The organism is Rathayibacter sp. AY1C5, assembly GCF_002931705.1.
Lineage (GTDB): Bacteria > Actinomycetota > Actinomycetes > Actinomycetales > Microbacteriaceae > Rathayibacter.
Genome location: NZ_PSWD01000021.1, coordinates 1 through 56,019 on the forward strand (window position 1 = coordinate 1; position 56,019 = coordinate 56,019).

The window sequence follows — 56,019 nt, forward strand, 5'->3', positions numbered from 1 at the left end:
GGGTGGGGATTCTCGGGGGTGTGCGCCGGGGGGCGCGGTTCTCGGGGGGAGAGGGGGATTCTCGGGGGCGGTGCAGGAGGAGCACTGCGGGACGCTCCTCCCCCGGCCCGTCGCGCGGGGGCGCTCCGGGCCGGGTGGAGAGGGGATCAGCTCGCGAAGGTCCAGGTGAGCGGGAGCGAGGCGGACAGGCCCTGGTAGGCGTTGGTGGCCGACGAGTCGAGGGTCACGGCGATGGAGAAGGGGGTGGAGGTGCCGGGGGTGACCGGGGCGGTGTTGAGGGTCTTGACGGCGGAGCCGGCGAGGGTCGCGGCGGTGCCCGTGAAGACGGTGGTCCCGCCGGAGGTGATCACGACGTTGAGCTTGCCGCAGAAGTCGGTGGCGGAGCCGGAGGCGCCGGCCGCGACGTTGTTGCTCTGCGAGCAGGTGGCGCCGGGAGTCAGCGTGAAGGTGTTGGCGGCGACGGTGCCGGTGTTCTTCAGCGTGATCGCGGTGGTGACGGTCTGGCCGGGGACCATCGTGGTCGATCCGCCGAACTTGTTGATGGTCGCGCAGGTCGCGGTGTTGGTGCTGATCGAGCCGCCGTCGGTGCTGAGGCAGGTGATGGGGCTGGCGCCGGTCGACTTCTCCTCCATGACGAGCGAGCCGGAGGCGGCGGTGTTGCCGGTGTTGGAGATGCTCGCGACGAAGCCGGACAGGGTGCCGGACATCGAAACGGAGAGGAGAGCGGCGGCGGCGATGCTCGTCGCGATGGCGAGGGGAGCGAAGCGGACGCGCTTGGACTTGGCGGTGTGGGTCGACATGGCAGGACTCCTGATCGGGTGGGGCGGGCTGATGCTGAAGGGGGAGGGTCCGGCTGGTGTTCCGCCGAACTCGATTGACCGCTAAGTTACTTGATGGCAAAGATACATTGCAATCGTTCTTTCACCCCCTGTCCGGGTGACAGGCCGGGACCCCCGAGGGCGACCCGTACGATGACCCCAGCCCTACCCCGAGAAGGACGAATGACCACCGAGAGACCGACCCCGCGCGACGTCGACCAGGACGCGCCCGCCGTGCAGCTGCGGCAGTCGCTCCGCCTGCTCGAGAACGCGCAGCGGCACCTCCGCGCGAGCATCGCCGCGGGCGTGGGCGTGGGCATCTCGGAGCTCACCGCGCTCGAGGTGCTCGGCGAGTCGCCCGACCTCACGCCGAAGTGGCTGGGTCTCGAGCTCTCCCTCTCGACGGGCGCCGTGACCGCGCTCCTCGACCGGCTGGCGACCGCCGGCCACGTCGACAGGCTCGCCAACCCGCAGGACCGCCGCAGCGTCCTCCTGCGCCTCACCGACTCCGGGGAGCAGCTGCTCGCGCAGGTGGACGAGCGCTACGACGAGGTCAGCGCGGAGGTGCTGAAGGCCTCCCCCGGGCTGAACGGCATGGCGGACGACCTGGCGCGTGCCGCCGCGGTCATCACCGCGCACACGATCCGCTGATCCGCGCCAGTCGCTAGGAGTCCAGCGCCCGGGTCAGGGTCCAGACGTTGCGCCCCTCGGAGCGCTCGTGCTCGAACGTGGTCGTCAGCGCCTGGATGAGGGCGAGCCCGCGGCCCGACTCGGCGAAGACGTCCGGCATCTCCCGCGGCCCCGTGCCGATGTCCGGCGGATCGGCCGTGTCGACCAGCTCCGCGTGGATCGCGTCTCCCTCGACGCGCACGACGAGGCGGCAGACGATCGTCGTCGTCGACGTCGCGTGCTGGATGACGTTGTCGACCAGCTCGACCAGCGCCGTCTCGACGGCCATGCGGTCGCGGGTCGGCAGGTCCGGGCGCTCGCCCCAGAGCTCGGCGAGCATCTCGTGGACGACCTCGCTGTCGTCCGGGGGCGTGCGGAACCCGACGCTGCGCTCAGTCACGGTACGCGTCGCCGGCCGTGTCGAAGAGGGTGAGCACCCGGTCCAGATTGGACAGCTGCAGCACCATCACGACCTGCTCGCTGGGCGCCGCGATCCGCAGGTCACCGCCCGCCTGCCGCGCGGTCTTGAGAGCGCCGACCAGGGCGCCGAGGCCGGAGGAGTCCATGAACGTCACCGCGCTGAGCTCGACGACGATGCGGGGGCTGCCCTCGTCGATCGCCCGGCGGACGGCCGAGCGCAGCTCCGGAGCCGAGGCCGCGTTGAGCCGCCCCTCCCCCCGCAGCACGGCGATGTCGGGGGCGGTCGTCTCGGTCGTGAACGTCATGCGGGGTCCTTCTCGGCGGAGCGGTCGGCGCCCGTGCGGGTCAGCACGAGGGCGGTGATGTCGTCGGACGCGGAGCCGGAGGCGGCGAGCGCCCTCAGCGCCTGCAGGAACGCGGCGGTGTCGGCGGAGTCGCGGGCGAGGTCGACCGCGCGCGCCAGGGACTGCAGCGTCCCGTCGTAGAGGTCGAGGACGCCGTCGGTGAAGGCCAGGAGCGAGTCGCCGACCGCGAGCTCCACGGTCTGGGTGATCCAGCCGCCGTCCTCCGCGATGCCCAGCGGGAGGCCCAGTGCCGCGAGCCGCTGGAACGAGCCGTCGGCGCGGAGGAGGACGGTGAGCCCGTGGCCCGCGTCGACGAAGTCGATCCGGCCGGACGCGGTGTCGAGGCGCCCGTGGAAGAGGGTCGCGAAGGTCTCGGTGGCCGTGAAGTCGTCGTGCAGCTGGGCGCTCACCGCGCTGACGACCGCGTCGGGGTCGCCGCCCAGGCGCGCCCGGAACGCGGAGCGGATCGACGCGGCCACGATCGCCGCCGCCGTCCCCTTGCCCATCACGTCCACGAGGGTCAGGTCGACCGTCTCGTCGTCGCCGCGCCAGCTGTAGAAGTCGCCGGTGATCGTCCACCGCGGCAGCGAGAGCCCCGAGAGCTCGTAGCCGGCGGGGTGGTGGAGGGAGGAGGGAGCCATCTGCGTCTGCATGTCGGCGGCGCGGTCGCGCTCCGCCGTGTCGCGCAGCTCCCGCTCGACCCACTCGCCGAACTCCTCGAGCAGCTGCCGCTCGTCCGGGGTGAGGCTCCGGGGCACGAAGTCGATGAGGCAGAGGGTGCCCAGCTGCAGGTCGCCCTCGACCGACAGCGGCCGCCCGGCGTAGAAGCGGACGTGCGGGTACCCCGCGACGTGCTCGTGCCCGGCCCACGCCTCGTCGGCACCGAGGTCCGGCACGACGAAGGTGGTGCGCTTCTCGAGCGTCGCGTCGCAGAAGGTGCCGGCGCGCGGGTACGCGAGCACGGCGTCCGGACGCTGCGGGGACTTCGTGAACAGCGTGGTGTCGTCGAGGAAGTGGATCTCGGCCACGGGCACGCGGAAGAGCTCCTCGGCCATCCGCGTGATCCGGTCGAAGCGCTCCTCCGGAGCCGACCCCATCATCTCGAGCGCCTCGAGCGCCACCAGCCGCGGATCCTGCTCGGCCTCGATCATCCGTGCCCCCTTCCCCCTGCGCGCCGCGCCGGGACTCCCCGGAGCGCACACGCACCTCCGACCGTATCGCCCCGCTTGACGGGTGGGGGACCTTCGGCGCCTCTGTACCCCTCACGGGGTACGGCTGTCGCAGATCGCGCGGTCGGGAGCGTCGGCGGTGGCCGATCCCGGCCGTCCTCGCCTCCGCCTCTTGCCGCCGGACGGAGCGGACCCCTACTCTTCACCCGACGCTCCCCCGGCGACCCGCGAGCACCCGAAGCCCGCAGGCTCGTGGGCGTCGCCTCAGGAGCGCCCGTGCCCACCCAGCCGCGTCCCCTCCGCCGATCGCGCGCGGAGACGAACCGACCCTCTCGATCCGACGCGCCCCGGCGCGGGAGCCCGCTCGCTGCGGCGCTCCTGCTCGTGACCGTCCTGATCCTCCCGCTCGCCACCGCGCCGACAGCGTCCGCCGTCGACTCGGCGGGCGACGAGTACGACGCGATGCGCCTCGCCCTCGTCGCCGATCTGACGGGCACGATCCCGGGAAGCGGGAGCGTCGGCGGCCTCGCCGCGGCGAAGGGCCGCCTCGTCGCCGAGGCCGAGGGCTACTGGTCGACGCTCGAGACCGACGGCGGCGAGCCGTGGCCGGACCTGGTCACGGGCACCTCGGCGGTGGAGGTGTGGGCCGCCTACAAGCGGGTCACCGTCCTCGCGACCGCGCTGAAGACCCCCGGCACCGCCCTCAGCGGCGACCCGGCGCTCCTCCGCGACGTCGTCACGACCGCCGACTGGCTCTCGGCGAACCGCTACAACCGCTCCACCACCGGCACCTCCCGCTGGTGGGAGCAGCAGATCGGCATCCCGCTCGAGCTGAACAGCATCACCGCCCTCCTCTACCCCGACCTCTCGGCGGCGCAGGTGCAGGCCTACCTGTCGGCCTCGACGCGCTTCGCCGACACCGTCACCCGGACCGGCGCCAACCGCGTCTGGACGGCGGCGGTCATCGCCGGGCGGGCGGTGCTGCTGAAGCAGCCTGCGAAGATCGCGGAGGCGGCCGCCGGCATCGACCCGGCGCTGCGGACGGTGGCGTTCGGCGACGGCTTCCACGCCGACGGCTCCTTCGTGCAGCACAGCGTCTTCGCCTACAGCGGCGGGTACGGGCTCTCGATGCTCGACACCCTCGACGACCTCTACGCGTTGCTCGACGGCTCCCGCTGGGAGATCACGAGCCCGGAGGGGCTCGGCGTGTACGACCGGCTCGCCTCCTCCTTCGCCCCCGTCACCTGGTGCGGCGCCGTGATGTCGACGGTCCGCGGCCGCGAGACCGCGCGGGCGGAGTCGGAGGACGGCGACGTCGGCGTCCAGCTGCAGGCGGCGGTGCTGCGCCTCGCCGACAGCGCCCCTCCCTCGGCCAGGACACGGACGAACGCGCTGGCGAAGAGCTGGCTGGCCTGCAACGCCGGCAGCCCCGTGAGCATCGAGACGGCCGGGTCCGTCAGCGACGTCGTGCGCGCGCGGCTCGTCCTCGCCGACACGGGCCTGATCGCGACCCCGATCGGCTCGGGCGTCCGGGCCTTCGCCGGGATGGACCGCTTCACGCGGACCACGGCGACCTCGGGCTTCGCCGTCGGCCTGTCGAGCACGCGGATCGCCCGCTACGAGTCGCTCAACGGCGAGAACCGCAGCGGCTGGTACACCGGCGACGGAGCGACGTCGCTCCACCTGGGCAGCGGGCGCCAGTACGACGACGGCTACTGGGCCACGGCGAACCCGTACCGGATGCCCGGCACCACCGAGGACACGATCGTCCGGAGCGCGGGCGAGGGCGCGTCGTCCCGCCCGACGACGACCTTCACCGGGAGCCTCGAGAGCCCGTCGCGGCGGACGGGGATCGCGGCGCTCGACTTCGACGCGGCGTCGGTGAGCCTGGTCGCGAAGAAGGCCTGGTTCACCTTCGACGACGAGATCCTCGCGCTCGGCTCCGGGATCACGGCGACCGACATGTCCGGGACCGGCTGGGACGGGGCGCGCCGGCGCGCGGAGACGGTGATCGACGACCGCCGCGACGTCGCTCCCGATGCGAGGCTCCGCGTCGACGGCGTCCTCCGCGGTGCGGAGGCGACCGCCACGAGCACCGCCCGCTGGGCCTCGATCACCGGCTCCGCGGAGTCGGTGGGCTACGTCTTCCCGTCGCCGATCGCCCTGACCGCGCAGGGACGGACCCGCACCGGAGCCTGGAGCGCCGTGAGCGCCGCCGGTCCGACGGCGCCGGTGACCGGCCACTACTACTCCCTCACGACGAGCCACGGCACGAACCCGACCGGCGCCTCGTACGCGTACACGGTCCTCCCCGGCGCCTCCGAGGCGGCGACCGCCGCGTACGCGGTGGACCCGGACGTGACCGTGCTCAGCAACACCCCCCAGCTGAGCGCCGCCCGCGACCGCTCGACCGGCACCGTGAGCGCCGTGTCGTGGAAGGCCGGGACCACGAGCCCCGTGCTCGTCGGAGGCACCCGGGTCGCGAGCATCACCGGCGCCGGACTGGTCTCGATCCGGGAGGACGCGGACACGGTGACCGTCTCGACGGTCGACCCGACGCAGGTCTCGACGAGCGCGCTCACCGTGACGCTCGCGCGGCCGACCGCGGGCACGGTGTCCTCGAGCGCCGCCCTGAGCGTGACGAGCAGGACGAGCACCGCGACGACGATCACGTTCCGGCCGAGCGGGCTGAAGGGAGCGACGGCGTCCATCGTGCTCGCGAAGAGGGCCGCCACTCCGGTGCCGACGGCCACGCCCACGCCGACCGCCACCGCCGCGCCGACCTCGACGCCGACCGCCACCGCGACTCCGCTCGCCGCCGTCGGGGCCGGCACCCACCAGAACGGCTCGCCGGCCGTCGCCGTCACGGGCACCTGGTCCACGACCTCCTCCTCCGCGGACAGCGGCGGAGGCGTCTCCTTCTCGTCGACAGGGGGCGCCTCCGCCACCCTCCGCTTCACCGGCACCGGAGTCTCGTGGGTGAGCCGCCGGTCCAGCACGTCCGGGATCGACGAGGTCCGCCTCGACGGCGTCCTCGTGGCCTCGGTCGACCGCTACAGCGCCACCACCCGCTCCGCCCAGACCGTCTGGACCAGCGGGACCCTGCCCGCCGGCATCCACACCGTCACGATCACCCGCGGCAGCACGCGGAATCCGGCGGCGACCGGGGGCAACCTGATCCACGACGCCTTCGTCGTGAGGAGCTGACGGCCCGGCTACCACCGGCCGCGGTGCCTGGCCAGGCCCTCGCCCGGCGGCGGGCGGGCCCGTAGCGTCGCCCGGACCGATCGACCCGCCGGGGTCACGACGAGAGGACGCGCCATGAGCAGCACGAGCGACATGATCCGGAGCCACCCCGAGGAGCTGCGCGGCGTCGATCCGGAGGTCCTGGCCGAGTGCATCGACGCGTGCGGCGCCTGCGCGCTCACCTGCACCGCCTGCGCCGACGCGTGCCTGGGCGAGGAGTCGGTCGCCGAGCTGATCCACTGCATCCGCACCGACCTCGCCTGCGCCGACGTGTGCGCCGCGACCGGCGCCGTGCTGTCGCGCCGAGGCGTCGTCGGATCCGCGGCCGTCCGCGCCCTCGTCGAGGCCTGCCTCCTGGCCTGCCGCGCCTGCGCCGACGACTGCGAGCAGCACGCCGGGATGCACGAGCACTGCCGGATCTGCGCCGAGGCCTGCCGCCGCTGCGAGCAGGCGTGCGAGAGGCTGCTCGCGCATCTCTGAGCGCGGGCGCCACCGCGGAACACCTCCCCCACCGGACTCGACGGGCGGCTGTCAACCGTCCTGCCTCGAGCGTCCGGCGCTCCTACGGTCGGTGGCGAGCACGGCGTCGCCGGGGCGCCGGAGCGATCGCAGGCGGTCCTTCCGTCCCCGACGATCCGCAGACGCTCGAGATGGAGGACGACCGTGGCCCAGACCAGCACCGAGCGCGACCGCACCGCGCCCGACCCCGACGACTCCCGCAAGCCCGACGGACCGACCGAGGTCACCAAGCGCTCCTGGGGCTACGTCCTCAAGAAGACGCTCCGTGAATTCGGCGCCGACCAGTGCACCGACATCGCGGCCGGCCTCACCTACTACGCCGTCCTCGCGCTGTTCCCCGGGCTGCTCGCGATCGTCTCGATCCTCGGCCTCTTCGGCCAGGCCGAGACCACGACCGACACTGTGCTCGAGATCGCCGGCGGATTCGTGTCGGCCGACGTCCTCGACACGGTCCGCGGCCCGATCCAGGAGCTCACCTCCAGCCCCGCCGCCGGTCTGGCCTTCGTCACCGGTGTCCTCGGCGCCCTCTGGTCCGCATCCGGCTACGTCGGCGCCTTCGGGCGCGGGATGAACCGCGTCTACGAGATCGACGAGGGCCGCCCGATCTGGAAGCTGCGCCCCACGATGCTCGCCGTCACCCTCGTGACGGTCCTCCTGCTCGTGATCGCCGGGCTGATCCTCGTGCTCAGCGGACCCGTCGCGCAGACCATCGGCGACGCCGTCGGCCTCGGCGAGGTCGCCCTGACCGTGTGGAGCATCGCCAAGTGGCCGGTTCTGATCGCGATCATGGTCGTGATCGTCGCGGTCCTCTACCACTGGTCGCCGAACGTGCGGCAGCCGAAGTTCCGCTGGACCAGCATGGGCTCGATCCTCGCCCTCGTCGTCTGGGCGCTGGCGTCGGCCGGCTTCGCGTTCTACGTCGCCAACTTCAGCAACTACAACAAGACCTACGGCGCCCTGGGCGGTGTGATCGTCTTCCTCCTCTGGCTCTGGATCACGAACCTCGCCCTGCTCTTCGGGGCCGAGTTCGACGCCGAGCTCGAGCGAGGCCGCCAGCTGCAGGCGGGCATCCCGGCGGAGGAGCACATCCAGCTCCCGCCCCGCGACACCCGGCAGAGCGAGAAGAAGGCGGAGAAGCACGCCGAGGACGTCGCCGACGGCCGCGAGCTCCGCGAGAGCGCCGGGCGCCCCGAGCGGTGATCCCGACCGGGCGGGACCTCCCGGCCCATTAGCGGAGCCGCCTCCCCGCGGCAACCCTCTTGAGGTCCCGCGGGCGGCGCGCGGAGGCTGGTCGCATGCGGAAACTGCACTACTCCAGCGGCCACCTCCTCGTCGGCGACCTGACCTGCAAGGCGGTCCTCCGGTACGCCCGGGCCCTCGCGGACGTCAACAAGTCGGACGTCGTCTCGGTGCCGGTCCTGACCGAGGGCGGCGGCCGCGCCTACGCCCACCTGCTGATCGGGCCGGCGAGCCAGCTCTGGTCGCTGCCGATCGACAGCAGCGAGGTGGAGGAGCCGGACGACGCGGAGGTCATCGCCCACATCGAGCTCGAGACGCGCCGCATGCAGCCGGCCCGTCCCTCGTGGAGCGAGGAGATGACGGACATCCCTCCGCTGGACTTCCTCGAGTACACGGACATCGCCGACCTCGAGGACGCCCGGCGCGACCCGACGGACTAGGCCGCCGCCGGCTCCTCGGTGGAGCGGGAGTCGCTGAGTGACAGCGAGCCGATCGTCGCGATCACGCCGACGAGGACCGCCACGACCAGGAAGGCGACCCGCTCACCCGCGAAGAAGCTCCGGACGAGGTCCGCGCTCCACGCGCCCGCCGGGAGGGTGGTCGCCACCAGTGCGGCGATCAGCGTGCCGACGACGGCCGTGCCGATGCTGGTGCCGATCTCCTGGGCCGTGTCGTTGAGCGCCGCACCGATCGACGTGCGGTTCGCGGGCATCGCCTCGACGAGGGCGACGGCGCAGATGGTCATGATCGTCCGCAGGCCCACCGTCATCACGACCATCATCACGGCGATCGCGAGGTAGCCCCGGTCCACCGCCCAGGACATCCCGAGCAGCGCGCCGACCAGGAGCCCGGTGCCGATCAGGCAGGCCGCGCGGTGCCCCAGCTTCGCGGCGAGGCGCTCGGTGATCGGAGTGGCGGCGAGCATCGTGACGATGACGGGCAGGTTCGCGAGGCCGGCGCGCACCGGGCTCCAGCCGTAGGCGTACTGGAAGTGCAGGATCAGGCCGAACAGGACGCTCGCGAAGGCGACCGAGGCGCCGAGCTGCGTGAGCGCCGCTCCCCGCGCGGGGCCGGCGCGGAAGATCGCGAGGTCGATCATGGGCGAGACGGCGCGGCGCTCGCGGACGACGAATCCCGCGACGGCGGCGACGGTGCCCGCGGCGCAGGCGATCGTGAGGAGCGACAGCCAGCCGTTCTCGACTCCGCTGGTGAGTGTGTAGCAGCCGAGCCCCACCGCGGCGACGGTGAGGGCGGTCCCCGGCAGGTCGAGCCGACCGGAGGTGAGGTCGGCGCGCTGGTCCGCGGGAACTCCGAGGCGCACGCCGATCCAGACCAGCAGCGCGATCGGGGCGTTGACGACGAGCAGCCACTGCCAGCTGACGGTGCTGAGGATCGAGCCGCCGAGGAGGGGGCCGAGGACCATGCCGGACATCCCGACGATCATCACGATCGTGATCGACCGCATGCGGAGCCTCTCGTCGTCGAAGAGCCGGAACACCAGCGACATCGTGACGGGCGCCATGGCGGCCGCGGCGCAGCCGAGCGCCGCGCGGAGGGCGATCAGCTGGCCGATGTCGGTGACGAGGACGACGGCGAGGCTGATCAGCCCGAACGCGGCGAGGCCGGTGAGGAGCACGCGGCGGCGGCCGAACCGGTCGGCGGCGGACCCGGCTGTCAGCAGCAGCCCGCCGAAGGTCAGGGAGTAGGCACCGGTCACCCACTGCAGTCCGGCGGTCGACCCGTCGAGTGAGCGTCCGATCGTCGGGAGGGCGATCGAGAGCAGCGTGTTGTCGACCATCTCGACGAAGAACGCGAGGCAGAGAGCGGCGAGCGGGAGTGCCGCGGAGCGGAGGGAGGTGTGAGCGCGGGACTCGGCGGAGGTGGTCGTCGGAGCGGACATCGAGGCGCCTTCCTATCGAACGCCGTTCGACTCTCGTACGGCGTTCGATAGTATGGAACGCCGTTCGGTAAGATGCAAGCCATGCCTGCAGATCGCCCGACGGAGACCGCTGCCGCGCCCTCCCCCGCCCGGGGCCGCCGCCGAGCGTCGCACTCGCTCGACACCGTGCTGGCCGAGGCGATCGCGATCCTCGACGAGTCCGGGGAGTCGGCCCTCACGTTCCGCGCGCTCGCGGCCCGACTCGGCGGCGGTGTGGCGAGCATCTACTGGTACGTCGGCAGCCGCGACGAGCTGCTGGAGCGGGCGACCGACGAGGTCATGGGTCGGGTCCTCGCCGACAGCGAGCCGCTCACCCACGGGCCGGACCCGATCGACAACGTCCGCGCCGTCGCACTGGCCCTCTTCGACGAGTGCGTCCGCCGACCCTGGTTCGGCCTCTACATGCTCCGCACGACCGGGGTGCAGCCCAACTCGATGGCGATGTACGAGCGCCTCGGGCAGCAGCTCATGGCTCTCGACCTGACGCCCCGGCAGCGGTTCCACGCCGTGTCGTCCATCGTCAGCTACGTCGTCGGAGTCGCGGCCGACCTGGCGCAGCCGCCGCCCCGCGAGTTCCTCGAGAGCGGGATGGAGAGGGGCGAGTTCCTCGAGCACCTGGCCGACCGCTGGCGCGCCCTCGATCCGGAGGAGTTCCCCTTCGGCCACCACGCGGCCGACGTCATGGCGACGCACGACGACCTCGACGTGTTCCGCTCCGGCCTCGACCTGCTGCTGGCCGGGCTCCGGCTGCAGGCGGGGCGGGGCTGAGGCCGGGTCAGCTCCCCGAGGTCCGCCGGATCGCCACCACGGTCACGTCGTCCGCCAGCATTCCCTCGGCCGCCAGGCGGGTGACGCCGGCGACCGCGTCGGCGGCGGTCGCCGGGGCGGCGACGGCCGCGTCGGCCACCCGGTCGAGGGCGGCGAGGGAGCCGTCGAAGAGGTCGAGCACACCGTCGCTGCAGATCAGCAGCAGGTCGCCGGGGTGGAGTCGGAGGCCGGTCGGCTCCCACTCCTGCGTGCCGAGGAGGCCGAGCGGCAGGTGGGCGGAGGGGATGCGCTCGCGCGAGCCGTCGGCGCGGCAGACGATCCCGAGTCCGTGCCCGGCGTCGACGAGCGCGATGTCGCCGGTCGAGGCGCTGAGCCGCAGGTGGAGGAGCGTGACGAACGCGTCGTTCGCCGACAGATCCGGCTCGACGACCCGGTCGATGAGCGCCATCGTCGCCGCGGGGCCGAGGGCGGGAGGAGTGACGCGCAGGGCGGCGCGGACCGTGGCGGCGATCATCGCGGCGCCGACCCCCTTGCCCATCACGTCGGCGACGGTGACGGCGAGCCCGTCGGGCGTGCAGCGCCAGTCGAAGAAGTCGCCGCTCACCGTCCCGCTGGGCACGCAGGCGCCGGCGACGTCGTAGCCCGGGAGGTCCGGGACCGAGCGGGGCTCGAGCCGCCGCTGCACCCTCTCGCCGTCGGCGAGCTCCTGCCGCGAGCGGGCGGCGCCGGCGGTGAGCATCTGCGCGACCTGCTCGCCGCTGAGCGACGCCATGCTGAACGACACCACGACCAGCAGCACCAGCGTGATCAGCGTGGTGGTCGGGGTCCCGAACCAGGTCGCGAACAGCTCGCTGCGCAGCCCCGCGGCCAGGAACACGGCGAACCGGAGCGCGTAGTAGAGGGAGAGGGCGCCGGAGCTCAGCAGCAGCGGCCAGCGCGTGCGCGAGCGTCCGGCGCCGAGCAGCGCGACCTCGCGGGTCGACAGGCCGATGAGGAGCGCCATCGAGGCGAGGTAGAGCGGCCCTCCCGACCAGTCGTTGACGGCGGGCGAGTCGAGGCTGGACACGCCCGTCACCACCACGGTCGGAGCGACCACCAGCCACCACGGCGTCGGCCTGCCGCGGAGGGAGCGGCTCGCCGCCCAGACCGCGGCGGCGCCGGCCACGATGAGCCCGTTGCCGAGCGGATTCGCCCACACCTGGTCGGCCGTGCCGTCGCGGAGGTAGGCGAGCGAGCCGCCCATGAACAGCGCGAGCGCCGTGCACCACCAGAAGCTGAAGGACGAGCGTGTCGACCGGTAGGTGACCAGCGCGAACAGCAGGAAGAGGGTGAGGGCGGTGACCCCGAAGGCGACGCGGAGGGTCGTGGCATCGAGCAAGGCGGGTCCGTGGCCCTTCCAGGAGACCGAGCGGCGGACGGGCGCCGTGATCAAGGGGATCCTGGCACGGCGCACGGGCCGTACGCGGCGCGCCGTGGAGGCCGGCCCCGGGGATCCGCGGCAGTGCGGCCCGTCCGCCCACCCGACGGGGGGGGGAGCAGGAGGGGGGGCTCGCACGTTCGAGGAGAGACCACCGCCCTCGCGCTCGATACAGCATCGCGTGTACCGTCGCTCCCGTGCCCGCCACCGCGACCCTCACCCACTCCGCTGCTCTCGCGCGCCTCGGATCCGCCCTGGCCGACGAGACGCGGTCCCGGATCCTGCTCGCGCTGCGCGAGGCTCCGGCCGTCCCCTCCGACCTCGCGGACGCGCTCGGGGTCTCGCGGCAGGTGATGTCGAACCAGCTCGCGTGCCTCCGCGGATGCGGGCTGGTGGAGGCCGTGAAGGACGGCCGGTACACCTGGTACCGGCTGGCCGAGACCCGGATCGCCGGGGCGCTCGACCACCTGCTCCGCCTGGCCCTCGTCGTCGATCCGGACTGCTGCTCCGGCGACGACTGCCGCTGCGCATGACCGCCCTGCGCGCTCCGCTCCTCCCCGCCCGCCGCCGCGTGCTGCAGAGGCGGATCCGCTGGATCGTCGGCGCGACCATCGCCTACAACGTGGTGGAGGCGATCGTGGCACTCGCCGCCGGGACGGTCGCCTCGTCTACCGCACTCGTCGCCTTCGGCCTCGACTCCGTGGTGGAGGTGCTCTCCGCCGCGGCCGTCGCCTGGCAGTTCTCGGGCTGCGATCCGGAGGCGCGCGAGCGCACCGCTCTGCGGGTGATCGCCGTCTCGTTCCTCGGCCTGGCCGCGTTCGTCGCCGTCGACTCGGTCCGGGCGCTGCTCGGATTCTCGGAGGCCCAGCACTCCCCCGTCGGCATCGTGCTGGCCGCCGTCAGCCTGCTGGTGATGCCCGCGTTCTCCCTGCTCGAGCGCCGGACCGGCCGCGAGCTCGGCTCGGCCTCTGCCGTCGCGGACTCGAAGCAGACGCTCCTCTGCTCGTACCTCTCCGCCGCCGTCCTGGTGGGCCTGCTGCTGAACAGCACGCTCGGATGGACGTGGGCCGACCCCGTCGCCGGCCTCGTGATCGCCGCGGTCGCCGTCCGCGAGGGCCTGGAGGCCTGGCGCGGCGAGTCCTGCACGACGCCGATCTCCGCGCTGACGAGCGAGGACTCCGAGGCCTGCGGCTGCTGCTGATGGGGCGGTGCTGTTCCCTCGAGGAGGGCGGGCTGGGACGCTCCCCCGGACCGGTCGCGACGGCCGCGCGTCGGATCGCGCGCAGCCGTTGCACGCGGCGTGGGCCGCGGGCAGGCTGAGGCGCATGTTCGTGGTGGATCCTGGACCGTCCGAGGAGTTCGAGCTTCCGACGCCCGACGAGGTGACGGCACGCTTCGGCGGGCCCCTCTTCGCGCTGACGCCTCAGCCGTCGATCGAAGAGCTCGGCGTCTCGACCGTGAGTACCACGTCGGAGGGGCGGACCCACCTCGAGTCCGCATCCCTCTCCTACGCTCTGTGGCGGAATCCGGACGACCGCAGCGATCCGGTGAACCTGGCCGACCTCGACGACGACCTGCGGGCCGAGCTCGACGGGCCGCCGCGTCGGCCGCTCCCCGACAGCCTGATGAAGGTCCGCGAGCAGATGAGGCACCCGATGCTCTGGGAAGCCGTGAGGACCACGGTGCCCCTCGACTCCGACGGGCCCTGGGCTACTCCCGAGCAGGCGCTGGTGCAGCACCTCGAGCACGTGCTGATCAATCAGTTCCGGAACGAGCGGGTGCGCGGCGGCCTGCCGGGAGACCTGCTCGGGCCCGTGACCGAGTCGGCCGTCGAGCACGGCGTCCCGGTCCTGGTGGACGGCGTGGCACGCGACGGGATGCGCGTGGACACCGACGCCCTCGTGGTCGGCCTCGGCGTCGCGTTCGAGGACCGCTTCCTCACTGCGGTCTTCGCCCGCGCCGAGCTGCCCTACCTGGAGACAACTTTCATCACGAGGCCTGCGGCCCTCTAGACGCCCGGCAGGTGGGTCTCGACGGGCGCTCGGAGGGGCGTCCGACCGCCACATCCCTCCTCCGAGCCGCGTCTTCTGGTCGGTGAGCTCGACGGATCGGCCGGGAGCGATCGCGGGGCGCCATACTGACCGGATGGATCGAGCAGAAGCCGACGAGCGGCGTCGGCTCAGAGCGCGGCGGAGCGAGCTGCGCTCGCGGATCGACGCGGATCCGCTCGCCCTCGAGGCGCGGCAGCTGCTCGCGCAGACCTATCGCGACGAGGGCTACGACGATCAGGCCGGCCGCTGGGGCGTCCTCGTGCCCGGGTGGACGACTGCTCGCGAGCGCCGGCTCTTCGTCGCAGTGATGGAGCGGACCGGAGCGAGCACGGAGGAGCGCCTGCGGAGACTGCTGGCGCTTCCGCCGGAGTCGCCGCTGGACCTCGGGGATCTCGGGGAGCTCATCGCGGACTTCGAGGCGGAGCAGGCCGAGGTCGAGCGGCCGCATCCGGACCTCGACGGGTGGCGGTGGATCGCGAACACCGGGCGGATCCTCTGCGGGATCGCACTGGTGCATGCGGTCGCGGCGATCCAGATGCTGCTGTCGGAGGCTCCGATGGAGGAGTTCCTCGTGGCCGCCCGACTCCTGCTCGTCGGAGTCGCGGCGCTGCTCGTCCTCTCCGCCGCCTTCTTCACGGCGGTCGTGGTCCGGCAACAGCGTCGCCGCCGACGGGAGAAGTGAGCGGCGGCGCTGTCGGACGGGCCTCGAGCCGTACACATGCCCGCGCTCAGGCCTCGAAGGGCAGCCTCTGCACCTGGCTGATCAGCGGCTCGGCGAATCCGGGAACCCGCACGACGATACGGAGGGCGGAGTAGGCCGCGGTGAGCGTGGCGGGGATCCGGGCCCGGAAGATCCCCGACGCGTCGGTGCTCGGTCGGAAAGCCGTGACCCAGGCGTCCGTGCCGCGGGGAACGCCCTGGAACTCGAACTGCTGCTGGAGCGGCGTCCCGTCGCCGGCGAGGAGCTCCAGGAAGACGTCGCCCGAATCGCCCACGCCCGTGAAGAAGACGTAGAGGGTGGGAGCCGCCGAGGTCGACGCCATCGCGGCGGGAGCGCCGACGACGGCGATCACGACCGGAGCGGCCCACGCGGCCTGCACCAAGGAGCGGCGCCGCGGATCGGCGACGGCGGGGCGGTCGGAGCTGAGCGGCATGCCGGGTCCTGTCGGATCGGGAGGGAGGCGCGGAGTCGCTGCGGAGAGCGGCCTCCCCAGTCTGAGGTCAGCCGCCCGCTCGCACACGGATCAGGGCACCCCCCGTTCAGCACCGCGGAGACGCCGATCAGCCGACATCCCGGCATCCCCTCACCGACCGCCGACCCGCGCCTCGACGACGTGCCGGCACCCGACCCCGCCGCGCTCCAGCTCCTCGCGCTCGCGGCGGAGCCCGACGCGGACTCGCCGCGCCTCTGCCAGCGGCAGCACCGCCTCCGGATCGACGGTCGCCAGCAGGAGCGCCGCCCGCGACCTCGCCGCCACCCGCACGTCCAGGCACGGCGTCTCCTCGGCGAGCCCGAGCAGCGCGGCCACCAGCAGCTCCAGCTCGACCGCAGTCGCGTGGAGCACCAGCACCCGCGAGGCCGGGCTCGACGGGCGGCGGACCAGGAGCGTCGCTCCGGTCATCGTCGCCGCCCTCCCCTGCCCGGGACCGGTCCGGGAGGTCCGCCCCGCCTCAGCCCTCGGCGACCGCCCGCGCGACGTCGGCGTGCACGCATGTGGTTCCTTCTCTCGTCCTGCTGCGGCGCGAACTGCACCGCACCTCCATCACACGACGTGGGCACCCGGGCCGGGGAGAGGGTTGCCACGCGCGCGTCGGCGGGTCAGGAGGCGCCGGGGATGAGAGGGTTGCGCGATGTCCACTGCGAGCGTGCCGTCGCCGCGCGCCGGAGTCCGGACCCGGCGCTTCCGGCGCCTCGCCCGCACGGGCTTCGCCGTCAACGGACTGATCCACCTCCTGATCGGCGGCCTGGCCCTGCGCGTCGCGGTCAGCGACGAGACCTCGCGGGAGGCGGACGCGTCCGGAGCGATCGGGCGCATGGCCGACTCCCCCGTCGGGCTCGTGGTGGTCTGGGCTGCGCTGGTCGGGCTGGTCGCGCTCGGGCTCTGGCAGCTCTCCCTCGGCGGGCGCTCCTCCGCGCCGGGGCTCCCCGCCCGCCTGGGCCGCCGGATCGTCGAGTCGGGCAAGGGCTTCGCCTCGCTCACGCTCGCGGGCACCACGCTCGTCTTCGCGCTCGGCGGCTCGACGAGCTCCTCGGCCACGATCCGCCGCATCAACACCGAGCTGCTGACGAGCACCGTCGGCGTCGTGATCCTCGTGATCGTCGGCGGGATCGTGCTGGGCAGCGGGATCGGCTTCGTCGCGATCGGGATCCGGCGCGGCTTCCGCAAGCTCGTCCGCATCCCCGAGGGCCCGACGGGGACGGCCGTGCTGATCCTCGGCGCGACCGGTTACATCACGAAGGGGCTCGCTCTGGGCCTGGCCGGCGGGATCTTCGTGGTCGCGGCGCTGACCGGTGACGCCCGCCAGGCGACCGGGCTCGACGGAGCCATCCGCTTCCTCGACGTCCCTCCGTACGGCACGATCGCCCTGACCCTCGTCAGCGCGGGACTGGTCATGTACGGGCTGTTCCTCGTCGCCCGGGCGAAGCTCGCGAAGCTCTGAGCCGACGCGGCAGTCGTTCACAGTCGCCACCCATATCGCTGAGTATCGTTCGGAGAAACAGGAGGTCATCATGAACGGATCGTCATCGACCGGCGCGTTCGGCACCGGCACGCCCATCGAGAGCATCTGGCGCGCGATGGAGCAGGCCCGCTCCCGCATGGAGAAGCGCGTCGGCTCCCGGGTCGGCCGCGGGGACGTGCGCACCGCGGTGCTCGCGCTCCTCGCCGAGCAGCCCATGCACGGCTACCAGATCATCCGCGAGATCGAGGAGCGCAGCGGAGGCGACTGGAAGCCGAGCCCCGGCTCCGTCTACCCGACCCTCCAGCTCCTCGCGGACGAGGGCCTCATCACGGCCGACGAGCAGAACGGCCGCAAGACCTACACGCTGACCGACGCCGGCCGCGCGACGGTCGCCGAGCACGGCACCTCGACCCCGTGGAACGACTCCGACCACGTCGACTTCGGCGCCCTGCCCAAGGCGGGCCTCGAGCTCGCCCAGGCCGCGGCCCAGGTCGGACGCTCGGGCACCCCTGAGCAGATCCGCAAGGCCGTCGCCGAACTCGAGGACGTGCGCCGCCGCCTGTACGCGATCCTCGCGCAGGACTGACCCGGGTGGCCTCGGTCAGCCCGGGTCCTGCCGCCCCGGGCCACCGAGAGCGGGAGGACCGGCGGCGCTACCGCCGGATCCTCCGCTTCGCCGCGTGGCATCTCGCGGTCACCTGGTTCTTCGACCTGCTCCTGCCGCGGGTGGGGCTCACGCGCGTCGCGCTCCGCACCCGGCCCGGCCGGATGCGCCGCTTCGCCCGCAGCTTCCACGTGCTCGCGGTCGACCTCGGCGGCCTGATGATCAAGGTCGGCCAGTTCATGTCGTCGCGCCTGGACGTGCTGCCGCCCGAGATCACCCGGGAGCTGGAGGGGCTGCAGGACGAGGTCCCGCCCGTCCCGTTCCCGCGGATCCGGGCGCTGGCCGAGTCCGAGCTCGGGCTGCCGCTCGAGCGCGCGTACGCCGGAGTCGACGAGTCGCCCGTCGCCGCCGCCTCTCTCGGGCAAGCCCACCGCGCCCGGCTCTCCCCCGTCGACGCCGAGGACACCGGCTACTCCGCCGCCATCATGAAGGTGCAGCGGCCGGGGATCGACCAGATCGTCGAGGTCGACCTCGCGGCTCTGCGCCGCGTCGGCGGCTGGCTCAGCCACGTGCGCCTGGTCTCGGACCGCGTCGACGCCCCGGCGCTCGTCGAGGAGTTCGCGGTCACCAGCCTCGAGGAGATCGACTACCTGCAGGAGGCGGCCAACTCCGTCCGCTTCGCCGCCGACTTCGCGGGCGACGCCCGGGTGGCCGTCCCGGACGTGGTCTGGGAGCGCTCGACCCGCAAGGTGCTCACGCTCGAGGACGTCACCGCGATCAAGATCACCGACCACGCCGCGCTGCTGGCCGCCGGGATCGACCCGCGGGAGGTCGCTCCGGTCTTCGCGGCCGTGATGTTCGACCAGCTCTTCACCAACGGCTACTTCCACGCGGATCCGCACCCCGGCAACGTCTTCGTCACGCCGACCCCCGGGGGCGAGCTGCCCTGGCGCCTCACCTTCATCGACTTCGGGATGATGGGCGAGGTGCCGCCGAGCACCCGCGCGGGCCTGCGCCGGATGCTGATCGCCGCCGCCTCCCGCGACGGCAAGGGGCTCGTCGACGCGGCCCGCGCGGTCGGCGTCCTCCTCCCCTCGGCCGACTCCCGCGAGCTGGAGCGGGCGCTCACGCAGCTCTTCGCCCGCTTCGGCGGCATGGGCTTCGCCGAGCTGCGGGAGGTGGATCCGCGCGAGTTCCGCGACTTCGCCGTGCAGTTCGGCGACGTCGTGCGCGCGCTGCCGTTCCAGCTCCCCGAGAACTTCCTGCTCGTCATCCGCGCGATGTCGCTGACCTCGGGCGTCTGCAGCGCGCTCGACCCGGCCTTCAACCTGTGGGACTCGGTCGAGCCCTACGCGCAGCAGCTGATCCGCGAGGAGCGCGGCTCCGTCGTGCAGGACGTCGGCAAGCAGGCCGTCGACACGCTCGGCCTGATCTGGCGCCTGCCGCGCCGGCTCGACGAGCTCGTCACGACCCTCGACGACGGCGAGCTCGCGGTCACCGTCCCCACGATCGAGCGCCGGCTGAACCGGCTCGAGGGCACCGTCCGCCGCGTGATCTCGGCCGTGCTGTTCGCGGGACTGCTGATCGCCGGCGCCGTCGTGCGCCCGGACGACAGCGGCTTCGGGACCGTGCTGATGATCGCGTCGGCGCTGCCGCTGCTGCACGCCCTGCTGGCCCGCGGTCCGCGCGGCTGACGGCCGCCGTCAGGCCGCGGCCGCCGCGTCGCATCCGTCACCTCCTCCGCTCACCTCACCGGCGGCGCGGTCGACATCGGCTACACGGACGCGGACAGCCGGCTCGCGCAGCACGGCACCGACTACGGGCTCTGCCAGATCTACGCGAACGAGATCTGGCACTTCGAGCTCGCCACCGAGCCGGGCGGCGACTGCCCGGAGCAGCTCCCCGACGCGAGCGCGACCTGAGCGGCTCTCCCGCGCTCCCGAGGATCCGATGCGTCGCGAAGGGTCGTCATCGGAGCCGCGTGGGAGCCGTTCGCGACGCATCGATCGCCCAGGCGGCCGGGCTCAGCGGCTGGTGAGCAGCTCGACGAACTCGTCCGCCATCGCGAGCTGGGCGCTCAGCGCCTCGCGGCGCTCGCGGGCCTGCGCGACGAAGGCGTCGAGCCGCGCGCGGACCTCGGCCGGCGCGTCGTCGCCCTCGGCCTCGAGGGTGTCGATCACGCGGAGCAGCGCGGCCATCTCCTCCAGCGAGAAGCCGAGCGGCTTCATGCGGCGGATGAGGATCAGGCGGTCGTAGTCGGTGGACGTGTAGAGGCGGAAGCCGCCCTCGGTGCGGCCGGACGCCTTCACGAGGCCGATCTCGTCGTAGTGGCGCAGGGTCCGGAGCGAGAGGCCGGTCCGCTCGGCGAGCTCGCCGATGTGCATGGTGCCGATCCTGCTCACCCCTTCAGATCTACCCTTACGTGAGGGTAGGGTTGCACGTGCTGCTGACACGCCTCTGCAAGCTTGGCATCCCCGCCCGCTTCCGCCGACCCGATGCCGCAGCCCTCCGCGCTCCTCGTCGAGCACCCCTCCCACTCCCTGGAGCCGCCGCGATGGCCCTCGCCTCGAAGACCCCTGCCCGCCCGCACGCCGAGCCCACAGTGATGACGGCGCTGCGCACCCCCCGCATCCTGACCCGCGAGGTCCTCGCCGGCCTCGTGGTCGCGCTCGCGCTCATCCCCGAGGCGATCTCGTTCTCGATCATCGCGGGCGTGGATCCGCGGGTCGGCCTCTTCTCGTCGTTCGTGATGGCCGTGTCGATCGCGTTCCTCGGCGGACGCCCCGCGATGATCACCGCCGCCACGGGCGCCGTCGCCCTGGTGATCGCCCCCGTCGCCCGCGACTACGGGATGGACTACTTCATCGCGACGGTGATCCTCGCGGGCGTGTTCCAGATCGTGCTCGGGCTGCTCGGAGTGGCGAAGCTCATGCGCTTCATCCCCCGCAGCGTGATGGTCGGATTCGTGAACGCGCTGGCGATCCTGATCTTCTCGGCGCAGATCCCCAACCTGATCGGCGTGCCCTGGCTGGTCTACCCGCTGGTCGCCGTCGGCATCGTGATCATGGTAGTGATGCCGCGCCTGACGAAGGCCGTTCCGGCGCCTCTCGTCGCCATCGTCCTCATCACCGCGGCGGTCGTCGTCACGGCGGTCGCCGTCCCCACCGTGGGCGATCAGGGCGAGCTGCCCCGCAGCCTCCCCGAGCTGTTCGTGCCGAACGTACCGCTGACCTGGGAGACCTTCACGACCATCGCGCCGTACGCCGTCGCGATGGCGCTCGTCGGACTCCTGGAGTCGCTGATGACCGCGAAGCTCGTCGACGACATCACCGACACCCCCTCCCGCAAGACCCGCGAGTCGCTCGGGCAGGGCGCCGCGAACGTGCTCTCCGGCCTGTTCGGCGGCATGGGCGGCTGCGCGATGATCGGCCAGACGATGATCAACGTGAAGGCGTCCGGCGCCCGCACCCGCATCTCGACCTTCCTCGCCGGCGTGTTCCTCCTGATCCTCGTCGTCGCGCTCGGCGACCTCGTCGCGATCATCCCGATGGCCGCGCTGGTCGCGGTGATGGTGATGGTCTCGGTGGCGACGTTCGACTGGCACAGCATCCGCCCGTCGACCTTGAAGCGGATGCCCGTGGGCGAGACGGTCGTCATGATCGCCACGGTCGTCGTGGTCGTCCTCACCCACAACCTGGCGATCGGAGTCGTCGTCGGCGTCCTCGCCGCCATGGTCGTCTTCGCCCGCCGGGTCGCCCACTTCGCCACCGTCGAGCGCACCCTCTCGGCCGACGGATCGACGGCCCACTACACGGTGACCGGCGAGCTGTTCTTCGCCTCCAGCAACGACCTGACCACGCAGTTCTCCTACGCAGAGGACCCCGCGCACGTCGTGATCGACCTCTCCGGCTCCCACATCTGGGACGCCTCGACCGTCGCCGCGCTGGACGCCGTCACGACCAAGTACGAGCGCCACGGCACCCGCGCCGTGATCGAGGGCATGAACGACGCCTCCACCCGGATGCACGGCCGCCTCGCCGGGAACCTCGGCGCGGGGCACTGAGGGTCGGGGCTGCGGGACCACACGCGCAGCCCCTCAGAGCGGCGCGAGCACCAGCGACCAGAGCCAGCGCCCGCCGACGACCCGGTGCACGACCACGAACAGGGCGGTGATCGCGAGTCCGACCGGCAGCAGCACGGCGCCGGCCGCGAGGCGGTCGGCGGGCACGGCGAGCAGCAGGCCGAGCGGCACCGACGCGCAGGCTGCGACCAGCGCCGCGACGAGAGCGGCGCGGCGGTCCCGGGTCGGCTGCGGCACGACGCCGATCCGGCGCCGGACCAGCCAGTGGGCGAGGGCCCACGCGGCCGTGGTCCCGAGGGCGGTGCCGCCCGCGATCGCCGGCACGACGAGTTCGGCAGGCAGGAGGAGCCCGCCGACGAGCGCCCCCACCGCGACGCCGACGGCCGAGACGACCTGGGTCGCCAGCGAGTCGCGGGCCCGACCCAGCGCGAACATCGCCCGGTTGAGGACGTAGGTCTGGCTGAAGCCGACCAGGCTCAGGGCGAGCAGCTGCAGGACTCCGCCGATCACCGGTGTGCCGAAGACGAGCTGCGTGAGCAGTGGCGCCGCCGCGACGAACAGGAGCGTCGCGAGCAGAGTGACGGCGAGCACCGCGTCCTCGGTCCGTCGGAGGTTCACCGCCGCGGCCGCCCGATCGCCGCGGTGCAGGTCCCGGCTGAGCGGCGTGAACATCGCCGTGGCGACGGAGACGACCAGGATGCCGTGCGGCAGCAGGAGCAGCAGCTGCGCGCTCGAGAAGGAGTTGAGGCTCGGCCCGTCGACGCCGGCGCGGTTCATGGCCTGGCCGGCCGCCGTCGCCGCGTTCGAGACGACGATGTACGACACCTCTGCGACGAGGGCGCCGAGGAACACCCAGACCGCGTCCCGCGACACTCCGCCGAGACCGGCGACGCCGAAGCGCGGCCGCAGGCGGACGCCGACGGACCGCGAGAACGCGACCGCGATCACCCCCTGCACCACGATCGCCGCAGTGGCAGTGCCGCACAGGAGCGCCACCATCTCCGGCGTCCACTCGTCGGCGGGTGTCGACGCCGCCTCGGGGTGGATCAGGAGGAACACCGCGATCCCGAGCACCGAGATCACGTTCGCGCAGGCGGGCGCCCACGCGCCCGGCCCGTACTTCTCGGCGGAGTTGAGCAGCTGCGAGAAGACGGCGAAGACGATGTAGAAGAAGATCTGCGGCAGGCACCAGTAGGCCATCTGGGTGGCGAGCAGAGCCCAGTCGGCCGACCAGCCCCCGGCGTAGAGCCCGACGATCAGCGGCGCCGCGAGCGTGCAGGCGGCCGTGAGGAGCGCCGCTCCGCCGAGGCACACGGTGAGCAGCCGCTCGAGGGTCCGCACGCCCTCCGGTCCGTCGGCCCGCGCCCGGACCATCTGCGGCACGAGCACCGCGCCGAGCACCCCGCCCGCGATGAGCCCGTACAGGTAGGTGGGCGCGGAGTTCGCGACCTCGAACACCTGCCCGCCGACCGACGCGCTCGTGCCGCCGACCGCCACGACCAGGAGCGCCAGCCGGACGAACCCGAGGATCCGCGAGACGAACGACGCGACCACCATCCCCCCGGTCGCGCTGCGCATCCGGGCAGCATAGGCGGTGCGACCCGGGTCGCCACCGACCGCGGCGCCCGCCGGGGTCGATGCGTCACGAACGGTCGTCACGGGCGCGGGAGAGGGGCCGATCGTGACGCATCGATCCCGAGGGGGCCGGAGGCGGGAGCGGAGCGGGCGGCGCTAGACGCGCACGGGTGCGACGGAGGCGCGGCGGATCAGCCGCGTCTCCAGCTCCATGCGGGTGGCCGAGGCTCCCGAGGCGAGCGGGGTCGCCGACCGGTGCGCCTGGTGCAGCATCCGGAAGGCGATGGCGCCCATCTCGCCGATGGGCTGCTGGATCGTGGTCATCGGCGGGGTCGCCCAGGCCGACTCCTCGACGTCGTCGAAGCCGATGACGCTGAGGTCTCGCGGGATGCGGAGGCCGGCGTCGTCGGCGGCCTCGTAGACGCCGAGCGCCATCACATCGGAGCAGGCGAAGAAGGCGGTCGGCGCGTCCGGCTCGGCGAGCATCAGCCCGGCGGCCTCGCGGGCCAGCTCGCGGTCCCAGTCGCAGTAGGCGACGCGCGGATCCTCGACCCCGGCGGCGCGGAGCGCGGTGGTGAAGCCGTCGATCCGGGCGCTGCTGTAGAGCTGGGTGCGGGTGCCGCCGAGGACGCCGAAGCGGGTGTGGCCGGCGTCGAGGAGGTGCTCGGCGGCCATGCGGCCCCCGTCCCAGTTGGTCGCGCCGACGCTCGCGACGTCGGCCGGCGGCCGCGTGCTGGGGTCGACGACGACGACGGGCAGCTCGGCGGTGGTCAGCAGGTGCAGCTGCGCGGCCGAGACGTTGACCAGCACCACGATGGCGCCGAGCGAGGGGCGGCGGAGGAGGCGGCTGATCCAGGCGCCGTCGTCGCGGGCGCGGGTGAGCACCAGGTCGACCCCGGCGGCGGAGGCCTCGGCCTCGATGCCCTCGAGGACCGGGCCGATCCAGGTGCCGCCGATGTGGCCGACGACGACGTCGACGATCTGGGCGGAGTGCGGATCCTCGACCGGCGGGCGCAGGCGCGGACGGCGGCGGTAGCCGAGCGCGTGCGCCGCCTCCATCACGCGCAGACGGGTCGCCTCCGAGACGTCGGTGCCGCCGTTGAGCACCTTCGAGACGGTGGGGACGCTCGTCCCGGCGCGCTCGGCGATGAGCGCCATGGTCGGGCGGGTGGTCGCTCCGGAGACGTCGTCGTGGTCGGGCATGTGCTCACCGTAGCGGATACCGACTTTCGCAACTGGACCGGCGCGCGGACGGCTTGCTCCCGCCGGGAACCGCGGTGCATGATGGTCGGACGCCGGGGCTCCCGCACAGAAGTTGCGCAAGTCCTGTTCGATGACGAACCGCGGAGCGATCCGCCCGCACGTGAGGACGACGATGACCGACCACTCCCCGACCACTCCCGGCAAGACGGCCCTCGTCGTCCGAGGGGGCTGGGACGGCCACCAACCGGTCGAGGCGACCGAGCTGTTCCTGCCGTTCCTCCGCGACAACGGCTACGACGTGCGCGTCGAGGAGTCGACCGCCGTGTACGCCGACGAGGCCTACATGCGGACGGTCGACCTGATCGTGCAGTCGAACACGATGACCTCCATCCAGTGGGAGGAGTTCCTGGGCCTCCGCGCGGCGGTCGAGCGCGGCACGGGCCTCGCCGGCTGGCACGGCGGGATCGCCGACTCCTACCGCGACAACTCCGACTACCTGCAGCTGATCGGCGGCCAGTTCGCCTCGCACCCCGGCAAGCACCCGGACGAGCGCACCGGCGAGCAGTCGGACAACTACATGCCGCACACGATCGAGATGACGGCCCTCGCCGCCGACCACCCGATCACGCAGGGCATCACCGACTTCGAGCTGGTCACGGAGCAGTACTGGGTGCTGCACGACGACTACAACGACGTGCTCGCCACGACCACGCAGGCCGTCCGCCCGTGGGACCCGTGGAAGCGCCCCATCACCTCCCCCGCGATCTGGACCCGCCTCTGGGGCGAGGGCCGCATCTTCGTCTCGACGCCGGGCCACCGCGTCGAGATCCTCCAGGACGACAACGTCCGCACGATCATCGAGAGGGGAATGCTGTGGGCGTCCCGCTGAGAGTCGGCATCATCGGCGTCGGGAAGATCAGCGAGCAGTACCTCGCGAACCTCCCGACCTTCCCCGGCCTCCGCCTCGTCGCGGTCGCCGACCTGAACCAGGAGCGGGCGCAGCAGGTCGCCGACGAGCAGGGCGTCCGCGCCCTCACCGTCGACGCGCTGATCGACGACCCGGAGATCGACGCGGTGCTGAACCTCACGATCCCGGCGGCGCACGTCGAGATCGGCACCCGCGCCTTGAAGGCGGGCAAGCACGTCTTCGCCGAGAAGCCGCTCGGGCTGAACCCGGCCGAGGCCGCGCCGATGCTCGACCTCGCGGACGAGCTGGGCCTGCGCTTCGCGAGCGCCCCGGACACGGTGCTCGGGACCGGCGTGCAGACCGCGCGCCTCGCCCTCGACTCCGGAGCGATCGGCACCCCGATCGCCGCGCAGGTGCACTGGGCCGCTCCCGGCCACGAGCGCTGGCACCCGGCGCCCGAGTTCTACTACCAGCCCGGCGGCGGCCCGCTGCTGGACATGGGCCCGTACTACCTGACGGCGCTCGTGCACTTCTTCGGGCCGGTCGTCCGCGTCACGGGCCTGGCCACCCGCTCCGACCGCCCGCGCACGGTCGAGACCGGGCCGAAGGCGGGCACGCCGATCGAGGTGACGATCGACACGCACATCACCGCGCTGCTCGAGCACGCGAGCGGAGTCGCCACCACCGTCACCGTGAGCTTCGAGGTCTGGCGCAGCCGGGCCCCGAAGTTCGAGGTCTACGGCACCGAGGGCACCATCTCGGTCCCGGATCCGAACATGTTCTCGGACCCGGTCGAGGTCGCCGTCCGCGACGAGGACTGGCGGGTCGTCCCCGACTCCGCCGGCGTGATCGACACCGGTCGCGGAGTGGGACTGGCCGACCTCGCGGAGGCGATCGCGGAGGACCGCCCGCACCGCGCCTCCGGCCGCGTGGCCCTGCACGTGCTCGAGATCATGGACGCCGTGCTCCGCTCGAACGAGGAGAAGGCGGTCGTGACGATCGCGAGCACCGCCGAGAAGCCCGACGTGATGCCGCTGCGCACGGCGGGCTCGATCGGCGCCTGACAGCGCCGGGGGGCGACGACGGGAGGCGGGGGATCGCCGCCAGCGCGTCGCTCCCCGTTCGGGGGTGACGGCGGGGGGCGACGCCGTAGACTCGGCGGATCGACGGTCCTCAGCCGCCGCCGCACGCGGAGGGGGATCGGCCGTGGCAGTCGGCTTCCGGCGGAGCGGTGAGCTCCGTGCCCTCGCGCGCCCCCGGCTCCGGGCGGCCGGCGACCCGCTCTCCCCCGAGGACCACCGCTCCCGGCTGTCCGGTTGGCTCAGCATGCCCGGCGGGCCGGGTCTCGTGCGCCCCTCCGCCCTCGCTCCGGCGTGGGAGGCGCCCCTGCTCCGGCTCGTGCGCGCCGGGGCGCCGGCGGAGGACCTGCACGAGGCGACCACCGGCTCCCCCGAGGGCTCGCGCCTCGCGGCCGTCGTCGAGCTCGTCCGCGACGCCCTGCACTCCGCGGACGACGATCGCGCTCTGCGGCTCACCGGCTGGCTGGTGCGCATCCGCTACGACCCGTCGGCCGACTCCTTCCTCCGCCGCTACGGGATCGCGCTGACCGTCCGCCTGCCGCTGAGCGGCGGCCTCGACGTGGAGGTGCCGCTCGACGCCCCGGCGCTGCGCCTGCTCTACGCCGAGCTGGCAGCACCGATGGATCCGACCGCGGCTGTCGTGGCGGTCGAGACCCTGGAGCCGTCGACCCTCGCGGCGTCGACGCTCGCCTCCCTCTACTCCGCCCGCCGCCGCTGGAGCGACGTGGCCGAGTTCTCGGCGCCCGTCGAGAACGTGGACGCCGCCTCCGCCGCGGTGCTCATCCGCCGCGGCGTCGCTCTTCGCGAGCTCGGCCTGATCGAGGGCGCCCTCGAGGCGTTCGACCGCGTGGTGCGCCCGACCGTCACCAGCGCGCGTCCCGTGGAGCTGCGGGCGGAGGCGCTGCTCGAGCGCGCGAGCACGCTCCTCTCGGACGGGCGCACGGCTCCTGCTCGGCGCGATCTGGAGCGCGTGCTCTCCCGCTACCCGGACAGCGCCGCGGCGCACGAGCTGCTGGCGGTCACCGGGCGCTGACGCGACGGAGGGGCGCACCCTCTGCAGGATTCGCCCCTCCGGGGAGTGCCTCGGCTCAGTGCGTCGGCTCAGCCCTCGGCCTTCGAGGGCTTGCCCTCGGCGGGCAGGACCTCGTGCGGGGTGTCGCGCTCGTCCTCGCCCTCGGCCTGCGACGGCTTGTCGGACTGGTCGTCCGGGTCCTCGACGGGGCTCGGGGTCTGGTCGCTCATCGGAGTCCCTCCGGCTCGTCGGACGTGGCGGACGGCTCGGGGTGCGCCTCGAACTCCATCCAGGCGCGGTCCAGATCGGCCTGCGCCGACTCGGGCTCGCTGGCGAAGTAGCCGTCGTAGATCGCGCGGCCGCCGTGCTCGGGCAGGTCGTCGCGACCGCCGAAGACCTGCGCGAAGCGGCCGACCTCGTCGTCCCTCTTCTGCTGATCCCGCAACCAGGCGGGGAAGGTCTGCGTCATGGTGACACCTCTCTCTCCTGCCCTCCAGCCAATCGCCCGCCGCGGATCCGGGCAAGCCCTTCCGCCGCGGGCCCCGAGGGGCCAGGCTCCGCCCTGGAGAAGCGGCGCTCCGCCCTGGAGGAGCGGCGCTCCGCCCTCTAGAGGACATGTCCGCTACAGGGCGCCCCCGCCCCCGCCGCGGAGGAGAGCCGGCCCCTAGCGTGAGCCCGTGACCGACCCCGCTTCTCCGCGCCCCGCCCGCACCGCCGCGGGTCTGCGCCGCACTCTGCTCGCTCTGACCGCGACCGTCGCGCTGCTCGCCGGCACTGCGGCCCCCCTCGCCTCCGCCGAGCCGGACCCGGTGCCGGTCGGGAACGACCACCTCGCCAACGGCGTCGCCGCCTGGGGGCGCTACCTCAACGGGGAGTGGGACGTGCCGGCGGGCATGTCCGACCTCACGGACGTCGCGAGCAGCTACAGCCACACCCTCGCGCTCCACACCGACGGCACCGTCGAGGCCTGGGGAGCGGATCTGGAGGGCGAGCGGGACGTGCCGGCCGGGCTCCGCGAGGTGACCGCGATCTCGACCGGGTACCTCCACAGCATCGCCCTCACGATGGAGGGGACGGTCGTCGCGTGGGGCGACGACCGTCAGGGCCAGACCGACGTCCCGGCCGGACTCGGCGGCGTGACCGCCGTCGCCGCGGGCAGCTACCACACCCTCGCTCTGCGGGGCGACGGGACCGTGGCGGCCTGGGGCTCCGATCAGTTCGGAGCGACCGACGTGCCGGCGGGTCTCTCCGGAGTGGTCGCGATCGCCGCGGGCGGCTGGAACAGCCTCGCGCTGCGCGCCGACGGGACGGTCGTGGCGTGGGGCGGCGACGACAGGGGCGCGTACACCGCCCCAGCAGGCCTCCGCGACGTCGTCGCCGTCTCGGTCAGCTACTCCCACAGCCTCGCCCTGAAGCGGGACGGCACCGTCGTCACCTGGGGCGACCCCGCCGACTCCGGCTTGCCGCGGGTCCCCGCCGATCTCGGCGGCATCACCGCGATCGCCGCCGGCATCGGCTTCAGCGTCCTGCTGACATCCGACGGCACCGTCGTCTCCCTGCACCCCGACGGCGACACGGAGCTGGACGTCCCGGCCGGGATCACCGGCGCCACCGGCATCGCGGTCGGCTTCAACCACGCCTTCGCGATCGGCCCGCTGCCGACCCTCACCGCCGACACCGCCGAGACGCTCGTCAAGACCGGGACCCGCTACTCCGCGACCTTCACGGCGTCCGGCCCGGCCGCGACCTTCGAGGTCTCGTCCGGCGCCCTTCCCGCGGGGGTGGCCCTCTCGCCGGAGGGCGTCGTCTCGGGCAGGCCGACCACCGCAGGCGACTCCACCTTCACGGTGAGCGCGCGGAACGCGTACGGCACCACGGCCGGCGTGCCGCACACGGTCAGCGTGGTCCCCGCGAACACCCCGCCCGTCGTGACGGTCGCCTCCGCCACCGACGGCGCCTCCTACGAGAAGGGCTCGGAGCCGAGGGCCGCCTGCGCGATCACGGATGCGGAGAGCGGAACGTTCAGCGAGGAGGCCGTCGTCACCGGCACGCTCGTGAACGGCCTCGGCACCCGCACGGCGACCTGCACCTGGACCGACCCCGGAGGACTGACCACGACCGCCGCCGCGACCTACCGGATCGTCGACACCGGCGTCCCCACCATCGCCGCGACGACCGCGCCGACGGCTCCGAACGCCGCGGGCTGGTTCCGCTCCCCCGTCTCCGTCGGCTTCTCCTGCGCCGACGGCAGCGGCTCCGGGATCCGCAGCTGCACCCCCGCGCGGATCCTGCGCGAGGGCCCCGGCCAGAGCGTCACCGGCACCGCCGTCGACAACGCGGGCAACCGCGCCACGACGACCCGCAGCGGCATCGCCATCGACACCACGAAGCCGCAGCTCTCGTTCACGTCGAGGCCCGAGGGGTCCTACCCCTTCGGCACCGTGCTCCCGGAGGCGCGCTGCCTCGCGGACGACGCGCTCTCGGGCCTCACCGGCGCCTGCGTGATCACGGGCGGCGGCCGCTCCGTCGGTCCGCACGTGTACCGGGCGACCGCGACCGACCGGGCGGGCAACGTCTCGACCCTCACCGCGTCCTACACCGTGACCCCGTGGACGATCGGCGGGCTCAGCACCTCGGTGAAGAGCGTGGCCGCCGGCGCCGCGACCGGCATGACGTTCCAGGTGACCTCGACGTCCTCCGCGGGAACGTTCCGCCACTCCGCCCTCGCCGACGTGCGCAGCGTCACGCAGAAGCAGACCTCCTGCACCGCCAGCGCCGTCCTCACCGGAGCGCCGACGACCACCCTGACCGGACGCCTCCGCTACGACACCGCGACGAACCGCTACGTGAAGGCGTGGACGGTGCCCGCGAAGCGGGGCACCTGCTGGACGCTGACGGTCACGACGGCGGACGGCAGCACGGGGAGCGCCCGGTACTCAGTGAAGTAGCGGCGCCGGACGGCCGCCGCGGTCCGGTCAGGCTCCCGCCGCGGCGTACCGCTCCGCGAGCACGCGGAACGCGGCGGCCAGCTCGGGCGGCTCGGCCCCGGCCATCGGAGCGTCGAACCGGCCGAACGACGCGGCGAGCGCCTCCCACGACCAGGCGCCGAGGGCGAGTCGGCAGCCCGCGTCGCCGAGGTCCTCCACCTCCCCGTCGCCCGCGTAGGGCAGGACCTCGGCGGCGGGCGCCTCGAGCACCACCGAGCCGCGGCACGGCCACCCCTCCCCGGGCGCTCCGCCGCGGAACCGCGCCTCCAGGAACTCGGCGGGACTCCCGCCCGGCAGCACCCGGCGGCGGAAGCGAGCCCCGCGGGGCGAGCGCGGCTCGAGCCGGTCGACGCGGAACACCCGCCAGCCGTCGCGGTCGAGGTCGAAACCGATGAGGTACCAGCGGCCCTGACGCGCGACCAGGTGGTGGGGCTCGACGCGGCGCACCGCCTCCGCGTACGCGAAGCGGAGCACCTCCGAGGCCCGGACGGCCGCCGCGACCGCGACCAGCCGCTCCGGAGGGACTGCGGGGGCCGGCGCCGCCGCGACCGTGAAGCGCAGCGCATCCGCTCGGGGCCGGAGCCGGGCGGGCAGGACCTGCCGCACCGTCGCCAGCGCACGGGCCGACGCCTCCTCGAGCCCCGTGATCGGCGCGCGCAGGGCGGCGGTGAGGGCGAGCACCTGCTCGTCGTCGAAGAGCAGCGGCGGGAGCTCGGCGCCGGCCTCGAGCCGGTACCCGCCGTCGGGGCCCTTCGCCGCGTCGATCCGGTAGCCCATCGTGCGGAGTCGGTCGACGTCGCGACGCACCGTGCGCGGCGCGATCCCCAGGCGCTCGGCGAGCACTCCGCCCGGCCAGTCGCGGCGGGTCTGCAGGAGGGAGAGGAGCAGGAGGAGCCGCTCGGTCGTCGTGGGCACGTCCCGAGGGTATTCCGAGAAGAGGACCGTCACTGTCCTCTTCTCCTGGGAGCGTCGGGGCACCGGGTGATCGACCCGGCACGACTGCGAGGAGCGCACCATGAGCATCACCACGACGACCCACCTCAACTTCCGCGGACAGGCCCGCGAGGCGCTGGAGTTCTACGCCTCGGTCACGGGAGGCCGGGTCGACGCGATGTCCTACGCGGACGCGAACGCTGTCACCTCGCCCGACGAGGCCGACCAGCTGATGTGGGGCCAGGTCGTCTCCGAGGCCGGCTTCCGCGTCATGGCGTACGACGTCCCCGCGCACACGGCTCACGACCCGGGCACGATCCCGGTGTTCGTGTCGCTGCGCGGCTCCGACGCCGACGAGCTGCACCGCCTCTGGGACGGCCTCTCGGAGGGGGCGGCGGTCGTCGTGCCCCTGGCCCCGGCGGCCTGGTCGCCCCTCTACGGGATGCTGCGCGATCGCTTCGGAGTGACGTTCGTCGTCGACCTCGAGGTCGCCTGGGGCTGAGGCCCGCGGGCTCGGCGGCGGGGCGCGTCCCGCTGCGGACGCGCCGGCCGCCGACTCGGTACGCTCAGCACCGGATCCGGTCGGAGGGACGCTGCATGCTGGAGACGATCTCCGAGGCCCTCTCGCTGGTCACCCTCCCCCTCGGCGTGCTGTTCCTGCTCGCCGCGTTCGTCGCGGCGCTGATCGACGGACGCTGGCTGACGACGACCGCCTACCTCGAGGAGGGTCCGCCCCTCGCGCTGCACTGGGTGACCCGGGCCGGCGAGGTGCGATCGCGTCCGCTGTCCGCCGGGGACCCGCTGACGCCGACGCGGTCGGACCAGCGGGAGGTGCACTACCGCGAGGAGGATCCGCACCGCATCCGCCTGCACCGGTGGAGCGACGCGGTGCGGGCGCTGCGCCTGACCGGCCTGATCCTGCTCGCGGCGGGCGTCGTCCTCGGGATCCTGTCGACGGCGCTGGCGGTCCTCGCCTAGGCGGCGCTCCGTGCGCGAGGATCGGACCCGTGGATGCGGAACGGGTTCTCGGAGACGGTCGGGCCGACGGGGTGTGGTGCCGGCTCGGGGAGCCGCTGACGGTCGCGCAGATCGCTCGCGGCGGGCCCGCGTGGCTGTGCCTGGACGCGCAGCACGGCGCGTTCGACGATGCCGCGGTCCTCGCCTCCCTGCGCGCGCTCGGCGCCGTGAGCGGGAGGCCGCCCGTCGGCGTACGGGTCGCCGGGCTCTCCGACGCGCTGATCGGCAGGGCGCTCGACGCCGGAGCGGACGTCGTCGTCGTCCCGATGATCGAGACGGTCGAGGAGGCGCTCGCGGCCGTCCGCGCCGCGCACTACCCGCCGCTCGGCCGCCGCAGCTGGGGGCCGATGTCCGATCTCTGGGGCGCCGCTCCCCCGTCGGCCGCCGAGGCGCGCACCGCGCTCTGGGTCATGATCGAGACGCAGGCCGGCCTCGACGCCGTTGATCGGATCCTCGCGGTGCGGGGCGTGAGCGGAGTCTTCGTCGGCCCGTTCGACCTCGCGATCGGCCTCGGACGGGACCTGTCCGACCTGCTCGCCGCGGACGGACCGGACGACCCGCTGCCGAGGATCGCCGCGGCGGCCCGGCGCGCGGGCAAGGGCGCCGGGGCCTACGCGGGCGACCGCGAGCGCGCCGGGCTGCTGCGAGCGCTCGGCTTCACGAGGGTCGCGGTCGCGACGGATCAGTCGCTGATCGCGCTCGGCACCGCGGCGGCGCTCGACGCGGACGCCGCCGACTCCGGCTGCTGAGCCCGAGGCCGGGAACGGGGCCGGACGCCGGTCACCGGCGAGCGCTCCCGCCGGGGGGATGCACGGGCTCCGGCGGCTCGGGGACGAAGCGGAGGCCGCCGGCGGAGTTCGCGAGATCGGTGAGCGCCGAGATCCAGGCGGGGTTGATGCGGGGCATGCGGCCGCCGGCGTAGGTGTAGCGGAGCGTGTGCGAGGGGTGCAGCCAGATCGCGCTGCGGCCGTCGCTCATCCCGTTCTCGTCGCGCCAGGTGAGCAGGCACGACTCCCCCCGGCGCAGCTTCGCGGTGAGGACGATCTGCAGGTGGGCGAGCACCCGGTCCTCGACGTCGATCTCGACCGATCCGTCGTAGTGCAGCTTCCCCATCGGCGTCTCCCGGCCTCGTCCTCGGAGGACGGGCGCGCCTCCGGCCCACCATCCTCGGCTGTCGTCCAGTGACCAGTTCGGGGCGGCGACAACCAGCGGAACAGCTGGTATCGGCGGATCCGCTGGTCTCGACGGGCGGGGCTCAGGCCGGCGGGTTCGCCGCCATGAAGTCGCGCATCGGCAGCAGGTTCTGGAGGGGCGCGAAGTACCCGAAGCGGGGCAGGTCGAAGACCACTCCCGCGACTCCGGAGGATCCCATCGCCGCGATCCACTCGAGCGCGGCCGGCATCGGCACCTTCAGCACGCGCGACGCGTCCTCGTCGGAGAGGCCGGCGTGCAGCGCCCCGGCGCGGGCGCGCTCCCCCGTGGTGAAGGCGAAGACCATCGGCCCCGACTCCAGGCCGCCGACGAAGGGGGTGGGCGCGTCGTCCGGCCCCCGCGCGATGAAGCACCACATCGGCAGGGCGTAGACGCTGCGCCAGAGCGCGTCCATCGCGGCGAAGCTCTCGGGGTCGGCGCGCAGGGCCTCCGCCCGGGCGTCGATCTCGACGGTCTGATCCATGGGGCTCCCCTCGGCGCCGGCGATCGGCGCGGACCTCCACGCTAACGATGCTCCCGCTGGGCCGCACCCGCGATCGATCCGTCAGCAGCGGCCCGTCCCCGCGGCGGGCACGGGCCGCGGACGACGGATGGATGCGGTGGTGGCTGTGCGAGCCGTCCGCTGATCCGCCCGGCCACTGGCCCCGTCCAGGCGGTTAGGTTAGGTTAACCTTCGCAACCCACACCACCCCCTTCGAAGGATCGCCGTGCCCGCCACTCGCACCCCCCTCCGCCTGACCGCCGTCGCCTCGCTCGGCCTCGCCGCGCTGCTGCTCACCGCCTGCTCGGGAGGAGCCGACGCAGGCTCCGAGGGCACGTCCGAGAGCAACGCCGCCGAGAGCAGCGAGGGCTTCCCCGTCACCGTCGACCACGCCTTCGGCAGCACCACCGTCGAGTCGGCCGACCGCGTCGTCGCGACGAGCTGGACCAATCAGGACGTGGCGCTCGCGCTGGGCGTGACCCCGGTCGGCTTCACCCGCGCCTCCTACGGCGACGAGGACGGCGACGGCCTGCTGGTGTGGACGAAGGAGGCGCTCGACGCCTCCGGCGCCGAGACCCCGACCCTGTTCGACGAGACCGACGGCGTGCCCTTCGAGGCGATCTCGGACCTCAGCCCGACCGTGATCCTCTCGGCCTACTCCGGCATCACCCGGCAGGACTACGACACCCTCAGCCAGATCGCCCCCACCGTCGCCTACCCGGGCCTGCCCTGGGGCACGACCTGGCAGGACTCCGCGAAGCTCGACGGCGCCGCGCTGGGCCTCGAGGACGAGGCCGTCGCGAAGGTCGGCGAGATCGAGAGCGACATCACGCAGACCACCGCGTCCTACCCGCAGCTCGCGGGCACCACGTTCATGTACGGCTGGTACGACCCGACCGACGCGAGCACCTTCACCTACTACACGCCGAACGACGCGCGCGTGAAGTTCGTCGAGGACCTCGGACTCGACGTCGCCCCGAGCGTCGCCGAGCTCTCCGGCGACTCGGAGGCGTTCAGCGGCACGATCAGCTCCGAGAACGCCGACCAGCTCGACGCCGACGTGCTCGTCGTCTACGGCGACGACACGACCCTCGCCGCACTGCAGGCCGACCCGCTGCTCTCCAAGATCCCGGCCGTCGAGCGGGGCTCCGTCTACGTGCTCGAGGACGGCTCCTCCGCCGCCATGGCCACCTCGTCGCCGAACCTGCTCAGCATCCCGTGGGTGCTCGACGAGTACACCGCCGGCCTCGCCGCGGCCGCCGACAAGGTGTCGTGACCCGCACCGCACCCACCCGGAAGACGAGGGCGACCGCGCTGGCGGTCGCCCTCGTCGCGCTGGCCGTCGCGTCGGTCCTCTCGCTCGTGTACGGCTCCCGCGAGATCCCGCTCGGCGAGGTCTGGCCGGCGCTGACCTCGCCCGATCCGGCGTCCATCGTCGACGCGGCGGTGCAGGGGCGGGTGCCGCGGACGGTCCTCGCGATCCTGGTCGGCGCCGCGCTCGGGCTCGCCGGAGCCGTGATGCAGGGCCTGACCCGCAACCCGCTCGCCGATCCGGGCATCCTCGGCCTCAACTCCGGCGCCTCGCTCGCGGTCGTGCTCGGGATCGCCGGGGTCGGCGCGACGAGCCTGCCGCAGTTCATCTGGCTCGCGTTCCTCGGAGCCGCCGCCGCCGGGGCGTGCGTCTACGCGGTCGCGTCGCTCGGCCGCGAGGGCGCCACTCCGCTGAAGCTCGCCCTCGCCGGAGCCGCCACCGCCGCCGCGCTCACCTCCCTCATCAGCGCGGTCCTGCTCACCCAGGAGACCACGCTGAACCGCTTCCGCTTCTGGCAGGTCGGCGGAGTCGGCGGCGCCGAGACCGCGAGCATCCTGCAGGTCCTCCCGTTCCTCGCGGTCGGCGCGGTGCTGGCCCTCTCCAGCGCGCGAGGGCTCGACGCCCTGGCGCTCGGCGACGACCTGGCGACCGGCCTCGGCCGGCGCGTGGGGCGCATCCGCCTGGTCGCGGGGCTCGCGGCCGTGCTGCTCTGCGGCGCCGCGACCGCGATCGCCGGACCGATCGGATTCATCGGCCTGGTCGTCCCGCACCTCGCCCGCCGCGTCACCGGCCCCGCGCACGCCTGGCTGCTGCCCTCCTCCGCTCTGCTCGGCGCCCTGCTGCTGCTCGTCGCCGACGTGGTCGGCCGCGTGGTCGCCCGGCCGAGCGACGTCGAGGTGGGCATCGTGACCGCGCTGATCGGCGCCCCGGTGCTCATCGCGATCGTGCGCCGCTCGAAGGTGCGGGCGCTGTGAGGACCGCGGAGGCGCCCGCCGCGGTCGGCATCGCGGCCGGCCGCACGCTGCGCCGTCGGCGCACGGTCATCGGCTGCGCGGTCCTCGCGGTGCTCGTGCTGGCGCTCGTCGTCGTCTCGCTCACGGTCGGCAGCACGGTCTACTCGGTGCCGGAGGTCGTCCGCGTGATCCTCGGCGAGACCGTGCCGGGCGCCTCCTTCACCGTGGGCACGCTGCGGCTGCCGCGCACCATCACGGCCGTCCTGGTGGGCGTGGGCTTCGGGATGGGCGGCGTGATCTTCCAGACGATGCTGCGCAACGCCCTCGCCAGCCCCGACATCATCGGCATCACGTCGGGGGCGAGCGCGGCGGCCGTCGTCGCGATCGCGTTCTTCGGGCTCTCGGGCGGCGCGGTCTCGGTGATCGCGGTCGCGGCTGGGCTCGCGACGGCCCTGATCATCGCCGGGCTGGCCGAGGGCGGCGGAGTGATCGGGGCGCGGCTGATCCTCATCGGCATCGGCGTCGCGGCGATGTTCCAGAGCGTGATCGCCTACGTGCAGACCCGCGCCGACTTCGAGGACGTCCAGGAGTCGCTGCGCTGGCTGACCGGCAGCCTCAACTCGGCCGCCTGGCCCTCCGTCCCGCCGCTCGCGCTGACGATGCTCGTGCTGGTGCCGCTGGCGCTGCTGCTCTCGGGCCGGCTCGGCGTGCTGCAGCTCGGCGACGAGTCGGCGACCGCGCTCGGGCTCGACGTGCGGCGCAGCCGGCTGGCCCTGCTCGCGGTCGGAGTCGGCCTCGTGGCCGTCGCGACCGCCGCCACCGGCCCGATCGCGTTCGTCGCCTTCGTCTCGGGGCCGATCGCGCGGCGGATCCTGCCGAGCGCGCGCACGCTGCTGATCCCCTCCGCCCTGGTCGGCGCGGTCGTGGTGCTCGCCGCCGACCTGCTCGCCCAGTACGTCGTCGGCGCGCTGTTCTCGGGCGCGCGCTTCCCGGTCGGCGTCGTCACCGGCGCCCTCGGCGCGCCCTTCCTGCTCTGGCTCCTCGCCCGCCGCAACCGCTCCGGAGGCTCCCTGTGACCGACGCCCCGCCCACCCTCTCCGCCGACGCGGTCACCCTCGCCTACGACGAGCGCGTGGTGGTCGACGGGCTCTCGCTCGCCGTGCCGCCCGGCCGGATCACGGTGATCGTCGGCGCGAACGCCTGCGGCAAGTCGACGCTCCTGCGCGCGATGGCGCGGCTGATCACCCCGCGCTCGGGGAGCGTCCTGCTCGACGGGCGCGCGATCCACCGGCTCCCGACGCGCCAGGTCGCGCAGCAGGTGGGGCTGCTGCCGCAGACCCCGATCGCGCCGGAGGGGATCGCCGTCTCGGACCTGGTCGCCCGGGGCCGCTACCCGCACCGGGGCCTCTTCGGCCGCGGCTCCGGATCGGACGACGACGCGATCGTCGAGGAGGCGCTGCGCGACACCGGCACGCTCGAGCTCGCCGACCGCCCCGTGGACGAGCTCTCGGGCGGGCAGCGCCAGCGGGTGTGGATCGCGATGGCCCTCGCCCAGCGGACCGACGTGCTCCTCCTGGACGAGCCGACGACCTACCTCGACGTGTCGCACCAGGTCGAGGTGCTCGACCTGCTCACCGACCTCAACCGCTCGCGCGGGACGACCATCGTGATCGTGCTGCACGACCTCAACCTCGCCGCCCGCTACGCCGACCACCTCGTCGCCGTGCGCGACGGAGCCCTGTACGCCTCGGGCACGCCCGCCGAGGTGGTGACGCCGGAGACGGTGCGCGCGGTGTTCGGGATGGAGTCGCGCGTGATCGAGGACCCGGTCTCGCGGACGCCGCTGGTGCTGCCGATCGGGCGCCACCACTCGGGCTGAGCCCGGCCGTTCAGACTGAGCGGTCAGGGCCGGCCGGTCAGGCCGGGGCCGCGGCCAGGGAGGCGCCGTCGACGAGCGTGCAGCGGAGGAGCTGCTGCTCCCGTCGCGCGGGGTCGCCCTCGATGAGGATCTGCACGGCGCGGCGCCCCATGTCGCGCCGGGGCAGCTCGAAGCCGGCCTGCCAGCCGGTGCGGTCGGCCGATCCGGAGAGCGACACCAGCGACAGGTCGCCCGGCACCGCCACCCCCTCGGCCTCGGCGGCCTCCTGCAGGAGGACGAACTGCTCCTCCTGCTCGGCGAGGACGACCGTGACGCCCTCGGCGGCGATCCGGCGGATCCACTCCCGCGGCGACGCCTCCGGCCCCGGGACGAGGTGGAGGAAGCCGTCGCCGAGCTCGGCCCGCGCGCCGGCCATGCGGTCGGTGTACGACTCGACGCCCTCGCCGTGGCCGGCGTAGGCGAAGCGGGTGTGGCCGAGGGCGCGCGCGCAGGAGATCAGCTCGCGGACGATCGACGCGTAGTCGGCGGCCACGTAGGGCACGGGCCCGCCGGCGTCGTCGCGGCGGCCGACGCTGACGAAGGAGAAGCCGCTCGCGTTGAGGAACTCGAGCTCCTCACGGGGCATGTGCTGCCCGAGGAGGATGCAGGAGTCGGCCAGGCGCAGCCGGGTGGCGCCGCCGCTCAGGCCGCCGCGGCGGCCGCCGACGCGGCCGCTGGTCAGCAGGAGGAGGTCGATGTCGCGGTTCTGCGCCTCCTCCTCGATGCCGGCGAGGAACGGGTGGAAGAAGTCCTCGCGGTCGAGCGGGAACAGGCTCTCGTAGGTGTAGACGCCGATCATGCCGGTGCCGACCTGCTTGAGGCGGCGCGCGATGGGGTCGGCGACGTACCCCGTCTCCTGGATCGCCTTGAGGATCCGCGCCCGCGTCGCCTCCGGGACCCGGGCGAGCTGCTCGCCCTTGTCGTTGAGCACGAACGACACCGTCGTCTGGCTGACTCCCGCGAGACGCGCGATGTCCTTCTGCGTGATCCGCGGCACCCGGACACCCCCGCTTCATCCTGGTAATAGGTATTACGTCTTGACCTCAGGCTACCGATGACGAAGGATCGCCGTACGCCCATCCGGGGCGAGAGAGGGCGGAACGTCGACGATGATGAATCCCGCAGACCCAGACAACCAGACCACGGCCTCCCCGAGGCCCGATCGGCAGCACAAGCCCGATCACCAGCCCGAGCACGATCCGCAGCGCAGGCCCGACAACTCGCGCCGCCTCTTCCTCGCTGGGGGCGCCGCCGCCCTCGCCGGCGCGGCAGGAGCCGTCGGCGCCGCCACTCCGGCCGCCGCCGCACCCCCGGCCGACGCTCCCGGGCAGAAGAAGCGCCTGAGCGTCACCGAGGGGCCGATCTCACCGCTCGACAAGGAGTTCCGCTGGGACGACCGCGCCGGCGCCGACAACACCCGCGCAGTGCAGGCGGCCATCGACAAGGCGATGACCGCTCCGGGCGGCGAGGTGTCGCTGCCCGCCGGCGAGATCCGGGTGACGGGCCTCGCGGTCGACTACCGCGGCTACCCGGTGCAGCCCGAGAACGGGCCGCCCTACGGCTACGCCGGGCCGAAGATCGTCGGCGCCGGCATGCGCCAGACGAGGATCGTCCAGATCGAGGGCTCGACCCGCGACATCTTCACCGTCTCCGGCCAGACCGGCGACGCGGCCGGCCCCGCCAACAACAACAAGGCCACCGGCGTCGTCCTCGCCGACTTCGAGATGACGGGCACGCCCTCCGGCGGCCACGGGATGTCGCTGCGTTCGCTGGTCAACTGCGAGTTCCGCAACCTGTGGATCCAGAAGACCGGCAAGTCGGGCATCTTCCGCGAGCGCGCCACCTTCGTCTCGGGCGTCGACGACGAGTACTCGTACGCCAACTCCTGGAACAAGATCAAGATCGTCGCCCCCGCGGGCTGGGGCGTGGAGGACTCGGGCAAGGCCTCCATCGGCGGCTCGATGACCAACGTCGAGGCGATCAGCCCCGGCCTCGGCGGCTTCCTCCTCGCGCCGACGAACATGACGCTGCTCGACTGCCAGGCCATCGGCGGCACGGTCGGCCTCCGGTCGATCCGCAACGAGAACCGGCGCTCGGTCAACTCCGGCCTGACCCTGATCAACTTCCGCTCGGAGGGCTCCCGCGACGGCTGGGAGGTGCTGATCGAGGCCGGCACGAGCCACATGATCGTGAACCCGAACTTCTTCCCGACCTCGGGCGCGAACTGCCTCGGCGTCGGCCTGACGAACGGCGGAGCGGACTTCGAGGTGCGCAACCTCACCGTCCTCGGCGGCTTCTACGGGCTCAGCCTCGGCCGCTTCCCGCAGCAGAAGGCGATCGTGCTGGGCAGCGACTCCTCCCAGACGCGCCTCGTGAACCCGTTCATCGAGCGCGGCGCCGCGGGAGTGGACGAGGGCTCGCTGATCGTCGACGAGGGACGCCTGACCTCGTTCGAGCTCGGCCGCGGCCGGGTGGAGCGCGCGGCCGGCTACACCACGGTCGCCCGCGCCCCCGAGACCATCCCGACCCCTCCGGCCGGACAGGTCAACGAGGGCTGGGAGCGCTCCGGCGACACCTGGCGGAAGGTGGCCGTCTTCCCCGACGGGCACCGCGTCGTCATCGCCTCCTGACCCCGGGCGGCGGCGCCCTCCGCGCCGCCGCCCTCCCCCACTGCACACGGAACGAGCACCAGAACGCATGCATGACGACAGCACCCGCATCGAAGCCCGCATCGCCCGCTTCCGCGCCGAGAGCCTCCGGCCGGCGATCCACCGGGCGGTCGAGCCGCTCGGGATCGAGTCGTGGACCGCTCCGGGCGAGCCGGTCCCCTTCGACCAGGCGCGGGCCGCGTCCTACGCGCCCGCCCGCATCGGGGAGCCGTGGGGCGCCCCCTGGGGCACCGTGTGGTTCCACGTGCGCGGCGAGATCCCCGCCTCCTGGGTCGGCGTCGACGGCTGCGAGCCCGAGCTCGTCGTCGACCTCGGCTACACCGGCGCCCAGTCCGGCTTCGAGGCGGAGGGGCTCGTCTTCACCGCGACCGGCACGGTCGTGAAGGCCGTCGAGCCGTTCAACCAGTCGGTCCCGCTCGACCGGCTGCCCGGCCGCGAGGCGGGCGACCGCACGGTCGAGCTCTACATCGAGGCCGCCGCCAACCCGAACATCACCGGTGACTGGTCCTTCACCCCCACGGCGCTCGGCGGCCGCCCCGCCGACGGCGCCCTGCCGTCCGACCCGCTCTACCGCCTCCGCCGTCTCGAGCTCGGGCTGCTCGACCGAGAGGTCTGGGAGCTGGAGCAGGACATGGCCGTGCTCGTCGGGCTTATCGGGCAGCTGCCCGAGTCCTCCCAGCGCCGCGCCGAGATCGTCCGCGCCCTCGACCGCGCCGTCGACATCCTCGATCCGGACGACGTGTCCGGCACCGCCGCCGCGGGCCGGGAGGCGCTGCGGACCGTCCTCGAGCGGCCCGCCTCGGCCAGCGCGCACCACCTGCACGCCGTCGGCCACGCCCACATCGACTCCGCCTGGCTCTGGCCCGCCCGCGAGACCGCCCGCAAGGTGGCCCGCACCTTCTCGAACGTCTGCGATCTGATCGAGCGCGAGGAGGGCTTCGTCTTCGCCGCCTCCTCCGCGCAGCAGTACGCGTGGCTGAAGCGCGACCACCCGGAGCTGTTCGAGCGCGTCCGCGGCCACGTGCTCGCGGGCCGCTTCGTGCCGGTCGGCGGGATGTGGGTCGAGTCGGACACGAACATGCCCGGCGGCGAGGCGCTCGTGCGCCAGCTGCTCGAGGGCAAGCGCTTCTTCCTCGACGAGTTCGGGATCGACACCGAGGAGGTCTGGCTCCCGGACTCCTTCGGCTACTCCGCCGCGCTGCCGCAGATCATCGCCGGAGCGGGCGGGCGCTGGTTCCTCACGCAGAAGATCTCGTGGAACGAGACCAACACGATGCCCCACCACACCTTCTGGTGGGAGGGCATCGACGGCACCCGCGTGTTCACGCACTTCCCGCCCGTCGACCTCTACAACTCCGACCTCTCCGGCGAGGACCTCGCCCGAGCCGAGCGCCAGTACGCCGAGAAGGGCAGCGGCACCATGTCGCTCGTGCCCTTCGGCTACGGCGACGGCGGAGGAGGCCCCAACCGCGAGATGATCGCGGCCGCCCGCCGCACGCGCAGCCTCGAGGGCTCGCCGACCGTCGAGCTGTCCACGCCCCGCCGCTTCTTCGAGGAGGCGCAGGCCGAGTACCCGGACGCGCCCACCTGGTCGGGCGAGCTCTACCTCGAGTTCCACCGCGGCACCTACACGTCGCAGGCGCGCACCAAGCAGGGCAACCGCCGCAGCGAGCACCTGCTCCGCGAGATCGAGCTGTGGGCGACCACGGCCCTCGTTCGCGCCGGGGTCCCGTACCCGGCCGACGAGCTGCGCGAGATGTGGCGGACGGTCCTCCTGCAGCAGTTCCACGACATCCTGCCCGGCACCTCCATCGCCTGGGTGCACCGCGAGGCGGAGGAGAACTACGCCCGCATCGCGCAGCGGATCGAGGAGATGATCGCCGAGGCCGTCCGGGCCCTCGCCGGCGAGGGCTCCGCGGAGCTGCTGGTGAACTCCTCCCCCTTCGCCGTCGGGGGCGTGCCGGCGCTCGGCGCGGCCGCGGCCGACCCCGCCGCGGAGCACTCGGCCCCGACGCTCCGCTCCGACGGCGACGCCCACGTCCTCGACAACGGGCTCGTCCGGGTGCGGATCGGCGCCTCCGGGCTCCTCGAGTCGGTCGTGGACCTCGCGAGCGGCCGGGAGGTCGTGCCCGCCGGTGCCGCCGCGGGGCTCCTCCAGCTCCACCGCGACACCCCGAACAAGTGGGACGCCTGGGACCTCGACGACAACTACCGCCGCACGGTGGAGGACCTCGTCGGCGTCGACTCGGTCCGCGCCGGCACCGTGAGCGACCCGCTCGGCCGCGAGGTGCCGACGGTCGTGATCACCCGCTCGTTCGGCGGCTCCACGGTCGTGCAGACCGTCTCGCTGCAGATCGGCCGGGCGGCCGTCGACCTCGGCCTCGACATCGACTGGCACGAGCGCCGCAAGCTGCTCAAGCTCGCCTTCCCGCTCGACCTGCTCTCGGACCGGGCGACGTCCGAGATCCAGTTCGGCCACGTGCACCGCCCGACCCACGTGAACACGACGTGGGACGCCGCCCGCTTCGAGACCGTCGCGCACCGCTGGGTGCACGTCGGCGAGCCGGGCTTCGGCGTCGCGGTCGTCAACGACTCCACCTACGGGCACGACATCACCCGCGACCGGGCCGCGGCCGGCACCCCGACGACCACGGTCCGGCTCTCGCTCCTGCGCGCGCCGCTGTTCCCCGACCCGGACGCCGACCAGGGCCGCCACCGCCTCGCCGTCTCGCTCGTGGTCGGCGCCGAGCTGCCCGACGCCGTCGAGGCCGGCTACGCGCTGAACACCCCGGTCCGCAGGCTCACCGGCGCCGCGCCCGTCGCTCCCCTGGTGTCGATCGACGACCCCTCGGTGATCGTCGAGGCCGTGAAGGCGGCGGACGACGGGAGCGGCGACGTGATCGTGCGGCTCTACGAGTCGCTCGGCCGCCGCGCCGCAGCGACCCTCCGCGCCGCCTTCGCCGTCCGGGCGGTCACCCGCACCGACCTGATGGAGCGCCAGACCGAGCAGGTCCGCATCGAGAGCTCCGTCGAGGCGGAGTCGGCCGACGTACGGCTCGAGCTGCGCCCGTTCGAGATCGCGACGGTGCGCCTGGCGCGCTGAGCGCGAGGGGACGCGGGGCGGGAGCAGGCCGGGCCGGCTTGCTCCTGCCCCTGCGTCATGTGGTCTGCTCGATGCACACCGTCCCGATCGGAGAGGTCCCTCATGCAGTCGTTCCCCGCCCCGCCCCGCCAGGTGCAGATCGGCGACGCCGCCGCGTTCGCCGGCGTCACTCCGCGGGCGATCCGCCACTACCACCGGCTCGGCCTGCTCCCCGAGCGCGAGCGGGGCGGAGACGGCCGCAGGCGCTACGGCTACGACGACATCATCCGGCTGCTCTGGATCCGCCGCCTGGCCGACGCCGGGGTCGCACTCGAGGACATCCGGGACGCCTTCGCCGTCGCAGCCCCGGCCGGCGCCGAGGACAGCGCCGACCGCGAGGACGAGGTCGCGGGCGTCCTCGCGCGGCTGGACGACGCGCTCGCCGCGCAGGAGGAGGAGCTGCAGCGGAAGCGGGCCTCGGTCCGGCGCATGCGGACCCTCGGCGGCCGGCTGGGGCTGCTCGACGACATCGTCTCGCGCCGCCTCGAGGGCGCACCCGAGGGCTCGCTGCGCCAGGCCGACCTCGACACCCTGCTGGTCACCGAGCGGATGTTCGGCCCGCTGGGCGCCGTCTCCCAGGCCGGCCGCTTCGTGGTCCTGGCCGCCGATCCGGCGCTGCGGGCGGAGGCCGACCGCGTCGACGCCGCCGAGGAGGCCCTCGACGACACGGTCGCCGAGGACGACCCCCGGGTGGAGCAGGTGGCGCGGGAGCGGCACGCCTTCGAGGCCCGGCTGATGCGCGTCGTCGAGGAGTCCGGCCAGCTCGAGGAGGACGAGGCGATCTTCGACGCGTGGGACGAGGCGCACCCGCCCGAGGACCCCGCGCCGGCCCCCGATCCCGCACAGGGCTCCCGCGCCCGGAGCGCCGGCGAGATCATCCGGAGCCTGCCCTACGACGTCTCGCCGGCCCGCCTGCGCGCCATGGACCTGGCGATGCGGCTCGGGATGGAGGAGGCGCCGACGTCCTGAGACGCGGCGTCACGCCTGCGCGGTCACCCGAGGACCTCCCGCAGCACCTCCAGCGCCCGCTCGCGGTCGCCGACCCCGCCGCCCTCGTGCCCGCTGTACGGCCACACGTCGATCGACGTCTCGCCGCCGGAGACGTTGTGGGAGGCGAAGACCGTCGAGGGCGGGCAGATCGGGTCCATCAGGCCGACCGAGCGGTGCACCCGGCAGCGCAGGCGCCGCGAGAAGTGGACGCCGTCGACGTAGGAGAGGGTCCGCTCGACGGCGTCGAGGTCCTCGGGGCGGGTCGCCAGGTAGCGGGCGATCTCCACGTAGGGCGCCTCGTTCGTGATGGTCGTCGCGCGCAGGACGTCGGAGAGGAAGGGCACCAGGGCGATCGCGGCGCGCACCCGGGGGCGCAGCGCCGCCGCGGCGGTCGCGAGCGCTCCGCCCTGGCTGCCGCCGAAGACCGACACGCGGTCCGGGTCCAGCCCGGGGAGCGCCTCCACGGCGTCGACGGCGAGCGCCGCGTCCGCGATCAGGCGCCGGTAGTAGTACGTCTCGGGCGACTCGATGCCGCTCGTCGTGACCCCGGGGTACGCGGGTCCGCTGCCGTGGGGGTCGGGGGTGGCTCCGGAGCGGGCGAGGCGTCCGGCTCCCTGGCCTCGCGCGTCGACGACCAGGTGCGCGTACCCGGCGGCGGCGATCCAGAGGTGCTCGATCGGACGGCCCCGTCCGCTGCCGTACCCGGGGTACTCGATCACCACGGGGAGCGGGGCGCCCGGGTCCGCTGCGGGGGTCACCAGCCAGGCGGCGATCGGCTCGCCCGCGAAGCCGGGGAACCGCACGTCCCGCACCCGCACCAGCGGGAGGCCCGCGTCGACCGGCGCGGCGCTCACGGCGGGGCCGCCCTCCCGCCCGAGCGCGAGGGTGGCCCGCCAGAAGGCGTCGAAGTCGTCGGGCTCCGCGACCTCCGCACGGAACTCGCGGAGGGCGGCGAGGGGGCGATCCGTGAACACCGGGTCAGCCTTTCAGACCGGAGTGCGCGAGCCCTTCCACGAACTGCCGCTGAGCGAGGAGGAACACGGCCAGCACGGGCACGACCGTCATCGTCGCCGCGGCGAGCTGCACGTCCCACATCTCCCCGCCGTAGGCGTCGGTGAAGCGGGTGAGCGCCTGGGGCAGGGTGAAGAGCTCGGGTGAGGTCAGGTAGACCGTCGGCTCGAGGTACATGTTCCAGGACCCGAGGAAGGTCAGGATCGCGACGGCCGACAGCGCGGGCTTGGACAGCGGCAGGAAGATGCGCCGCCAGATCCCGAAGCGGCCGAGGCCGTCCAGGCGCGCGGCCTCCTCGAGCTCGCCGGGCATCGCGATGAAGTACTGCCGCATGATGAACGTGCCCAGCACCGCCGGCGCTCCGACCATCGGCACCAGCAGCAGCGGCACGTGGGTGTCGATGAAGCCGAGCTGCCGGAAGATCTGGAACAGCGGGATGATCGTCACCTCCGTCGGCACCAGCAGGCCGGTCAGGACGACGAGGAACACCGCGTTGCGTCCCGGGAACGGGATCCGGGCGAAGGCGTAGCCGGCCAGGCTCGACACCAGCAGCGTCACCACGGTGACCGTGACCGCGATGTAGAGGCTGTTCCAGTACTGGAGCGCGAACGGCTGGAACCGGAACGCCTCGGCGTAGCCCGCCAGGCTCGGCGAGTCCGGCAGCAGGGTCGGCGGGTTCGAGAAGATCTCGTTCACCGGCTTGAACGACGAGGCGATCATCCAGAACGTCGGCACCGCGAACGGCAGCACGAGCAGGATCAGCGTCACGACGAGCAGGGCGGTCATGAGCGGGCTGCGGCCGCGGCGGCGCTTGACGGGCGGCTCCGGGACGGCTTCGAGGCGTGGCGTGAGCGGGGTCCCCTGCTCGACGACGGCGTCAGTTCTCATAGAAGACCCATTTCCTGCGCAGCTGCCACTGCACGACCGTGAGGATCAGGACGAAGAGGAGCAGCATCAGCGAGAGCGTCGCGCCGTAGCCGATGTCGCTGAACTCGAAGGCCTGTTGGAACACGTAGTAGACGAGCACTGTCGTCGACAGCTCCGGCCCGCCCTCGGTCAGGACGGCGACCTGCGCGAACGCCTGCAGCGAGCCGACGATCGTGAGGATGGCGGTGAGGAGCAGGGTGGGCGAGATGAGCGGGAGCGTGATCCGGAAGAAGATCGCGCGGGGGCTCGCGCCGTCCAGGCGGGCCGCCTCGTAGAGGTCGCCCGGCACCCCCTGCAGCGCGGCGAGGAAGAGCACCATGTTGACGCCGACGCTGCGGATGACCTGCGTGACGATGACGCTCGCCATCGCGGTGGGTCCCTCCTGGAGCCAGTTCGGCCCGTCGAGGCCGACCAGCGAGAGCAGGCCGTTGATCGCGCCGTTGTCCTGGAGGAGGAAGCCCCAGACGAGGGTCCAGGCGACCACCGAGATGACGACAGGCGAGAAGAAGAGCGTGCGGAACAGGGCGCCGCCCGGGATCCTCCGGTTGAGCAGCACGGCCAGGCCCAGCCCGAGGGCGAGGTTCAGGACGACCACTCCCCCGGAGAAGACCGCGGTCGTGCCGAGCACCGCGCCGATGCTCGGGTCGTTGATCGCCCGCTCGTAGTTCTCGCCGCCCACGAAGGTCATGGAGCCGGTGAAGACGTTCCACTCGTTGAGGCTGAACCAGACCGCGAGCCCGACGGGCAGCAGCACGAACACGATCACACCGAGCAGCTGGGGCGCGATGAAGAGCCAGCCGGCGAGCGCGTCGCGGCGCCGGAGGTTCCAGTAGGCGCCGGCGGGAGCGGATCGGCGGCTGTCCGTCGAGGTCGCGGTCACGGGATCACTTCCCCTGGAGGACGGGCGCGATGGCGTCGCAGACGCCTCCGAGCACCTCGGCGACGTCGGCGTCGGCCGACCACATGCGGTCCAGCGCCGTCTTGCCGACCGAGGTGATCTCGGCGGGGCTCGTCACCGGAGGGGTGGCGGACACGTCGGCGAGCTCGTCGACCACGACGCGGTCGAGCTGCTCGGCGCTGAGGCGGGTGTTGACCTTCGCCAGCTCCTCACCGGACAGCAGCGACTCGCGGGGCGGCGGGAAGAACTGCGCGAGCTTGGCGGAGTTCTCCGGGTTGGTCATGAACGAGAGGAAGCCGGTCGCCTCCTCCACGTGGTCGCCGCCTGCGAGCGCGGCCATGCCGGCCTGGCCGATGTTGCCGTACTCGCCGGCGGGGCCGACGGGCAGCGGGTAGATCTCGAACGGGAACGAGCCGTCGAGCAGGCTCGCCCGCGAGACCTGCGCGGTCGTGAACGCGGCGTCGCCGGCGAAGAAGTCCGCCGTCACGCCGGGTCCGGGGGTCGCGCCGCTGACGTAGACCGAGTCGTGGAAGAACTGGAACGCCTCCACCATCTCGGGCGAGTCCATCGTGCACTGGGTCCCGTCGTCGCTCCACGGCTGGGCTCCCCAGCCCGCCCAGAGGTTCGCGAGGCTCAGCCAGCCCGAGAAGTCGAAGTCGCGGATGATGTAGCCGGCCTTGCCGGTCGACTCGTTGACGGCCGCGCCGATGCGGTCGACGTCCTCCCAGCTGAGCGTCGCGGGGTCGACGGTCTGCCCGGCCTGCGCGATGAGGTCCTGGTTCACGTACAGCGCGAACGGCGAGTTGGAGAACGGGTACGCGTAGAGCTCGCCGTCCTGGCTGAACGACTGCGCCACGCTGGGCAGGATGTCGTCGTACTCGTAGCCCTCGGTCCCCTCGAAGGTCTCGGTCAGCGGAGCGAGCGCTCCGGCGTCGATCAGGTCCTTCGCGATGTCGCCGACCCAGGCGAGGTCGGGGGCGTTGCCGCCCGCGGCCTGCGTGGTCAGGGTCGAGTTGTAGTCCGCGAACGGGAGGGACTCGAAGGTCACGGACTCGATCTCGGGGTGGTCGGCGATGTACTCGTCGGCCATCGAGTCGAACAGGGCGAGCTGCTTCTCGTCGGAGGTCCAGACGGACATCCTCAGAGCGACGGGTGCTGAGTCGTCCCCGCCGCCGGCGGCGCCGCAGCCCGAGAGGGCGGCGATCACTCCGACTGCGGCGAGCGAGGCCATCAGCTTCTTCGCTGGTCTCATCGTCTCTCTTTCTCCAATGGTCTTCTCGGTGTTCCCGGTCAGTACCCGACGACGTCGGGCCAGTGGGTCTCTACGCCGCGCGACTCGAGCCTCGCCTGCAGGCGGGCGACGAGGGCGGGGTCGGCGGCGATCTCGTGGGGCGACAGGTCCTCGGCGAGGGCGAGGGCCGCCAGCTCGCCGACGGCCTCGCCGATGTTCCACTCCACGGGGTGGAGGCGGTACGCGCCGTTGGTGATGTGCGTCGTCCCGATGTTCTTGCCCCCGGGCAGCAGGTTCGTCGGGGTGCGCGGCACGAGGGCGCCGAGCGGGATCTCGAACGGCGAGCACTCCACGTCGAGGTAGTTGTCGCCTCCGGTGGTCGGGTGCAGGTCGATCCGGTACATGCCCACGCCGACGGAGTCGTCGAAGCGGGCGGGGCTCCCCGTCCCGCGGGCGGCGACGGAGACGTCCTGCTCGCGCACCGTGGTGAGCGCGCGGATCCGGCGGGACTCGCGGATGTAGGGGGCCTGCGCGAGGCCGTCGGCGGTGCCCATCACGTCGCCGCGGAGCCGGAGCCCGGGCCAGCCGCGGCCGCCGTCGGGCCGGGGCGCCTCGGTCTGGAGCCAGTAGAAGTACGACAGCGAGAGCGCGCGGGCGCCGGCGAGGTGCTTCTCCGGCTCCGGCACGTCGAGGATCGAGCTGTCGAGGTAGTCGAGCATCGGCCAGTTCGCGAGCACGATGTCGCTGTCGAGCGCGCCCGGCCGGAGGGTCTCGGTCGCGAGGATCCGGCGGAACATCCAGAGGTCGGTGTCCCCGCCCTGCGCGCGCTGGTCCGCGGTGCGGGTGTCGCCCACGGCGTTCACGTGCATCGTGCGGGTCTCGGGGCGCAGCGTCCTCGGGTTCGGCGCGGTGAAGGAGAGGAGCTTCCCGCCCCAGAACGGCACCTCGTACTCGTGCCAGTAGTCGTAGTCGGCCGGGCGCTCGATGGTGTGGTCGCCGTCCGCGCTGTCGAAGCCGAAGCACCAGGTGACGGCCTGCACGTTCATCGGGTCGGCGACGGCGGGAGCGCTGGGCTCGCCGTGCTCGTCGCGCGACTCGGACCCCGTGACGTAGTCGACCTCCGCGAGGGGGAGCAGCTCCCCCGTCTCGGTCGCGTCGATCACGTACCGTCCGGAGACGGCGAGCTCCTCGCCCGAGACCGCGTCGCGCAGCAGGACGCGCTCGATCCGGCCCGGGCCGCCGTCGACGGCGAAGGGGACGACGCCGGTGACGACGCGGATCGCTCCGCTCGAGCGGTAGGGGGCGAGCATCTCGTCGAGCACGGCGACGGCGACGCGGGGCTCGGCGCAGAGCCGGCTCACGAGTCCGCGGCCGGGGTTCAGGCGGTCGTCGCGCATCGCCTCGGCGGTGAGGGGGTAGTTGCGGCGGTAGTAGCCGCGGATGCCGTCCCGGAGGCGCCGGTAGTCGGCGGTGACGCCGAACTGCTCGACCCAGGTGTGCTCGTCCGGCGGGACGCCCTGCGAGGTGAGCTGACCGCCCAGCCACGGGTACTGCTCGGTCAGCACGACCGAGAGGCCGTTGCGGGCGAGGGCGATCGCCGCGGCCACTCCTCCGAGTCCGCCGCCGATCACGGCGACATCTGCTTGCATCGGGGTCACGCGTCCGCCTCGTCCTCGTCGACAGTCTGGGTCATCGGCGTACTACCCACGGGTAATACGTATTGCCGATTGATTAGACCGTAACGCACGAGTGTCCGGTTGGCAACGGTCTCCACCGTTACGAGCGACGCCGCGGCGACCCGCGGGCGTCCTCAACCGGAAGCGGGCCGGATGTCAGGGCTCGGTGGCATGCTCGACCCCGAGCGCGGCCGGCGGGCGGCGGCGCGGAGCGGAGCGGAGCAGCATGATCGGGTTGGATCTCACCGGGCGCACGGCCCTCGTCACGGGATCGGGGCAGGGCATCGGGCTGGCCATCGCGACGACGCTCGCGGAGGCGGGCGCCGAGGTGATCGTGAACGCCCGCTCCGAGCGGTCGATCCGCCGGGCGATCGAGGCGGTCGGCGCGGCGGTGCCGGAGGCGCGGGTGCGCGGAGTCGCAGCCGACGTGTCGACGGAGAAGGGCACGGCCTCCCTCCTGCGCGCGGCCTCGGAGGTGGACGTGCTCGTCAACAACCTCGGGATCTTCGGCTCCGCCGATGCGCTCTCCATCGACGACGACGAGTGGCGCCGCTACTTCGAGGTCAACGTGCTCACCGGCGTGCGCCTCACCCGTGCCTACCTCCCGGGGATGATGGAGCGCGAGTGGGGCCGCGTCCTCTACATCGGCAGCGACTCCGCCGTCGTCACGCCCGCCGAGATGATCCACTACGGAGTGTCGAAGACCGCGCTGCTGGGCGTCTCGCGAGGCTTCGCCAAGGCCGCCGCCGGCACCGGGGTGACGGTGAACAGCGTGCTCGCCGGGCCGACCCACACGGGCGGCGTCGAGGACTTCGTCTACGAGCTGGTCGACCGCGAGCTCCCGTGGGAGGAGGCGCAGCGCGAGTTCATGCGCCTGCACCGGCCGCAGTCTCTGCTGAAGCGCCTCATCGAGCCGGAGGAGATCGCCCACATGGTGGCGTACCTCGCCTCCCCGCTCGCCTCGGCCACCACGGGCGCCGCCGTGCGCGTCGACGGCGGCTACATCGACTCGATCGTGCCGTAGCGCGCACTCCCGGGGCTTCCCGGGGTGCCCGTCAGTGCGGAGGGGCGACCGAGCCGCCGGGGCGCCACGGGCCGCCGATGCGCTCCTGGAGGAGCGGTACCGCGGGGTCGGCGAGGCGGGCGAGCAGCGCCTCCACTCCGCGGCGGCCGAGCTCGCGGCCGGGCGCGACGAGCAGGTCGAGCGCCGGGTCGGCCAGGTCGGCGACGTCGGGGTCGGAGGCGAGCAGGACGATCGAGAGGTCCTCGGGCACGCGCAGCCCGCGGTGCCGCACCTCGTGCGCGAACCCGACGGCGGCGCCCCCGTTGACGATCACCACGGCGGTCGCGGAGGCGGGGTCGAACGAGCGGGCGAGGGTGCGGCCGCCGGCGGGCGACTCCTCGCAGCGCAGCAGCACGCCCTCGACGCCGCGGGCCGCGCAGGCGAGTGCGAACGCCTCCTGGGTGCGCGCGTAGGGGCCGAAGTCGGCCGCGGCGTCGCGGTCCGGGCCGAGCACGAGCGCCACCCGCGCGTGCCCCAGGCCGGCGAGCCGGCCGAGCGCCTCCTCGACCATGCCCTCGAAGTCGATGTCGACCCAGTCGAGGGCGGACGGGTCGCGGGTGCGCCCGATGAGGGCGAAGGGCGTGCCGGAGTCCCGAAGGACCGGCACGCGCTCGTCCTCGCTGGTGACCTGCATCAGCACGACGCCGTCGATCAGGCCGTCGGCGCGCAGGTCGGCGAGGCGGTCGGAGCCGCCGACCGTCGGCCACAGGACGATCGAGTGGTCCTGCTCCGCCGCGGCCTCGGCGGCTCCGAGCAGGAACGAGGTGGCGGTGTTGAGCGGCCGGCTCGACACGAGCGGATAGACGACCGCGACGATCCCGGAGCGGCGCCGCGCGAGAGCGCGGGCCAGGGCGTGCGGCCGGAAGCCGAGCTCGCGCATCGCCGCCCGCACCCGCTCGCGGGTCTCGGGCGAGACGGGCTTGGTGTCGTTGACCACGAACGAGACCGTCGCGATCGAGACCCCCGCGAGGCGCGCGACGTCCCTCATCGTGGCCACCGCGCCTCCTCCGCTCGCGCCGCCCGGCCGTGGTTGACGCGGGGCGGACGTCTCCCGCATCCTAGGAGACGCGGCCGGTAAAGCGGTTAACCCCGTGTCGGGCCGCCCACTGCCGCACCGTCTCCACCGTCGAAGAAGGAACATCGTGACCACACCCTCCTCCCCCGTCCGCGTCCTCGTCTGGGGCGAGAACCGCCATGAGCAGATCGAGGAGAAGGTCCGCGCGATCTACCCCGACGGCATGCACAGCACGATCGCCGACGGCATCCGCGAGAACCTCGGCGAGCGCGCCACCGTCTCCACCACCACGCTCGACGAGCCCGAGCACGGCCTCACCGAGGACGTCCTCGACGCCACCGACGTGCTCGTCTGGTGGGGCCACATGGCCCACGGCGACGTCTCCGACGAGATCGTCGAGCGCGTCCAGCGCCACGTCCTCTCGGGCATGGGCCTCGTCGTCCTGCACTCCGGCCACTGGTCGAAGATCTTCGGCAAGCTCATGGGCACCACCTGCACGCTGCGCTGGCGCTCGGAGCAGGACCGCGAGCTGGTCTGGACCGTCGACCCCACGCACCCCATCGCCCAAGGGATCCCGCACCCCTTCGTGATCCCCCGGCAGGAGATGTACGGCGAGTTCTTCGACGTGCCGGCGCCCGACGAGCTCGTGTTCCTCTCGACCTTCACGGGCGGCGAGGTCTTCCGCTCCGGCATGACCTGGAAGCGCGGCCACGGGCGCATCTTCTTCTTCTCCCCCGGCGACCAGGACTACCCCGTCTACCACCAGGCCGAGGTGCGCCGCGTGATCGCGAACGGCGTCGAGTGGGTGCGCTCCTCGCGCCCCGAGCGCAGCCTCCCGGTGCTGCAGCGCTACGAGACCGAGGACTTCCACAACGGCCAGGACTACGAGGGAGCGCTCGTCCGATGACGGTCCGCCTCGTCCAGGTCGGCGCCGGCGCGATGGGCCGCGCCTGGATCCGCACCATCCGCGACTCCCCGGACGCCGAGCTCGTCGGCCTCGTCGACCTCGACGTCGACCTCGCCACGGCTGCCGCGGAGGAGGAGGGGGTCGGCCCGGTCGCGGTCGGCACCTCCGTCGCCGAGGTCGCCGCGCGCTCCGGCGCCGACGCCGTGGTCAACGTGACCGTGCCGCGGGCGCATCTGCCCGTCAGCTCGGAGGCGCTGTTCGCCGGGCTGCCCGTGCTCTCCGAGAAGCCGATCGCGCCGACCATCGCCGAGGCGCTGGTGCTCGCGGCGACGGCCGAGGCCTCGGGCCGGCTCCTGATGACCAGCCAGTCGCGCCGCTACTACGCGGCGATCACCGCCTTCCGCGAGCAGATCGCCGGGCTCGGGCAGCTGGGCACCGCCTCCGTGCACTTCGCAAAGGCGCCCCGCTTCGGCGGCTTCCGCGACGAGATGGACCACGTGCTCCTGGTCGACATGGCGATCCACGCCTTCGACGCGGCGCGGTACCTGCTCGACAGCGACCCGGTCGCGGTCTACTGCGAGGAGTACAACCCGGCCTGGAGCTGGTACGCCGACGGAGCCGCGGCGAGCGCCGTGTTCGAGTTCGCCGGCGGAGTGCGCTTCAGCTACACCGGCAGCTGGTGCGCCGACGGCCTCGAGACCTCGTGGAACGGCGACTGGCGCGTGAACGGGGCCGGCGGCACCGCGCACTGGGACGGCGACGGCGCTCCGGAGTGGCAGTCGCGCGAGTCGGAGGCGGTGCGGACCGCCACGCTCGAGCCCGTGCCCGAGGAGATCGCGGGCTCGCTCGCGGAGTTCGTGCGGGTGCTGGGCTCGGGGGCGGTGCCCTCGGGCGAGGTGCACTCGAACGTGCGGAGCCTCGCGATGGTGGAGGCGGCGGTCCGCTCCTCCGAGACGGGTGCGCGGGTGCGGCTCGACGACGTGCTGGAGGAGGGGTACGCGGAGGCGCTGACGCTCGCGCGCGACGAGCGCGTCCGCGCGGCCCTCGGCTCCTGGGGCTCGGCCGCGGAGGGCCTCGCGCGCTGACCACGCCGCCTGGCGGATCTCGAGGCGTCCGTGCCGGCGTCTCGAGACCCCCGCCCGGTCGCGGCTCCGCCACCGCGCGTTCGCCGGGCGGACACCTGCGGGCGGCGGCGCGTTCACCGGGGGCGGCCAGCGTGGGCGGGTTCCTTCGAAGCCGCTCAGGAGACCCGTGTCCTCTCGTCATACCCGCACCCGCACCGCCGCCCTCGCCCTCACCGTCACCCTCGCCGGCTGCACCCTCGGAGCCGCGGCTCTGCCCGCCTCCGCCGCGGGCGACTCCTTCTTCACCCGCATCGCGACGGTGGCGGCCTACCTCAACGCGGCCGACCCGTCCGCCGACTCCGCCGTCGCCGAGATCTCGAGCGCGTCGCCCGACGGCCGCCTGGTCTACTCGACGGACTCCGCCGGGCAGCGCATCGACGTCCTCGACATCTCGGACCCCGACGCCCCCGAGCCGCGCGGCGGCGTCGGCGTGGGCGGCGAGCCGACCTCGGTCTACGCGACCGGCGAGTACGTCCTCGCGGTGGTCGACACGAGCGACGGCGACTTCGCGAACCCCTCCGGCCACGTCAGCGTGCTGCACGCCGACGACCTCGCGCCCATCGCGAGCATCGAGCTCGGCGGCCAGCCCGACTCCATCGACGTCACCACCGACGGCTCGACCGCGGTCATCGCGATCGAGAACCAGCGCGACGAGGACCTCGCCCCCGAGGGCGGCGAGGAGGGCGACCTCCCGCAGGCGCCCGCCGGGGAGCTCGTGGTGATGGACCTCGCGGGCGACCCCTCCGCCTGGGTGCCGGAGCACGTCGACCTCACCGGTCTCGCCGGCCTCGACACCCCGTCGGACCCGGAG

55 protein-coding genes (1 of these 55 only partly in view) are annotated in these 56,019 nt (G+C 73.4%); 32 read left to right on the forward strand and 23 right to left on the reverse strand.

What is annotated here, in order from left to right:
- Nucleotides 1–146: 146 nt before the first annotated feature.
- On the reverse strand, nt 147–800 hold the full coding sequence (locus C5C57_RS13370; RefSeq protein WP_104234050.1) for a hypothetical protein: 654 nt from the start codon (nt 798–800) through the stop codon (nt 147–149).
- Between the two features lie 201 nt (nt 801–1,001).
- Here C5C57_RS13370 and C5C57_RS13375 point away from each other — a divergent pair, with 201 nt between their 5' ends.
- On the forward strand, nt 1,002–1,469 hold the full coding sequence (locus C5C57_RS13375; RefSeq protein WP_104297715.1) for a MarR family transcriptional regulator: 468 nt from the start codon (nt 1,002–1,004) through the stop codon (nt 1,467–1,469).
- A gap of 13 nt (nt 1,470–1,482) precedes the next feature.
- On the opposite strand, the gene C5C57_RS13380 is transcribed toward C5C57_RS13375, so the two are convergent.
- From C5C57_RS13380 to C5C57_RS13390, 3 genes are read right to left on the reverse strand one after another with little or no spacing between them, the layout of a single operon-like run.
- Entirely contained in the window at nt 1,483–1,887 is a 405-nt protein-coding gene (locus C5C57_RS13380; RefSeq protein ID WP_104297716.1) for an ATP-binding protein, read from the reverse strand.
- A complete protein-coding gene (locus C5C57_RS13385; RefSeq protein WP_104227127.1) occupies nt 1,880–2,212 on the reverse strand; it encodes an STAS domain-containing protein in 333 nt (110 codons plus the stop codon). The genes C5C57_RS13380 and C5C57_RS13385 overlap by 8 nt, the downstream gene beginning before the upstream one ends.
- Nucleotides 2,209–3,402 (reverse strand): PP2C family protein-serine/threonine phosphatase, encoded by a 1,194-nt coding sequence (locus C5C57_RS13390; protein WP_104256699.1) that lies wholly within the window; start codon nt 3,400–3,402, stop codon nt 2,209–2,211. Before C5C57_RS13390 ends, C5C57_RS13385 begins: the two co-directional genes overlap by 4 nt.
- A gap of 402 nt (nt 3,403–3,804) precedes the next feature.
- On the opposite strand from C5C57_RS13390, the gene C5C57_RS13395 reads away from it, so the two are divergent.
- The 4 genes from C5C57_RS13395 to C5C57_RS13410 all read left to right on the forward strand — a co-directional run bounded on the left by C5C57_RS13395 (nt 3,805) and on the right by C5C57_RS13410 (nt 8,864).
- On the forward strand, nt 3,805–6,627 hold the full coding sequence (locus C5C57_RS13395; protein ID WP_146082427.1) for a polysaccharide lyase 8 family protein: 2,823 nt from the start codon (nt 3,805–3,807) through the stop codon (nt 6,625–6,627).
- 114 nt (nt 6,628–6,741) lie between these two features.
- A complete protein-coding gene (locus C5C57_RS13400) occupies nt 6,742–7,146 on the forward strand; it encodes a four-helix bundle copper-binding protein (protein WP_104297718.1) in 405 nt (134 codons plus the stop codon).
- A 183-nt stretch (nt 7,147–7,329) separates the two neighbouring features.
- Nucleotides 7,330–8,385 (forward strand): YihY/virulence factor BrkB family protein, encoded by a 1,056-nt coding sequence (locus C5C57_RS13405; RefSeq protein WP_104297719.1) that lies wholly within the window; start codon nt 7,330–7,332, stop codon nt 8,383–8,385.
- A 95-nt stretch (nt 8,386–8,480) separates the two neighbouring features.
- A complete protein-coding gene (locus C5C57_RS13410; protein WP_104261204.1) occupies nt 8,481–8,864 on the forward strand; it encodes a hypothetical protein in 384 nt (127 codons plus the stop codon).
- Here C5C57_RS13410 and C5C57_RS13415 read toward each other — a convergent pair.
- The gene (locus C5C57_RS13415; protein WP_104269623.1) at nt 8,861–10,324 is read right to left on the reverse strand and encodes an MFS transporter; all 1,464 of its coding nucleotides are present in this window, start codon (nt 10,322–10,324) and stop codon (nt 8,861–8,863) included. The two genes, C5C57_RS13410 and C5C57_RS13415, sit on opposite strands and share 4 nt — an antisense overlap.
- A gap of 81 nt (nt 10,325–10,405) precedes the next feature.
- Between C5C57_RS13415 and C5C57_RS13420 the strand changes: the two genes are divergently transcribed.
- Nucleotides 10,406–11,131, forward strand: a complete 726-nt coding sequence (locus C5C57_RS13420; RefSeq protein ID WP_219812210.1) for a TetR/AcrR family transcriptional regulator — start codon at nt 10,406–10,408, stop codon at nt 11,129–11,131.
- 7 nt (nt 11,132–11,138) lie between these two features.
- Here C5C57_RS13420 and C5C57_RS13425 read toward each other — a convergent pair whose 3' ends face one another.
- On the reverse strand, nt 11,139–12,563 hold the full coding sequence (locus tag C5C57_RS13425; RefSeq protein WP_104297720.1) for a PP2C family protein-serine/threonine phosphatase: 1,425 nt from the start codon (nt 12,561–12,563) through the stop codon (nt 11,139–11,141).
- 182 nt (nt 12,564–12,745) lie between these two features.
- Here C5C57_RS13425 and C5C57_RS13430 point away from each other — a divergent pair, with 182 nt between their 5' ends.
- The 4 genes from C5C57_RS13430 to C5C57_RS13445 all read left to right on the forward strand — a co-directional run bounded on the left by C5C57_RS13430 (nt 12,746) and on the right by C5C57_RS13445 (nt 15,281).
- Nucleotides 12,746–13,081 (forward strand): helix-turn-helix transcriptional regulator, encoded by a 336-nt coding sequence (locus tag C5C57_RS13430; RefSeq protein WP_104234042.1) that lies wholly within the window; start codon nt 12,746–12,748, stop codon nt 13,079–13,081.
- On the forward strand, nt 13,078–13,749 hold the full coding sequence (locus tag C5C57_RS13435) for a cation diffusion facilitator family transporter (protein WP_104297721.1): 672 nt from the start codon (nt 13,078–13,080) through the stop codon (nt 13,747–13,749). The genes C5C57_RS13430 and C5C57_RS13435 overlap by 4 nt, the downstream gene beginning before the upstream one ends.
- Nucleotides 13,750–13,879: 130 nt before the next feature.
- Nucleotides 13,880–14,560: a hypothetical protein gene (locus C5C57_RS13440; RefSeq protein WP_146082428.1), complete on the forward strand. Its 681-nt coding sequence runs from the start codon at nt 13,880–13,882 to the stop codon at nt 14,558–14,560.
- A 133-nt stretch (nt 14,561–14,693) separates the two neighbouring features.
- Nucleotides 14,694–15,281 carry a hypothetical protein gene (locus C5C57_RS13445; RefSeq protein WP_104227138.1) on the forward strand — a complete coding sequence of 196 codons (588 nt, stop codon included), beginning with the start codon at nt 14,694–14,696 and terminating at the stop codon, nt 15,279–15,281.
- A 46-nt stretch (nt 15,282–15,327) separates the two neighbouring features.
- Here the strand turns inward: C5C57_RS13445 and C5C57_RS13450 are convergent, their stop codons facing one another.
- Nucleotides 15,328–15,753, reverse strand: coding sequence for a hypothetical protein (locus C5C57_RS13450; protein WP_104227139.1), 426 nt, complete (start codon nt 15,751–15,753; stop codon nt 15,328–15,330).
- Between the two features lie 150 nt (nt 15,754–15,903).
- Nucleotides 15,904–16,221, reverse strand: a complete 318-nt coding sequence (locus C5C57_RS13455; RefSeq protein WP_104297723.1) for a hypothetical protein — start codon at nt 16,219–16,221, stop codon at nt 15,904–15,906.
- 229 nt (nt 16,222–16,450) lie between these two features.
- On the opposite strand from C5C57_RS13455, the gene C5C57_RS13460 reads away from it, so the two are divergent.
- From C5C57_RS13460 to C5C57_RS13470, 3 genes are all read left to right on the forward strand, one after another.
- Nucleotides 16,451–17,260 carry a DUF1206 domain-containing protein gene (locus tag C5C57_RS13460; protein WP_104227140.1) on the forward strand — a complete coding sequence of 270 codons (810 nt, stop codon included), beginning with the start codon at nt 16,451–16,453 and terminating at the stop codon, nt 17,258–17,260.
- Nucleotides 17,261–17,330: 70 nt separating this feature from the next.
- Nucleotides 17,331–17,867: a PadR family transcriptional regulator gene (locus C5C57_RS13465; RefSeq protein WP_104224292.1), complete on the forward strand. Its 537-nt coding sequence runs from the start codon at nt 17,331–17,333 to the stop codon at nt 17,865–17,867.
- Nucleotides 17,868–17,872: 5 nt separating this feature from the next.
- Complete coding sequence (locus tag C5C57_RS13470) at nt 17,873–19,579, forward strand: AarF/ABC1/UbiB kinase family protein (RefSeq protein WP_104267906.1); 1,707 nt, start codon at nt 17,873–17,875, stop codon at nt 19,577–19,579.
- Nucleotides 19,580–19,909: 330 nt separating this feature from the next.
- Here the strand turns inward: C5C57_RS13470 and C5C57_RS13480 are convergent, their stop codons facing one another.
- Complete coding sequence (locus tag C5C57_RS13480; RefSeq protein ID WP_104247741.1) at nt 19,910–20,269, reverse strand: MerR family DNA-binding transcriptional regulator; 360 nt, start codon at nt 20,267–20,269, stop codon at nt 19,910–19,912.
- A 170-nt stretch (nt 20,270–20,439) separates the two neighbouring features.
- Between C5C57_RS13480 and C5C57_RS13485 the strand changes: the two genes are divergently transcribed.
- Entirely contained in the window at nt 20,440–21,948 is a 1,509-nt protein-coding gene (locus C5C57_RS13485) for a SulP family inorganic anion transporter (protein ID WP_104247742.1), read from the forward strand.
- A gap of 33 nt (nt 21,949–21,981) precedes the next feature.
- Here C5C57_RS13485 and murJ read toward each other — a convergent pair whose 3' ends face one another.
- Nucleotides 21,982–23,544, reverse strand: a complete 1,563-nt coding sequence (gene murJ / locus C5C57_RS13490; RefSeq protein ID WP_104297724.1) for a murein biosynthesis integral membrane protein MurJ — start codon at nt 23,542–23,544, stop codon at nt 21,982–21,984.
- Nucleotides 23,545–23,697: 153 nt separating this feature from the next.
- Nucleotides 23,698–24,744: a LacI family DNA-binding transcriptional regulator gene (locus tag C5C57_RS13495; RefSeq protein ID WP_104224297.1), complete on the reverse strand. Its 1,047-nt coding sequence runs from the start codon at nt 24,742–24,744 to the stop codon at nt 23,698–23,700.
- A gap of 172 nt (nt 24,745–24,916) precedes the next feature.
- Between C5C57_RS13495 and C5C57_RS13500 the strand changes: the two genes are divergently transcribed.
- From C5C57_RS13500 to C5C57_RS13510, 3 genes are all read left to right on the forward strand, one after another.
- A complete protein-coding gene (locus C5C57_RS13500) occupies nt 24,917–25,633 on the forward strand; it encodes a ThuA domain-containing protein (RefSeq protein WP_104227162.1) in 717 nt (238 codons plus the stop codon).
- Nucleotides 25,618–26,715 (forward strand): Gfo/Idh/MocA family protein, encoded by a 1,098-nt coding sequence (locus C5C57_RS13505; RefSeq protein ID WP_104297725.1) that lies wholly within the window; start codon nt 25,618–25,620, stop codon nt 26,713–26,715. The genes C5C57_RS13500 and C5C57_RS13505 overlap by 16 nt, the downstream gene beginning before the upstream one ends.
- Before the next feature lie 142 nt (nt 26,716–26,857).
- Nucleotides 26,858–27,763, forward strand: coding sequence for a tol-pal system YbgF family protein (locus tag C5C57_RS13510; RefSeq protein WP_104227147.1), 906 nt, complete (start codon nt 26,858–26,860; stop codon nt 27,761–27,763).
- Between the two features lie 68 nt (nt 27,764–27,831).
- On the opposite strand, the gene C5C57_RS18175 is transcribed toward C5C57_RS13510, so the two are convergent.
- A complete protein-coding gene (locus C5C57_RS18175) occupies nt 27,832–27,972 on the reverse strand; it encodes a hypothetical protein (protein WP_159940045.1) in 141 nt (46 codons plus the stop codon).
- Nucleotides 27,969–28,211, reverse strand: a complete 243-nt coding sequence (locus C5C57_RS13515; RefSeq protein ID WP_104297726.1) for a hypothetical protein — start codon at nt 28,209–28,211, stop codon at nt 27,969–27,971. Before C5C57_RS13515 ends, C5C57_RS18175 begins: the two co-directional genes overlap by 4 nt.
- Before the next feature lie 208 nt (nt 28,212–28,419).
- Between C5C57_RS13515 and C5C57_RS13520 the strand changes: the two genes are divergently transcribed.
- Complete coding sequence (locus tag C5C57_RS13520) at nt 28,420–30,690, forward strand: PxKF domain-containing protein (RefSeq protein WP_104297727.1); 2,271 nt, start codon at nt 28,420–28,422, stop codon at nt 30,688–30,690.
- 27 nt (nt 30,691–30,717) lie between these two features.
- On the opposite strand, the gene C5C57_RS13525 is transcribed toward C5C57_RS13520, so the two are convergent.
- On the reverse strand, nt 30,718–31,644 hold the full coding sequence (locus C5C57_RS13525) for a YafY family protein (RefSeq protein WP_258072750.1): 927 nt from the start codon (nt 31,642–31,644) through the stop codon (nt 30,718–30,720).
- A gap of 100 nt (nt 31,645–31,744) precedes the next feature.
- On the opposite strand from C5C57_RS13525, the gene C5C57_RS13530 reads away from it, so the two are divergent.
- The 3 genes from C5C57_RS13530 (at nt 31,745) to C5C57_RS18185 (ending at nt 33,428) form a co-directional block, all read left to right on the forward strand.
- Nucleotides 31,745–32,164, forward strand: coding sequence for a VOC family protein (locus C5C57_RS13530; protein ID WP_104297728.1), 420 nt, complete (start codon nt 31,745–31,747; stop codon nt 32,162–32,164).
- A gap of 95 nt (nt 32,165–32,259) precedes the next feature.
- Entirely contained in the window at nt 32,260–32,640 is a 381-nt protein-coding gene (locus C5C57_RS18180; protein WP_181069210.1) for a hypothetical protein, read from the forward strand.
- A 29-nt stretch (nt 32,641–32,669) separates the two neighbouring features.
- Nucleotides 32,670–33,428 (forward strand): HpcH/HpaI aldolase/citrate lyase family protein, encoded by a 759-nt coding sequence (locus tag C5C57_RS18185; protein WP_181069212.1) that lies wholly within the window; start codon nt 32,670–32,672, stop codon nt 33,426–33,428.
- Nucleotides 33,429–33,459: 31 nt separating this feature from the next.
- Here C5C57_RS18185 and C5C57_RS13540 read toward each other — a convergent pair whose 3' ends face one another.
- Together C5C57_RS13540 and C5C57_RS13545 are read right to left on the reverse strand one after the other, a co-directional pair.
- On the reverse strand, nt 33,460–33,792 hold the full coding sequence (locus C5C57_RS13540; RefSeq protein ID WP_104224304.1) for an ATP-dependent DNA ligase: 333 nt from the start codon (nt 33,790–33,792) through the stop codon (nt 33,460–33,462).
- Nucleotides 33,793–33,934: 142 nt separating this feature from the next.
- Entirely contained in the window at nt 33,935–34,354 is a 420-nt protein-coding gene (locus C5C57_RS13545; protein WP_104224305.1) for a hypothetical protein, read from the reverse strand.
- Between the two features lie 244 nt (nt 34,355–34,598).
- Between C5C57_RS13545 and C5C57_RS13550 the strand changes: the two genes are divergently transcribed.
- From C5C57_RS13550 to C5C57_RS13565, 4 genes are read left to right on the forward strand one after another with little or no spacing between them, the layout of a single operon-like run.
- Complete coding sequence (locus C5C57_RS13550; RefSeq protein ID WP_181069214.1) at nt 34,599–35,648, forward strand: iron-siderophore ABC transporter substrate-binding protein; 1,050 nt, start codon at nt 34,599–34,601, stop codon at nt 35,646–35,648.
- Entirely contained in the window at nt 35,645–36,658 is a 1,014-nt protein-coding gene (locus C5C57_RS13555) for an iron ABC transporter permease (protein ID WP_104297730.1), read from the forward strand. Before C5C57_RS13550 ends, C5C57_RS13555 begins: the two co-directional genes overlap by 4 nt.
- Nucleotides 36,655–37,713 (forward strand): iron chelate uptake ABC transporter family permease subunit, encoded by a 1,059-nt coding sequence (locus C5C57_RS13560; protein WP_104261585.1) that lies wholly within the window; start codon nt 36,655–36,657, stop codon nt 37,711–37,713. Before C5C57_RS13555 ends, C5C57_RS13560 begins: the two co-directional genes overlap by 4 nt.
- Nucleotides 37,710–38,516, forward strand: coding sequence for an ABC transporter ATP-binding protein (locus C5C57_RS13565; protein ID WP_104297731.1), 807 nt, complete (start codon nt 37,710–37,712; stop codon nt 38,514–38,516). The genes C5C57_RS13560 and C5C57_RS13565 overlap by 4 nt, the downstream gene beginning before the upstream one ends.
- A 37-nt stretch (nt 38,517–38,553) precedes the next feature.
- Here C5C57_RS13565 and C5C57_RS13570 read toward each other — a convergent pair whose 3' ends face one another.
- A complete protein-coding gene (locus C5C57_RS13570; RefSeq protein WP_104297732.1) occupies nt 38,554–39,552 on the reverse strand; it encodes a LacI family DNA-binding transcriptional regulator in 999 nt (332 codons plus the stop codon).
- Between the two features lie 112 nt (nt 39,553–39,664).
- On the opposite strand from C5C57_RS13570, the gene C5C57_RS13575 reads away from it, so the two are divergent.
- The 3 genes from C5C57_RS13575 (at nt 39,665) to C5C57_RS13585 (ending at nt 45,335) form a co-directional block, all read left to right on the forward strand.
- Entirely contained in the window at nt 39,665–41,185 is a 1,521-nt protein-coding gene (locus C5C57_RS13575; protein WP_104297733.1) for a hypothetical protein, read from the forward strand.
- Between the two features lie 67 nt (nt 41,186–41,252).
- Entirely contained in the window at nt 41,253–44,327 is a 3,075-nt protein-coding gene (locus tag C5C57_RS13580; RefSeq protein ID WP_104297734.1) for a glycoside hydrolase family 38 C-terminal domain-containing protein, read from the forward strand.
- Between the two features lie 102 nt (nt 44,328–44,429).
- Nucleotides 44,430–45,335 (forward strand): MerR family transcriptional regulator, encoded by a 906-nt coding sequence (locus tag C5C57_RS13585; protein WP_104297735.1) that lies wholly within the window; start codon nt 44,430–44,432, stop codon nt 45,333–45,335.
- Between the two features lie 23 nt (nt 45,336–45,358).
- Here the strand turns inward: C5C57_RS13585 and C5C57_RS13590 are convergent, their stop codons facing one another.
- Genes C5C57_RS13590 through C5C57_RS13610 form a run of 5 tightly spaced genes read right to left on the reverse strand, consistent with a single transcriptional unit; the run spans nt 45,359 to nt 51,072 of the window.
- Nucleotides 45,359–46,330, reverse strand: a complete 972-nt coding sequence (locus C5C57_RS13590) for an acetylxylan esterase (protein ID WP_104273803.1) — start codon at nt 46,328–46,330, stop codon at nt 45,359–45,361.
- A 4-nt stretch (nt 46,331–46,334) separates the two neighbouring features.
- Nucleotides 46,335–47,255: a carbohydrate ABC transporter permease gene (locus C5C57_RS13595; protein WP_244229554.1), complete on the reverse strand. Its 921-nt coding sequence runs from the start codon at nt 47,253–47,255 to the stop codon at nt 46,335–46,337.
- Complete coding sequence (locus C5C57_RS13600; RefSeq protein WP_104234014.1) at nt 47,245–48,174, reverse strand: carbohydrate ABC transporter permease; 930 nt, start codon at nt 48,172–48,174, stop codon at nt 47,245–47,247. Before C5C57_RS13600 ends, C5C57_RS13595 begins: the two co-directional genes overlap by 11 nt.
- A 4-nt stretch (nt 48,175–48,178) precedes the next feature.
- Complete coding sequence (locus tag C5C57_RS13605) at nt 48,179–49,444, reverse strand: sugar ABC transporter substrate-binding protein (RefSeq protein WP_104224315.1); 1,266 nt, start codon at nt 49,442–49,444, stop codon at nt 48,179–48,181.
- A gap of 38 nt (nt 49,445–49,482) precedes the next feature.
- A complete protein-coding gene (locus tag C5C57_RS13610; protein ID WP_104263304.1) occupies nt 49,483–51,072 on the reverse strand; it encodes an FAD-dependent oxidoreductase in 1,590 nt (529 codons plus the stop codon).
- A gap of 256 nt (nt 51,073–51,328) precedes the next feature.
- Between C5C57_RS13610 and C5C57_RS13615 the strand changes: the two genes are divergently transcribed.
- Nucleotides 51,329–52,123, forward strand: coding sequence for an SDR family NAD(P)-dependent oxidoreductase (locus tag C5C57_RS13615; protein WP_104297739.1), 795 nt, complete (start codon nt 51,329–51,331; stop codon nt 52,121–52,123).
- Nucleotides 52,124–52,154: 31 nt separating this feature from the next.
- On the opposite strand, the gene C5C57_RS13620 is transcribed toward C5C57_RS13615, so the two are convergent.
- On the reverse strand, nt 52,155–53,150 hold the full coding sequence (locus tag C5C57_RS13620; protein ID WP_258072753.1) for a LacI family DNA-binding transcriptional regulator: 996 nt from the start codon (nt 53,148–53,150) through the stop codon (nt 52,155–52,157).
- A 154-nt stretch (nt 53,151–53,304) separates the two neighbouring features.
- Here C5C57_RS13620 and C5C57_RS13625 point away from each other — a divergent pair, with 154 nt between their 5' ends.
- The 3 genes from C5C57_RS13625 to C5C57_RS13635 form a co-directional block, all read left to right on the forward strand.
- Nucleotides 53,305–54,084, forward strand: coding sequence for a ThuA domain-containing protein (locus C5C57_RS13625; RefSeq protein ID WP_104248280.1), 780 nt, complete (start codon nt 53,305–53,307; stop codon nt 54,082–54,084).
- Entirely contained in the window at nt 54,081–55,169 is a 1,089-nt protein-coding gene (locus C5C57_RS13630; protein WP_104224318.1) for a Gfo/Idh/MocA family protein, read from the forward strand. The genes C5C57_RS13625 and C5C57_RS13630 overlap by 4 nt, the downstream gene beginning before the upstream one ends.
- Nucleotides 55,170–55,335: 166 nt before the next feature.
- Nucleotides 55,336–56,019, forward strand: the 5' end (the start) of a protein-coding gene (locus C5C57_RS13635; RefSeq protein ID WP_104248281.1) for an esterase-like activity of phytase family protein. It continues 1,845 nt past the right edge of the window; 684 of the gene's 2,529 nt are visible here — the first part of the coding sequence; it begins with the start codon at nt 55,336–55,338; the stop codon falls past the right edge of the window.

Bases quoted from the DNA above. Each gene is read 5' to 3' on its own strand.
- C5C57_RS13370 (WP_104234050.1), bottom strand. From the start codon at position 800: ATGTCGACCCACACCGCCAAGTCCAAGCGCGTCCGCTTCGCTCCCCTC.
- C5C57_RS13375 (WP_104297715.1), top strand. From the start codon at position 1,002: ATGACCACCGAGAGACCGACCCCGCGCGACGTCGACCAGGACGCGCCC.
- C5C57_RS13385 (WP_104227127.1), bottom strand. From the start codon at position 2,212: ATGACGTTCACGACCGAGACGACCGCCCCCGACATCGCCGTGCTGCGG.
- C5C57_RS13390 (WP_104256699.1), bottom strand. From the start codon at position 3,402: ATGATCGAGGCCGAGCAGGATCCGCGGCTGGTGGCGCTCGAGGCGCTC.
- C5C57_RS13400 (WP_104297718.1), top strand. From the start codon at position 6,742: ATGAGCAGCACGAGCGACATGATCCGGAGCCACCCCGAGGAGCTGCGC.
- C5C57_RS13410 (WP_104261204.1), top strand. From the start codon at position 8,481: ATGCGGAAACTGCACTACTCCAGCGGCCACCTCCTCGTCGGCGACCTG.
- C5C57_RS13415 (WP_104269623.1), bottom strand. From the start codon at position 10,324: ATGTCCGCTCCGACGACCACCTCCGCCGAGTCCCGCGCTCACACCTCC.
- C5C57_RS13420 (WP_219812210.1), top strand. From the start codon at position 10,406: ATGCCTGCAGATCGCCCGACGGAGACCGCTGCCGCGCCCTCCCCCGCC.
- C5C57_RS13435 (WP_104297721.1), top strand. From the start codon at position 13,078: ATGACCGCCCTGCGCGCTCCGCTCCTCCCCGCCCGCCGCCGCGTGCTG.
- C5C57_RS13445 (WP_104227138.1), top strand. From the start codon at position 14,694: ATGGATCGAGCAGAAGCCGACGAGCGGCGTCGGCTCAGAGCGCGGCGG.
- C5C57_RS13450 (WP_104227139.1), bottom strand. From the start codon at position 15,753: ATGCCGCTCAGCTCCGACCGCCCCGCCGTCGCCGATCCGCGGCGCCGC.
- C5C57_RS13455 (WP_104297723.1), bottom strand. From the start codon at position 16,221: ATGACCGGAGCGACGCTCCTGGTCCGCCGCCCGTCGAGCCCGGCCTCG.
- C5C57_RS13460 (WP_104227140.1), top strand. From the start codon at position 16,451: ATGTCCACTGCGAGCGTGCCGTCGCCGCGCGCCGGAGTCCGGACCCGG.
- C5C57_RS13465 (WP_104224292.1), top strand. From the start codon at position 17,331: ATGAACGGATCGTCATCGACCGGCGCGTTCGGCACCGGCACGCCCATC.
- C5C57_RS13480 (WP_104247741.1), bottom strand. From the start codon at position 20,269: ATGCACATCGGCGAGCTCGCCGAGCGGACCGGCCTCTCGCTCCGGACC.
- C5C57_RS13485 (WP_104247742.1), top strand. From the start codon at position 20,440: ATGGCCCTCGCCTCGAAGACCCCTGCCCGCCCGCACGCCGAGCCCACA.
- murJ (WP_104297724.1), bottom strand. From the start codon at position 23,544: ATGCGCAGCGCGACCGGGGGGATGGTGGTCGCGTCGTTCGTCTCGCGG.
- C5C57_RS13495 (WP_104224297.1), bottom strand. From the start codon at position 24,744: ATGCCCGACCACGACGACGTCTCCGGAGCGACCACCCGCCCGACCATG.
- C5C57_RS13500 (WP_104227162.1), top strand. From the start codon at position 24,917: ATGACCGACCACTCCCCGACCACTCCCGGCAAGACGGCCCTCGTCGTC.
- C5C57_RS18175 (WP_159940045.1), bottom strand. From the start codon at position 27,972: ATGAGCGACCAGACCCCGAGCCCCGTCGAGGACCCGGACGACCAGTCC.
- C5C57_RS13515 (WP_104297726.1), bottom strand. From the start codon at position 28,211: ATGACGCAGACCTTCCCCGCCTGGTTGCGGGATCAGCAGAAGAGGGAC.
- C5C57_RS13530 (WP_104297728.1), top strand. From the start codon at position 31,745: ATGAGCATCACCACGACGACCCACCTCAACTTCCGCGGACAGGCCCGC.
- C5C57_RS18180 (WP_181069210.1), top strand. From the start codon at position 32,260: ATGCTGGAGACGATCTCCGAGGCCCTCTCGCTGGTCACCCTCCCCCTC.
- C5C57_RS13540 (WP_104224304.1), bottom strand. From the start codon at position 33,792: ATGGGGAAGCTGCACTACGACGGATCGGTCGAGATCGACGTCGAGGAC.
- C5C57_RS13545 (WP_104224305.1), bottom strand. From the start codon at position 34,354: ATGGATCAGACCGTCGAGATCGACGCCCGGGCGGAGGCCCTGCGCGCC.
- C5C57_RS13575 (WP_104297733.1), top strand. From the start codon at position 39,665: ATGATGAATCCCGCAGACCCAGACAACCAGACCACGGCCTCCCCGAGG.
- C5C57_RS13580 (WP_104297734.1), top strand. From the start codon at position 41,253: ATGCATGACGACAGCACCCGCATCGAAGCCCGCATCGCCCGCTTCCGC.
- C5C57_RS13585 (WP_104297735.1), top strand. From the start codon at position 44,430: ATGCAGTCGTTCCCCGCCCCGCCCCGCCAGGTGCAGATCGGCGACGCC.
- C5C57_RS13595 (WP_244229554.1), bottom strand. From the start codon at position 47,255: ATGAGAACTGACGCCGTCGTCGAGCAGGGGACCCCGCTCACGCCACGC.
- C5C57_RS13605 (WP_104224315.1), bottom strand. From the start codon at position 49,444: ATGAGACCAGCGAAGAAGCTGATGGCCTCGCTCGCCGCAGTCGGAGTG.
- C5C57_RS13610 (WP_104263304.1), bottom strand. From the start codon at position 51,072: ATGCAAGCAGATGTCGCCGTGATCGGCGGCGGACTCGGAGGAGTGGCC.
- C5C57_RS13620 (WP_258072753.1), bottom strand. From the start codon at position 53,150: ATGAGGGACGTCGCGCGCCTCGCGGGGGTCTCGATCGCGACGGTCTCG.
- C5C57_RS13630 (WP_104224318.1), top strand. From the start codon at position 54,081: ATGACGGTCCGCCTCGTCCAGGTCGGCGCCGGCGCGATGGGCCGCGCC.